General features: G+C 65.4%; 49 protein-coding genes and 1 pseudogene (2 of these 50 running past the window's edge). 29 read left to right on the top strand and 21 right to left on the bottom strand.

Features of this window, described 5'->3' with window-relative positions; translation table 11 throughout:
- The 8 genes from ACVWY1_RS01375 to ACVWY1_RS01340 form a co-directional block, all read left to right on the top strand.
- On the top strand, positions 1-1,072 hold the 3' portion of the coding sequence (locus ACVWY1_RS01375) for a serine/threonine transporter (protein ID WP_023631759.1). The gene continues 209 nt to the left of window position 1, outside the view; 1,072 of the gene's 1,281 nt are visible here — the last part of the coding sequence; the start codon falls outside the window, past its left edge; its stop codon occupies positions 1,070-1,072.
- Between the two features lie 165 nt (positions 1,073-1,237).
- Positions 1,238-1,738, top strand: coding sequence for a thiol peroxidase (tpx, locus tag ACVWY1_RS01370; RefSeq protein ID WP_028692156.1), 501 nt, complete (start codon positions 1,238-1,240; stop codon positions 1,736-1,738).
- Between the two features lie 202 nt (positions 1,739-1,940).
- A complete protein-coding gene (locus ACVWY1_RS01365) occupies positions 1,941-3,221 on the top strand; it encodes an MdtA/MuxA family multidrug efflux RND transporter periplasmic adaptor subunit (protein ID WP_457377670.1) in 1,281 nt (426 codons plus the stop codon).
- Entirely contained in the window at positions 3,218-6,316 is a 3,099-nt protein-coding gene (locus tag ACVWY1_RS01360) for an MdtB/MuxB family multidrug efflux RND transporter permease subunit (protein ID WP_457377669.1), read from the top strand. The genes ACVWY1_RS01365 and ACVWY1_RS01360 overlap by 4 nt, the downstream gene beginning before the upstream one ends.
- The gene (locus ACVWY1_RS01355; protein WP_430943887.1) at positions 6,313-9,423 is read left to right on the top strand and encodes a multidrug efflux RND transporter permease subunit; all 3,111 of its coding nucleotides are present in this window, start codon (positions 6,313-6,315) and stop codon (positions 9,421-9,423) included. Before ACVWY1_RS01360 ends, ACVWY1_RS01355 begins: the two co-directional genes overlap by 4 nt.
- Positions 9,420-10,904 carry an efflux transporter outer membrane subunit gene (locus ACVWY1_RS01350; protein WP_102683915.1) on the top strand — a complete coding sequence of 495 codons (1,485 nt, stop codon included), beginning with the start codon at positions 9,420-9,422 and terminating at the stop codon, positions 10,902-10,904. The genes ACVWY1_RS01355 and ACVWY1_RS01350 overlap by 4 nt, the downstream gene beginning before the upstream one ends.
- 136 nt (positions 10,905-11,040) lie before the next feature.
- Entirely contained in the window at positions 11,041-11,850 is an 810-nt protein-coding gene (locus ACVWY1_RS01345) for a substrate-binding periplasmic protein (protein WP_110699243.1), read from the top strand.
- A 116-nt stretch (positions 11,851-11,966) separates the two neighbouring features.
- The gene (locus ACVWY1_RS01340) at positions 11,967-12,647 is read left to right on the top strand and encodes an alpha/beta hydrolase (RefSeq protein ID WP_110699241.1); all 681 of its coding nucleotides are present in this window, start codon (positions 11,967-11,969) and stop codon (positions 12,645-12,647) included.
- 1 nt (position 12,648) lies between these two features.
- Here the strand turns inward: ACVWY1_RS01340 and ACVWY1_RS01335 are convergent, their stop codons facing one another.
- A complete protein-coding gene (locus tag ACVWY1_RS01335; protein WP_457377668.1) occupies positions 12,649-12,930 on the bottom strand; it encodes a hypothetical protein in 282 nt (93 codons plus the stop codon).
- 319 nt (positions 12,931-13,249) lie between these two features.
- On the opposite strand from ACVWY1_RS01335, the gene ACVWY1_RS01330 reads away from it, so the two are divergent.
- Positions 13,250-15,337, top strand: a complete 2,088-nt coding sequence (locus tag ACVWY1_RS01330) for a putative bifunctional diguanylate cyclase/phosphodiesterase (RefSeq protein ID WP_110699239.1) — start codon at positions 13,250-13,252, stop codon at positions 15,335-15,337.
- Here ACVWY1_RS01330 and ACVWY1_RS01325 read toward each other — a convergent pair.
- Positions 15,334-15,597 (bottom strand): DUF1652 domain-containing protein, encoded by a 264-nt coding sequence (locus ACVWY1_RS01325; protein ID WP_110699237.1) that lies wholly within the window; start codon positions 15,595-15,597, stop codon positions 15,334-15,336. The two genes, ACVWY1_RS01330 and ACVWY1_RS01325, sit on opposite strands and share 4 nt — an antisense overlap.
- 291 nt (positions 15,598-15,888) lie before the next feature.
- On the opposite strand from ACVWY1_RS01325, the gene ACVWY1_RS01320 reads away from it, so the two are divergent.
- A complete protein-coding gene (locus ACVWY1_RS01320; protein ID WP_457377667.1) occupies positions 15,889-17,118 on the top strand; it encodes a pyridoxal phosphate-dependent aminotransferase in 1,230 nt (409 codons plus the stop codon).
- Here the strand turns inward: ACVWY1_RS01320 and ACVWY1_RS01315 are convergent.
- Together ACVWY1_RS01315 and ACVWY1_RS01310 are read right to left on the bottom strand one after the other, a co-directional pair.
- The gene (locus ACVWY1_RS01315) at positions 17,035-17,691 is read right to left on the bottom strand and encodes a DUF1345 domain-containing protein (protein ID WP_102683921.1); all 657 of its coding nucleotides are present in this window, start codon (positions 17,689-17,691) and stop codon (positions 17,035-17,037) included. The two genes, ACVWY1_RS01320 and ACVWY1_RS01315, sit on opposite strands and share 84 nt — an antisense overlap.
- 69 nt (positions 17,692-17,760) lie before the next feature.
- Positions 17,761-18,942, bottom strand: coding sequence for an NnrS family protein (locus ACVWY1_RS01310; RefSeq protein ID WP_457377714.1), 1,182 nt, complete (start codon positions 18,940-18,942; stop codon positions 17,761-17,763).
- 213 nt (positions 18,943-19,155) lie between these two features.
- Between ACVWY1_RS01310 and ACVWY1_RS01305 the strand changes: the two genes are divergently transcribed.
- Complete coding sequence (locus ACVWY1_RS01305; RefSeq protein WP_277504355.1) at positions 19,156-20,070, top strand: site-specific integrase; 915 nt, start codon at positions 19,156-19,158, stop codon at positions 20,068-20,070.
- 23 nt (positions 20,071-20,093) lie between these two features.
- Here the strand turns inward: ACVWY1_RS01305 and ACVWY1_RS01300 are convergent, their stop codons facing one another.
- Both ACVWY1_RS01300 and gspG read right to left on the bottom strand, forming a co-directional pair.
- Positions 20,094-21,272 carry a type II secretion system F family protein gene (locus tag ACVWY1_RS01300; protein ID WP_457377666.1) on the bottom strand — a complete coding sequence of 393 codons (1,179 nt, stop codon included), beginning with the start codon at positions 21,270-21,272 and terminating at the stop codon, positions 20,094-20,096.
- An 11-nt stretch (positions 21,273-21,283) separates the two neighbouring features.
- Positions 21,284-21,709, bottom strand: a complete 426-nt coding sequence (gene gspG, locus ACVWY1_RS01295; protein WP_102683924.1) for a type II secretion system major pseudopilin GspG — start codon at positions 21,707-21,709, stop codon at positions 21,284-21,286.
- A 186-nt stretch (positions 21,710-21,895) separates the two neighbouring features.
- Here gspG and ACVWY1_RS01290 point away from each other — a divergent pair, with 186 nt between their 5' ends.
- The 4 genes from ACVWY1_RS01290 (at position 21,896) to ACVWY1_RS01275 (ending at position 27,222) form a co-directional block, all read left to right on the top strand.
- The gene (locus ACVWY1_RS01290) at positions 21,896-22,495 is read left to right on the top strand and encodes a lytic transglycosylase domain-containing protein (RefSeq protein ID WP_277504352.1); all 600 of its coding nucleotides are present in this window, start codon (positions 21,896-21,898) and stop codon (positions 22,493-22,495) included.
- Positions 22,496-22,593: 98 nt separating this feature from the next.
- Positions 22,594-24,039 (top strand): ATP-binding protein, encoded by a 1,446-nt coding sequence (locus ACVWY1_RS01285; RefSeq protein WP_110699227.1) that lies wholly within the window; start codon positions 22,594-22,596, stop codon positions 24,037-24,039.
- A gap of 293 nt (positions 24,040-24,332) precedes the next feature.
- A complete protein-coding gene (locus ACVWY1_RS01280; RefSeq protein ID WP_457377665.1) occupies positions 24,333-25,826 on the top strand; it encodes a sensor histidine kinase in 1,494 nt (497 codons plus the stop codon).
- Positions 25,795-27,222 (top strand): sigma-54-dependent transcriptional regulator, encoded by a 1,428-nt coding sequence (locus tag ACVWY1_RS01275; RefSeq protein ID WP_457377664.1) that lies wholly within the window; start codon positions 25,795-25,797, stop codon positions 27,220-27,222. Before ACVWY1_RS01280 ends, ACVWY1_RS01275 begins: the two co-directional genes overlap by 32 nt.
- A gap of 168 nt (positions 27,223-27,390) precedes the next feature.
- On the opposite strand, the gene ACVWY1_RS01270 is transcribed toward ACVWY1_RS01275, so the two are convergent.
- The 3 genes from ACVWY1_RS01270 to ACVWY1_RS01260 all read right to left on the bottom strand — a co-directional run bounded on the left by ACVWY1_RS01270 (position 27,391) and on the right by ACVWY1_RS01260 (position 29,805).
- Positions 27,391-27,690, bottom strand: coding sequence for a hypothetical protein (locus ACVWY1_RS01270; protein ID WP_110699221.1), 300 nt, complete (start codon positions 27,688-27,690; stop codon positions 27,391-27,393).
- A 108-nt stretch (positions 27,691-27,798) separates the two neighbouring features.
- Positions 27,799-29,151: a GntP family permease gene (locus tag ACVWY1_RS01265; RefSeq protein ID WP_038706074.1), complete on the bottom strand. Its 1,353-nt coding sequence runs from the start codon at positions 29,149-29,151 to the stop codon at positions 27,799-27,801.
- A 114-nt stretch (positions 29,152-29,265) separates the two neighbouring features.
- Positions 29,266-29,805, bottom strand: a complete 540-nt coding sequence (locus tag ACVWY1_RS01260) for a gluconokinase (protein WP_102685267.1) — start codon at positions 29,803-29,805, stop codon at positions 29,266-29,268.
- 207 nt (positions 29,806-30,012) lie between these two features.
- On the opposite strand from ACVWY1_RS01260, the gene gntR reads away from it, so the two are divergent.
- The 8 genes from gntR to catA all read left to right on the top strand — a co-directional run bounded on the left by gntR (position 30,013) and on the right by catA (position 37,827).
- Complete coding sequence (gene gntR / locus ACVWY1_RS01255) at positions 30,013-31,032, top strand: HTH-type transcriptional regulator GntR (protein WP_102685268.1); 1,020 nt, start codon at positions 30,013-30,015, stop codon at positions 31,030-31,032.
- A gap of 488 nt (positions 31,033-31,520) precedes the next feature.
- Positions 31,521-32,879: a benzoate 1,2-dioxygenase large subunit gene (gene benA, locus ACVWY1_RS01250; RefSeq protein WP_457377663.1), complete on the top strand. Its 1,359-nt coding sequence runs from the start codon at positions 31,521-31,523 to the stop codon at positions 32,877-32,879.
- The gene (gene benB, locus ACVWY1_RS01245) at positions 32,876-33,361 is read left to right on the top strand and encodes a benzoate 1,2-dioxygenase small subunit (protein WP_277504346.1); all 486 of its coding nucleotides are present in this window, start codon (positions 32,876-32,878) and stop codon (positions 33,359-33,361) included. The genes benA and benB overlap by 4 nt, the downstream gene beginning before the upstream one ends.
- Positions 33,362-33,426: 65 nt before the next feature.
- Positions 33,427-34,437, top strand: coding sequence for a benzoate 1,2-dioxygenase electron transfer component BenC (gene benC, locus ACVWY1_RS01240; protein WP_457377662.1), 1,011 nt, complete (start codon positions 33,427-33,429; stop codon positions 34,435-34,437).
- A 177-nt stretch (positions 34,438-34,614) separates the two neighbouring features.
- Positions 34,615-35,376 (top strand): 1,6-dihydroxycyclohexa-2,4-diene-1-carboxylate dehydrogenase, encoded by a 762-nt coding sequence (locus ACVWY1_RS01235; RefSeq protein ID WP_198754318.1) that lies wholly within the window; start codon positions 34,615-34,617, stop codon positions 35,374-35,376.
- A 74-nt stretch (positions 35,377-35,450) separates the two neighbouring features.
- Positions 35,451-36,572 carry a muconate cycloisomerase family protein gene (locus ACVWY1_RS01230; RefSeq protein WP_198754317.1) on the top strand — a complete coding sequence of 374 codons (1,122 nt, stop codon included), beginning with the start codon at positions 35,451-35,453 and terminating at the stop codon, positions 36,570-36,572.
- A gap of 16 nt (positions 36,573-36,588) precedes the next feature.
- Positions 36,589-36,879, top strand: a complete 291-nt coding sequence (gene catC / locus ACVWY1_RS01225) for a muconolactone Delta-isomerase (protein ID WP_198754316.1) — start codon at positions 36,589-36,591, stop codon at positions 36,877-36,879.
- Between the two features lie 33 nt (positions 36,880-36,912).
- A complete protein-coding gene (catA, locus tag ACVWY1_RS01220; protein WP_198754315.1) occupies positions 36,913-37,827 on the top strand; it encodes a catechol 1,2-dioxygenase in 915 nt (304 codons plus the stop codon).
- Between the two features lie 25 nt (positions 37,828-37,852).
- Here catA and ACVWY1_RS01215 read toward each other — a convergent pair whose 3' ends face one another.
- Complete coding sequence (locus tag ACVWY1_RS01215) at positions 37,853-38,743, bottom strand: bile acid:sodium symporter family protein (protein WP_457377661.1); 891 nt, start codon at positions 38,741-38,743, stop codon at positions 37,853-37,855.
- A gap of 173 nt (positions 38,744-38,916) precedes the next feature.
- Between ACVWY1_RS01215 and ACVWY1_RS01210 the strand changes: the two genes are divergently transcribed.
- Positions 38,917-39,795 carry a Dyp-type peroxidase gene (locus ACVWY1_RS01210; RefSeq protein ID WP_102685271.1) on the top strand — a complete coding sequence of 293 codons (879 nt, stop codon included), beginning with the start codon at positions 38,917-38,919 and terminating at the stop codon, positions 39,793-39,795.
- A 350-nt stretch (positions 39,796-40,145) separates the two neighbouring features.
- On the opposite strand, the gene ACVWY1_RS01205 is transcribed toward ACVWY1_RS01210, so the two are convergent.
- The 6 genes from ACVWY1_RS01205 to ACVWY1_RS01180 all read right to left on the bottom strand — a co-directional run bounded on the left by ACVWY1_RS01205 (position 40,146) and on the right by ACVWY1_RS01180 (position 46,196).
- Entirely contained in the window at positions 40,146-41,432 is a 1,287-nt protein-coding gene (locus ACVWY1_RS01205; protein WP_457377713.1) for a hypothetical protein, read from the bottom strand.
- 168 nt (positions 41,433-41,600) lie between these two features.
- Positions 41,601-42,368, bottom strand: coding sequence for an SDR family oxidoreductase (locus tag ACVWY1_RS01200; protein ID WP_457377660.1), 768 nt, complete (start codon positions 42,366-42,368; stop codon positions 41,601-41,603).
- Entirely contained in the window at positions 42,365-43,156 is a 792-nt protein-coding gene (locus tag ACVWY1_RS01195; protein WP_457377659.1) for an SDR family NAD(P)-dependent oxidoreductase, read from the bottom strand. Before ACVWY1_RS01195 ends, ACVWY1_RS01200 begins: the two co-directional genes overlap by 4 nt.
- Entirely contained in the window at positions 43,153-43,971 is an 819-nt protein-coding gene (locus tag ACVWY1_RS01190; RefSeq protein WP_457377658.1) for a molybdenum cofactor biosynthesis F family protein, read from the bottom strand. Before ACVWY1_RS01190 ends, ACVWY1_RS01195 begins: the two co-directional genes overlap by 4 nt.
- Before the next feature lie 75 nt (positions 43,972-44,046).
- Positions 44,047-44,706, bottom strand: a complete 660-nt coding sequence (locus ACVWY1_RS01185) for a helix-turn-helix transcriptional regulator (RefSeq protein ID WP_102685275.1) — start codon at positions 44,704-44,706, stop codon at positions 44,047-44,049.
- A 2-nt stretch (positions 44,707-44,708) separates the two neighbouring features.
- A complete protein-coding gene (locus ACVWY1_RS01180; RefSeq protein WP_277504336.1) occupies positions 44,709-46,196 on the bottom strand; it encodes an aldehyde dehydrogenase family protein in 1,488 nt (495 codons plus the stop codon).
- Between the two features lie 243 nt (positions 46,197-46,439).
- Here ACVWY1_RS01180 and ACVWY1_RS01175 point away from each other — a divergent pair, with 243 nt between their 5' ends.
- The 5 genes and pseudogenes from ACVWY1_RS01175 (at position 46,440) to feaR (ending at position 51,784) form a co-directional block, all read left to right on the top strand.
- Positions 46,440-47,609, top strand: coding sequence for a p-hydroxyphenylacetate 3-hydroxylase oxygenase component (locus ACVWY1_RS01175; protein WP_277504334.1), 1,170 nt, complete (start codon positions 46,440-46,442; stop codon positions 47,607-47,609).
- Positions 47,610-47,683: 74 nt separating this feature from the next.
- A pseudogene (locus tag ACVWY1_RS01170) lies at positions 47,684-48,166 on the top strand (flavin reductase family protein); the annotation flags it as partial.
- 436 nt (positions 48,167-48,602) lie between these two features.
- The gene (locus ACVWY1_RS01165; RefSeq protein ID WP_023631204.1) at positions 48,603-50,102 is read left to right on the top strand and encodes an APC family permease; all 1,500 of its coding nucleotides are present in this window, start codon (positions 48,603-48,605) and stop codon (positions 50,100-50,102) included.
- The gene (locus ACVWY1_RS01160; RefSeq protein WP_277504332.1) at positions 50,083-50,646 is read left to right on the top strand and encodes a DUF3156 family protein; all 564 of its coding nucleotides are present in this window, start codon (positions 50,083-50,085) and stop codon (positions 50,644-50,646) included. Before ACVWY1_RS01165 ends, ACVWY1_RS01160 begins: the two co-directional genes overlap by 20 nt.
- A gap of 172 nt (positions 50,647-50,818) precedes the next feature.
- Positions 50,819-51,784, top strand: coding sequence for a transcriptional regulator FeaR (gene feaR, locus ACVWY1_RS01155; protein ID WP_139671387.1), 966 nt, complete (start codon positions 50,819-50,821; stop codon positions 51,782-51,784).
- 66 nt (positions 51,785-51,850) lie between these two features.
- Here the strand turns inward: feaR and ACVWY1_RS01150 are convergent, their stop codons facing one another.
- The 5 genes from ACVWY1_RS01150 to ACVWY1_RS01130 form a co-directional block, all read right to left on the bottom strand.
- Entirely contained in the window at positions 51,851-52,216 is a 366-nt protein-coding gene (locus tag ACVWY1_RS01150) for a cupin domain-containing protein (protein ID WP_023631207.1), read from the bottom strand.
- 31 nt (positions 52,217-52,247) lie between these two features.
- Positions 52,248-53,546: an NAD(P)/FAD-dependent oxidoreductase gene (locus tag ACVWY1_RS01145; RefSeq protein WP_102685281.1), complete on the bottom strand. Its 1,299-nt coding sequence runs from the start codon at positions 53,544-53,546 to the stop codon at positions 52,248-52,250.
- A gap of 392 nt (positions 53,547-53,938) precedes the next feature.
- The gene (cprA, locus tag ACVWY1_RS01140) at positions 53,939-55,096 is read right to left on the bottom strand and encodes a cationic peptide resistance protein CprA (RefSeq protein WP_457377657.1); all 1,158 of its coding nucleotides are present in this window, start codon (positions 55,094-55,096) and stop codon (positions 53,939-53,941) included.
- Between the two features lie 367 nt (positions 55,097-55,463).
- Positions 55,464-56,144, bottom strand: coding sequence for a ligase-associated DNA damage response endonuclease PdeM (gene pdeM, locus ACVWY1_RS01135; protein ID WP_457377656.1), 681 nt, complete (start codon positions 56,142-56,144; stop codon positions 55,464-55,466).
- 4 nt (positions 56,145-56,148) lie between these two features.
- Positions 56,149-56,194, bottom strand: the 3' portion of a protein-coding gene (locus tag ACVWY1_RS01130) for a ligase-associated DNA damage response DEXH box helicase (RefSeq protein ID WP_457377655.1). Its footprint extends 2,549 nt past the window's final position; 46 of the gene's 2,595 nt are visible here — the last part of the coding sequence; its start codon lies beyond the right edge, outside the window — the gene reads right to left on this strand; its stop codon occupies positions 56,149-56,151.

Here is a 56,194-nt window from a genome sequence, read left to right as displayed (position 1 = left end):
CTTCGCCCACCGCGGGCTGACCCGTTTCGTGCTCTCGGGCAGCAAGGGCGGCGATATCACCGACGTGGTCGAGGAGCATTTCGGCATCACCGCCGGTGCGCTGATCACCGTCCTGTACTTCTTCGCCATCTTCCCGATCCTGCTGATCTACAGCGTGGCGCTGACCAACACCGTCAGCAGCTTCATGGAGCACCAACTGCATATCGCGCCGCCGCCGCGGGCGATCCTGTCGTTCGTGCTGATCCTCGGCCTGCTGGCAATCGTGCGCTGCGGCGAACAGGCCACGGTCAAGGTCATGAGCCTGCTGGTGTATCCGTTCATCGTCGCCCTGGCGCTGCTGGCCCTGTACCTGGTGCCGCACTGGACCGGTGGTATCCTCGACACTGCCACCCAGGTGCCGTCCGGCTCGGCTTTCCTGCACACCGTGTGGCTGGCCATTCCGGTGATGGTGTTCTCGTTCAACCATTCGCCGATCATCTCGGCCTTTGCCGTTGATCAGAAGCGCCGCTACGCCGAGCACGCCGACGAGCGCAGTGGTCAGATCCTGCGCCGCGCCCACCTGCTGATGGTACTGATGGTGCTGTTCTTCGTGTTCAGCTGCGTGCTGACCCTGAGCAGCGCCCAGCTGGCTGAAGCCAAGGCGCAGAACCTGTCGATCCTGTCCTACCTGGCCAACCACTTCGAGCAGCCGGCCATCGCCTTCGCCGCGCCGCTGATCGCCTTCATCGCCATCGCCAAGTCGTTCCTGGGCCACTACATCGGTGCCAGCGAAGGCCTCAAGGGCATGATCGTCAAGACCGGCATGCGCCCGGGCGCCAAGGCCCTGGACCGCATCGTCGCCGCGCTGATGCTGGTGGTGTGCTGGATCGTTGCCACGCTCAACCCGAGCATCCTCGGCATGATCGAATCCCTCGGCGGCCCGATCATCGCGGTACTGCTGTTCCTGATGCCGATGTACGCCATCCGCCGCGTGCCGTCGATGCGCAAGTACAGTGGTGCGCTGTCCAACGTGTTCGTGGTGGTGGTCGGCCTGGTGGCCTTGACCTCGGTGGTGTACGGCCTGCTGGCCTGAATGCTCGCCATGTAGGAAAAGCGCCCGGGCCGACGCCAGTCGCCCGGGCGTTTGTCTACAGGAATCGCCCGAACGTAGGACAATTTCATCTTTGCCCATAGGCACTTGCGCTGCTTCATGGTTAACTCTGGATCCTTTTCAAACCCCCGCATAAGGATTTCCGCCATGGCTCAAGTGACTCTCAAAGGCAACCCGGTTCAGGTCAGCGGTGAACTGCCGAAGCAAGGCGCCGCGGCACCTGCCTTCTCCCTGGTCGCTGGCGATCTGTCGAACAAGTCGCTTGCCGACTTTGCCGGCAAGCGCAAGGTGTTGAATATCTTCCCAAGCGTCGACACCCCGACCTGCGCCACCTCGGTGCGCAAGTTCAACGCCCAGGCCAATGACGTGGCCAACACCGTGGTGCTGTGCATCTCCGCCGACCTGCCGTTCGCCCAGGCGCGCTTCTGCGGTGCTGAAGGCCTGGAGAACGTGAAGAACCTGTCGACCCTGCGTGGCCGCGAGTTCCTGGAAAACTACGGCGTGGCCATCGCTGATGGTCCGCTGGCCGGCCTGGCCGCCCGCGCCGTGGTGGTGCTTGACGAAAACGACAAGGTGCTGCACAGCGAGCTGGTGGGCGAAATCGCCGACGAGCCGAACTACGAGGCGGCGCTGGCTGTCTTGAAGTAAGTGTTCACCGGCTAGCCGGCGAACCAGGTAACACCCGGTAACGGCCTGGACCCTGTTCCAGGCCGTTTTCATTTAAAGTTCACGCCTTTGCCAACGTCAGCCGAAGGTAAAGCACTGGTAAAGCCCCTTTGCTAAAACGATGCCAGTGCTTATCGTTCACGCTCTCCACGCCGTCATTCTCTGAACAAGGTTCGTTCGACCCATGCAAGCCTCCAATTCCCGTTCTCCTCGTCGCTGGCTGTTCGGCCTGCTGATCCTGCTGCTGGTGGCCCTGCTGGCCTGGTGGCTGTGGCCCGCAACGACCGCCCATAAAGAGGGTGAAGGGCATCGCCCGGGCAAAGGCATGGGTGGGCGGCCGGGTTTCGGCGCCTCCACCGAAGCGGTGCCGGTGCGCGTCGAGCCTGCGCGGGTGGGTGACTTCCCGCTTTACTACAAGGCCCTTGGCACCGTGACCGCGACCAACACGGTCAATGTGCGCAGCCGGGTGGCTGGCGAGCTGGTGAAGATTCATTTCAAGGAGGGCCAGCAGGTCAAGGCCGGCGACCTGCTCGCCGAGATCGACCCGCGCAGCTACCGTATCGCCCTGCAGCAGGCCGAAGGCACCTTGGCGCAGAACCAGGCTCAACTGAAGAACGCCCAGGTCGACCTGGCTCGTTATAAAGGCCTGTATGCCGAAGACAGCATCGCCAAGCAGACCCTGGACACCGCCGAGGCACAGGTCGGGCAATTCCAAGGGCTGGTCAAGACCAACCAGGCGCAGGTCAACGACGCGCGCCTGAACCTGGAGTTCACCCAGATCCGTGCGCCGATCAGCGGTCGCCTGGGCCTGCGCCAGCTGGACGTGGGCAACCTGGTCGCCGCCAACGACACCACGGCGCTGGTGGTCATCACCCAGACCGAGCCGATCAGTGTCGCCTTCACGTTGCCGGAAACCCAGCTCGACACCGTGCTCGCCCGCTACCGCAGTGGCGCCAGCCTGCCGGTGGAAGCCTGGGATCGTGGCGACCAGAAGCTGCAGTCCACCGGCGTGCTGGGCAGCCTCGACAACCAGATCGACACCGCCACCGGCACCCTGAAGTTCAAGGGCACCTTCCAGAACGCCGACCATGCCCTGTTCCCCAACCAGTTCGTCAATGTGCGCCTGCTGGCCGACACCCTGAAGCAGGTGGTACTGGCCCCGGCCGCGGCCATCCAGTTCGGCAATGACGGCACCTTCGCCTATGTGGTCAACGCCGAGAGCACGATCAACATCCGCCCGCTCAAGGTCGGTGCCAGCGATGGTGAGAACAGTGTGATCGTCGAGGGCCTGGCCGCCGGTGACCGCCTGGTGCTGGAAGGCACCGACCGCCTGCGCGAAGGCTCCAAGGTCGAAGTGGTCGAAGACAGCTCGCAAGTGCCGACCACCCCCGGCCAGCACCTGCAGGGGCAGGGCGCCAAAGGCTCGGCGCAGACTGGTGAACCAGGCTCCAAGGCGGGCGCATGAACCTCTCGCGCCTGTTCATCCTGCGGCCGGTCGCCACCACGCTGAGCATGCTGGCCATCGTCCTGGCCGGCCTGATCGCCTACAAACTGCTGCCGGTGGCGGCCTTGCCCCAGGTCGATTACCCGACCATCCGCGTCATGACCCTGTACCCCGGCGCCAGCCCCCAGGTCATGACCAGCGCCGTCACCGCACCCTTGGAGCGTCAGTTCGGGCAGATGCCGGGCCTCGAGCAGATGGCCTCGACCAGCTCCGGCGGCGCCTCGGTGCTGACCCTGCGCTTCAACCTCGACATGAACATGGATGTCGCCGAACAGCAGGTACAGGCCGCGATCAACGCCGCCAGCAACCTGCTGCCCAGCGACCTGCCGGCGCCGCCGGTGTACAACAAGGTCAACCCGGCCGACACACCGGTGCTGACCCTGGCCATTTCCTCCAAGACCATGCCACTGCCCAAGCTCAACGACCTGGTCGATACCCGCGTTGCGCAGAAGATCGCGCAGATCAGCGGCGTCGGCATGGTCAGTATCGCCGGTGGCCAGCGCCAGGCCGTGCGGATCAAGGTCAACGTCGACGCGCTGGCCGCCAACGGCCTCAACCTGGACGACGTGCGCACCCTGATCGGCGCCTCCAACGTCAACCAGCCCAAGGGCAACTTCGACGGCCCGACCCGGGTGTCGATGCTCGACGCCAACGACCAGCTGCGCTCGCCGGCCGAATACGCCAATCTCATCCTCAAGTACAACAATGGCGCGCCGCTGCGCCTGAAGGACGTCGCCGAGATCGTCGACGGCGCCGAGAACGAGCGCCTGGCCGCCTGGGCCAACCAGAACGAGGCGGTGCTGCTGAACATCCAGCGCCAGCCCGGCGCCAACGTCATCGAGGTGGTCGACCGGATCAAGGAGCTGCTGCCGTCGATCACCGACAACCTGCCGGCAGGCCTCGACGTCAGCGTCCTCACCGACCGCACCCAGACCATCCGCGCCGCCGTGCGCGACGTGCAGCACGAGTTGCTGTTCGCCATTGCCCTGGTGGTGATGGTGACCTTCCTGTTCCTGCGCCGGGTCTCGGCCACGGTCATCCCGTCGATCGCCGTGCCGCTGTCGCTGATCGGCACCTTCGGGGTGATGTACCTGGCCGGCTTCTCGGTCAATAACCTCACGCTGATGGCCCTGACCATCGCCACCGGTTTCGTGGTGGACGATGCCATTGTCATGCTGGAGAACATCTCCCGGCATATAGAAGAGGGCGAGACACCGCTGCAGGCCGCGCTCAAGGGCGCGAAACAGATCGGTTTCACCCTGATCTCGCTGACCTTCTCGCTGATCGCGGTACTGATTCCGCTACTGTTCATGGCCGACGTGGTCGGGCGGCTGTTCCGCGAGTTCGCCATCACCCTGGCGGTGGCCATCCTGATTTCCCTGGCGGTGTCACTGACCTTGACGCCGATGATGTGCGCCCGGCTGCTCAAGCGCGAGCCCGAGGAGGAGGAGCAGGGCCGCTTCTACCGTGCCAGCGGCGCCTGGATCGACTGGCTGATCAAGCACTACGCCAGTGCCCTGACCTGGGTGCTCAAGCGCCAGCCGTTGACGCTGCTGGTGGCCGTGGCAACCCTGGCGCTGACCGTTGTGCTCTACCTGATGGTGCCCAAGGGCTTCTTCCCGGCCCAGGACACCGGGGTGATCCAGGGTATTTCCGAGGCACCGCAGTCGACTTCGTTCGCCGCCATGAGTCAACGCCAGCAGGCCCTGACCGAGGTAATCCTGCAGGACCCGGCAGTGCAGAGCCTGTCTTCGTACATCGGTGTGGATGGTGACAACGCCACCCTCAACAGCGGCCGCCTGCTGATCAACCTCAAGCCCCATGGCGAGCGCGACGTGACGGCAGCCGAGGTGATCAGTCGGTTGCAGCCGCAGCTCGACAAGCTGGTCGGCATCCGCCTGTTCATGCAGCCGGTGCAGGACCTGAGCATCGAGGATCGGGTCAGCCGCACCCAGTACCAGTTCAGCCTCAGCTCGCCGGATGCCGACATGCTCGCCGAGTGGAGCGGCAAGCTGGTGCAGGCACTGAAGGACCGCCCGGAGCTGCAGGACGTGGCCAGCGATCTGCAGGACAAGGGCCTGCAGGTGTACCTGGTGATCGACCGCGACATGGCCAGCCGCCTCGGCATCACCGTGGCGCAGATCACCAACGCCCTGTACGACGCCTTCGGCCAGCGGCAGATCTCGACCATCTACACCCAGGCCAGCCAGTACCGCGTGGTGCTGCAGTCGCAGACCGCGGCCAGCCTCGGCCCGCAGGCCCTGGAAGCGGTCCACGTCAAGGCCGCCGACGGCGGCCAGGTGCGCCTGTCGGCCCTGGCGCGCATCGAGCAGCGCCAGGCCCAGCTGGCCATCTCGCACATCGGCCAGTTCCCGGCGGTGATGATGTCGTTCAACCTGGCCCATGGCGCGTCCCTGGGCGAGGCGGTCAAGGTGATCGAGCAGGTGCAGCAGGACATCGGCATGCCGATCGGCGTGCAGACCCGTTTCCAGGGCGCCGCCGAGGCGTTCCAGGCCTCGCTTTCGAGTACCTTGCTGCTGATCCTTGCCGCCGTGGTGACCATGTACATCGTGCTCGGCGTGCTCTACGAGAGCTACATCCACCCGGTGACCATCCTCTCGACGTTGCCTTCGGCGGCGGTAGGGGCGTTGCTTGCGCTGCTGCTGAGCGGCAACGACCTGGGCATGATCGCCATTATCGGCATCATCCTGCTGATCGGCATCGTCAAGAAGAACGCGATCATGATGATCGACTTCGCCCTCGAGGCCGAGCGTCATCAGGGCATGAGCCCGAATGATGCGATCTACCAGGCTGCGCTGCTGCGCTTCCGGCCGATCCTGATGACCACCCTGGCTGCGCTGTTCGGCGCGGTGCCGCTGATGCTCGCCACCGGTTCCGGCGCCGAGCTGCGCCAGCCGCTGGGCCTGGTGATGGTCGGCGGCCTGTTGGTGAGTCAGGTGCTGACCCTGTTCACCACGCCGGTCATCTACCTGTACTTTGACCGCCTGGCACGTCGCTGGCGCCCAGTTGACGATGCGCGGCAGGCCGAAGCATGAACCTGTCAGGACCCTTCATCCGCCGGCCAGTGGCCACCATGCTGCTGAGCCTGGCGATCATGCTGCTGGGCGGAGTGAGTTTCGGCCTGCTGCCGGTGTCGCCACTGCCGCAGATGGATTTCCCGGTGATCGTGGTGCAGGCCAGCCTGCCTGGGGCCAGCCCCGAGGTCATGGCGTCCACCGTGGCCACGCCGCTGGAGCGCAAGCTCGGCGCCATTGCCGGCGTCACTACCCTGACCAGCAGTTCCAACCAGGGCTCGACCCGGGTGATCATCGGCTTCGAGCTGGGCCGCGACATCGATGGCGCGGCACGCGAGGTGCAGGCAGCGATCAACGCCACTCGCAACCTGCTGCCCAGCGGCATGCGCAGCATGCCCACCTACAAGAAGATCAACCCGTCCCAGGCGCCGATCATGGTGCTGTCGCTGACCTCGCAGGTGCTGTCCAAGGGCAAGCTGTACGACCTGGCCGACACCATCCTGTCCCAGAGCCTGTCGCAGGTCAGCGGGGTTGGGGAAGTGCAGATCGGCGGCAGTTCGCTGCCGGCGGTGCGCATCGAGCTCGAGCCGCAGTTGCTCAACCAGTACGGCCTGTCCCTGGACGATGTGCGCACCGCCGTGGCCAATGCCAACCAGCGCCGGCCCATGGGCTTCGTCGAGGACAGCGAACGTAACTGGCAGGTACGCGCCAACGACCAGCTGGAGCAGGCCGAGGACTACAAACCCATCGTCATCCGCCAGCAGAATGGCTCGATCCTGCGCCTGTCGGACGTGGCCAAGGTCAGCGATGGCGTGGAGAACCGCTACAACAGCGGCTTCTTCAACGACGAGAGCGCGGTGCTGCTGGTGGTCAACCGCCAGACCAACGCCAACATCATCCAGACCGTCGAGCAGATCAAGGCCGAGCTGCCGGCGTTGCAGTCGCTGCTGCCGGCCAGTGTCAAGCTCAACGTGGCCATGGACCGTTCGCCGGTGATCAAGGCCACCCTGAAGGAGGCCGAGCACACCTTGCTGATCGCCGTGGTGCTGGTGATCCTGGTGGTCTACCTGTTCCTCGGCAACTTCCGCGCCTCGCTGATTCCGAGCCTGGCGGTGCCAGTGTCGCTGGTGGGCACCTTCGCGGTCATGTACCTGTGCGGATTCTCGCTGAACAACCTGTCGCTGATGGCGCTGATCCTTGCCACCGGCCTGGTGGTGGACGATGCCATCGTGGTGCTGGAGAACATCTCCCGGCATATCGAGAAGGGCGAGAGCCCGATGCGGGCCGCCTACAAGGGCGCGCAGGAGGTCGGTTTCACCCTGCTGTCGATGAACGTCTCGCTGGTGGCGGTGTTCGTCTCCATCCTGTTCATGGGCGGGATCGTGCGCGGTTTGTTCAAGGAGTTCTCGATCACCCTGGCGGCGGCGATCATCGTCTCGCTGGTGGTGTCGCTGACGCTGACGCCGATGCTCTGCTCGCGCTGGCTCAAGGTCCATGGCCCGCAGCAGCAGACCCGCCTGCAACGCTGGAGCGACCGTATCCACCAGCGCATGGTCGCCGGCTACGACCGGAGCCTGGGCTGGGCGCTGCGCCACAGGCGCCTGACCCTGCTCAGCCTGCTGGCCACCATTGTGCTCAACATCGCCCTCTACGTGGTGGTGCCCAAAACCCTGATGCCGCAGCAAGACACCGGCCAGCTGCAAGGCTTCATCCGCGGCGACGACGGCCTGTCGTTCACCGTGATGCAGCCGAAGATGGAGATCTACCGCCGCGCCCTGCTCGCGGACCCGGCCGTGGAGAGCGTCGCCGGCTTCATCGGCGGCAACAGCGGCACCAACAATGCCTTCGTGCTGGTGCGCCTGAAGCCGATCGGCGAGCGCAAGGAAAACGCGCAGAAGGTGATCGATCGCCTGCGCAAGGACTTGCCGAAGATCCCTGGCGGGCGTCTGTACCTGATGGCTGACCAGGACCTGCAACTCGGTGGCGGCGGTCGCGACCAGACCACCTCGCAGTACCTCTATACCCTGCAGAGCGGCGATCTGGCCGCTCTGCGCGAGTGGTTCCCCAGGGTCACCGCCGAACTGCGCAAACTGCCCGAGCTGACTGCCATCGACGCTCACGACGGCGCCGGCACCCAGCAGGTGACCCTGGTGGTCGACCGTGACCAGGCCAAGCGCCTGGGCATCGACATGGACATGGTCACCGCAGTGCTCAACAATGCCTACAGCCAGCGGCAGATCTCGACCATCTACGACAGCCTCAACCAGTACCAGGTGGTGCTGGAGATCAACCCGAAGTACGCCTGGGACCCAAGTACCCTGGAGCAGGTGCAGGTGATCACCGCCGACGGCGCCCGGGTGCCGCTGTCCACCTTCGCCCGCTACGAGAACAGCCTGGCCAACGACCGCGTCAGCCACGAAGGGCAGTTCGCCTCCGAGGACATCTCGTTCGATGTCGCCGAAGGCTACAGCCCAGACCAGGCCCTGGCCGCGCTGGAGCGGGCGGTGGCCAAGCTTGGCCTGCCCGAATCGGTGATCGCCAAGCTCGGTGGCGATGCCGACGCCTTCACCAAGACCGCCGAAGGCCAGCCGTTCATGATCCTAGGCGCTCTGGTGCTGGTGTACCTGGTGCTGGGCATCCTCTACGAGAGCTACATCCACCCACTGACGATCCTCTCCACACTGCCTTCGGCCGGGGTCGGCGCCTTGTTGGCGCTGTACCTGACCGGTGGCGAATTCAGCCTGATCTCGCTGCTGGGGCTATTTCTGCTGATCGGCGTGGTGAAGAAGAACGCCATCCTGATGATCGACCTGGCCCTGCAGCTGGAGCGCCATGAAGGCCTGTCACCGGAGGAGTCGATCCGCCGTGCCTGCCTGCTGCGCCTGCGGCCGATCCTGATGACCACCCTGGCCGCGATCCTCGGCGCGCTGCCGCTGCTGCTCAGCCGCGCCGAGGGCGCCGAGATGCGCCAGCCGCTGGGCCTGACCATCATCGGCGGCCTGGTCTTCAGCCAGATCCTCACCCTCTACACCACGCCTGTGGTCTACCTGTACCTCGATCGCCTGCGCCACCGGTTCAACCGCTGGCGCGGCGTGCGCACCGACGCTGCCCTGGATACCCCGCTATGAACTTTGCCCACACCCGAATCCATCGTGCCCTCAGGCTGCTGACCCAAGGGCGCGGCTCGCGCCTGGTCAGCGCCGGGTTGTGCGTGGCCATGCTCAGCGCCTGTACCTTGAGCCCGGACTATCACCGCCCGGAGATCAGCACCCCGGCGCAGTTCAAGCAGGCCCAGGGCTGGACCCAGGCCAACCCGTCCGATGCCATCGCCCGCGGGGCGTGGTGGGAGCTGTATGGCGACAAACAGCTCGATGCCCTGGTGGAAGAGCTCAACCGCAGCAACCAGACGGTGGCGCAGTACGAGGCGCAGTACCGCCAGGCCCAGGCACTGGTGCGCAGCAGCCGCGCCGCGCTGTTCCCCTCGTTGAACCTCACCGCTGGCAAGAACCGTTCGGCCCAGGGCACCGGGAGCTCCAGCTCGAGCCTGTCGAACAACAGCAGCGGCATCCGCAACACCTACAACGCGCAACTCGGCGTGAGCTGGGAGATCGACCTGTGGGGCAAGCTGCGTGAAGCCATGAACGCCAACGAAGCCAGTGCCGACGCCAGCTTGGCCGATATGGCGGCCATTCGCCTGAGCCAGCAGTCGGAACTGGTGCAGAACTACCTGCAACTGCGGGTGATCGACGCGCAGAAACGCTTGCTCGAGGCCACGGTAGCGGCCTATGAGCGGTCATTGAAGATGAACGAGAACCAGTACCGCGCCGGGGTTGCCGGGCCAGATGCCGTAGCCCAGGCGCGTACCCAGCTCAAGAGCACCCAGGCCGACCTGATCGACCTGGCCTGGCAGCGCGCGCAGTATGAGAACGCCATTGCCGTGTTGATGGGCAAGGCACCGGCCGACTTCGCCCTGGCGGCGACCCGCGACATTCCGGCGTTGCCGCAGGTGCCGGTGTCGCTACCGTCGCAGTTGCTCGAGCGCAGGCCCGACATCGCCTCGGCCGAGCGCAAGGTCATGGCGGCCAACTCCAATATCGGCGTCTCCCGGGCAGCGTACTTCCCCGACCTGTCCCTGAGCATGAATGGCGGGTACTCCAGTAGCAGTTTCAACAACTGGATCGAGCTGCCCAACCGCTACTGGTCCGTCGGCCCGCAGTTGGCGTTGACGCTGTTCGATGCCGGCAAGCGCAGCGCCGAGGTGGACCGCACCGTGGCGGTGTACGACCAGACCGTGGCGCAGTACCGGCAGACGGTGCTGGATGGCTTCAAGGAGGTGGAGAACTACCTGGTGCAGCTCAAGGTGTACGGCGACGAAGCCGTTGTCCGGCAGGAAGCGCTCGAGGCGGCGCGGGAGTCGTTGCGCTTGACCGAGAACCAGTACAAGGCCGGGTTGATTGGTTACCTGGACGTGGTGAACGTGCAGACCACGGCGCTGAGCAGTGAACGCAGCGTGTTGACGCTGTTGCAGGGGCGGCTGGTGGCGAGCGTGCAGTTGATCGCAGCGCTGGGCGGAGGCTGGGATGCCCGGACGGAGTTGGCCGAGCAGTGACCTGCTGTTGGCGACTTTGCCCGTGACGCTGCACCGCATCACAGATCGCCACATGGCACGTGGCGTTCGGCCATTTCTCGTGCAAACTGTGTAAGGCCACGTCGTCGGTGGCGTAATCCATTGCACGAGGAGCGCCATGAGCGGACGTTGTCTGGGCCTGTCTGTGTGGTTGTCGTGCCTGCTGGCCGTGGTTCCACTGCGCGGCTTTGCCGCGGACAATTGCCAGCACCTCACCGCCACCGGCAACCCGGAGTACCCACCTTATCTCTGGCGCGACCCGCATAACCCCGCGCAACTGATCGGCGCCAATGCCGACTTGCTGAAGCAGGTGGCCAAGGACCTCGGCCTGGTGGTGGATGTGATGTATGTCGGGCCGTGGTCCAGGGCGCAGGAGGAAGTGAGCAGCGGGCGCATCGACATGCTGGCCGGCTACTTTCGCACCCAGGCGCGCGAACTGCTGACCGACTTCATCAGCCCGCCATTCCTGTTCAATTCCAGCGTGGTCTGGGTGCGCAAGGGTGAAGGCTTTGCCTACAGCGACTGGTCCGACCTGAAAGGGCGACGTGGCGGGACGCTGGTCAACAACAGCCATGGCCAGGCGTTCGACGACTACGCCCGGGCGCAGCTCGACCTCGAAGCGGTGCCCAGCGTTACCCAGGCTTTCCAGAAGCTGCTGCTCAAGCGCAGCGACTACGTGATCTTCGAACAGTACCCCGGCATGGCCCTGGCGCGCGCGCTGGGCAAGGAAAAGGAACTGGAGGTACTTGAGCCGCCGGTGTCCAGCGAAGGGCTATACCTGGCGCTATCACACAAGTCGGGTTGCAACCAGCCGGCGCTGCGCGAAGCGCTGGCGCGCAAGATGCGGGAGCTGGTGGCGGGGCCCTTGCCCGAGCAACTGGTGGCCGAGAACCTGGAGCGCTGGCAGCGTCAGCAGGCCGGCAAGTGAAGCGATTGCGTCATTAGTCGGCACCCTGTCCGATGCCTTTGATCTAAGGCCACGTTCTCTTGGGCCTATGCTGTTGTGGCGAAACCCCATCCTTGTTTTCTCGCGAAGGTATTCTCATGAGCCAGCCTACTGTCGTGCTTGTACACGGTTTTTGGGGCGGGGCCGCCCACTGGGGAAAGGTGATTGTCGAGCTGGCGCGCAAGGGCATCAAAGACGTGCGCGCCGTGGAGCTGCCTCTGACGTCCTTGGCCGACGATGCCGAGCGCACCCGCAAGATGGTGGCGCAGGCGCCAGGCGAGGTGCTGCTGGTAGGGCACTCTTACGGTGGGGCGGTAATCACCGAGGCCGGCAACGCCGCGAACGTGAAGGGACTGGTCTTTATCGCGGCCTTTGCCCCAGACGCGGGTGAAAGCCCTGGTGGGCTGACACAGCAGCATCCACCCATCGCGGTAGCGAACCTTGCGCCGGACAGCGATGGCTATCTGTGGATCAAGGCCGACAAGTTCCACGAAAGCTTTTGCCAGGATCTGTCGGTGGATGAGGCATGGGTCATGGCGGTGACGCAGAAGGCGCCGCTGGCGAGTACCTTCGGTGACACCATCAGCGACCCGGCCTGGAAGCACAGGCCCTCGTGGTATCAGATTTCCAGCCAGGACCACATGATCGCCCCGCTCAATCAGCAAATGATGGCCGCGCGCCTGCAGGCGCGCAAAGTCATCACCTTGGATGCCAGCCACGCGTCGCTGGCTTCGCGGGCAGGTGAGGTGGCCGCGCTGATCGAAGAAGCGTTAGGGTAGTTCAGCTCTTGCACTTGGCCAGGACGACCTGGCAGGTCCGCGGCGTGCCCCCGGACCTGCCGGCATAGCGCATGCAACTGTCCAGCGACTTCCTGCTCGCCATGGCCAGTGTCGGACCGAATGCCAGGCCACCTTCGCCGCTGCTGGGCAGCGCCTTGGCATAGCAGTTGGAGCCTTGGGCGGCGTAGCGGGTGCTGGCGTGCTTGTTCGAACAACCGGTCGAAAAGGACAGGGTGATGGCGAGCAGGGCGAGCGGCACTGCATGCCTGGGCAGGGTGGCCATTGCAGGCTCCGGGAACGGCGTGGTGGTGTGTTGAGCTTAGCCGGAGTCGCTTCGCTTGGCTTGGTGTTTCTCATGGTCAGGGATCTGCAGGAGGTGCCTGATCAATGGGGTTGCCCGCGATCAACGCCATGAGCAGAAGCAAACGACAAGTGGCAATATGCCTTCAGCTACTCGCGTAAAGGCTCTAACCCCTTCACTGCGGGGCTTGCGAGCGGCTTTTGGATCCATCGAGAAGCGCGAAAACCCCGTGCGTTTCAGCAAAGCTTGAGTACAATCATCGGCTTTTCCCGGGCCCCCCGGTTCGTTCCTGGACGTGCGAATGCTGATCGGTAGCTACTCCTCCTCGCTGGTGTTGATCTCGCTGTGCGTGGCCATCCTTGCCTCTTACACGGCCCTGGACCTGACCGGGCGTATCGCCACGGCCAAGGGCAGGGCGGTGTACCTGTGGATGGGCGGCGGGGCATTGGCCATGGGTATTGGCATCTGGTCGATGCACTTCATCGGCATGCTGGCGTTCAGCCTGCCCATCGAGCTGGGTTACGACACTGCGCTGACTGGCCTGTCGTTGTTGATCGCGGTGGCTTCGTCGGGCTTCGCCCTGTGGCTGGTGAGCCAGCCGAAACTACCGTGGCTGCAACTGGCCTTCGGTGCCTTGATCATGGGCACCGGCATCGCCTGCATGCACTACATGGGCATGGCCGCACTGCGCATGCAGCCGGGCATCGACTACGACCCGACGCTGTTCAGCGCCTCCCTGGCCATTGCGGTGGGCGCTTCGGCGGCGGCGCTATGGATAGCCTTCCGCCTGCGCCAGCACACGCCCTATGTACGGCAGATCCGTGGCGTGGCGGCGGTGGTGATGGGGGTCGCCATCGTCGGCATGCACTACACCGGCATGGCGGCGGCCAACTTCCCGGCGGGCAGCTTCTGCGGCGCACTGGCCACGGGGCTCGCGGGCGACGGCCTGGATTACCTGGTGCTGATCACCACCCTGGCAGTGCTGGCGGTGGCCTTGCTGACTTCGGTGCTTGACGCTCGGCTGGAGGCGCGCACGGCGGAATTGGCGCGCTCGCTGACCCTGGCCAACCAGGAACTGACCCAGCTGGCCCTGCATGACACCCTGACCGGGCTGCCCAACCGCACGCTGCTGGCCGACCGTATCGACCAGGCCGTCGGCCGCGTGGCGGAGCAGGGCGGCTGCTTCGCGCTGATGTTTATCGACCTCGACGGCTTCAAGCCCGTCAACGATGCCTTCGGCCACCATGTTGGCGACCTGCTGCTCAAGGCAGTGGCGGCGCGTTTGCGCGGCCACCTGCACAGCCAGGACACCCTGGCGCGCATCGGCGGCGACGAATTCGTGCTGCTGGTGGAGCTGGACGAGCCGGACGACGCCATGAATGTCGCGGCCAAGCAGGTCAACCTGATGGCCAGGCCGTTCCGTGTGGCCGAACACGACCTGCAGCTGTCGGCGAGCTTGGGCATCGTGCTGTATCCCGGCAATGGCCTGGACCAGCACGAACTGCTGCGCAACGCCGACGCCGCCATGTACCACGCCAAGAGCGCCGGCAAGAACGGCTACAGCTTCTTCGATGCGTCCATGAACAGTAACGCGCGCCAGCAGCTGCAACTGCTGCAGGACCTGCGCACGGCCCTGGAGCACGGCCAGTTCCGCCTGCACTACCAGCCCAAGTTCGACGCCGTGCAGCGTCTGCCCATCGGTGCCGAGGCCTTGCTGCGCTGGGAGCACCCGCAACATGGGTTGATGCTGCCGGACCGTTTCATCGGCCTGGCGGAAAAGACCGGGCTGATCATCCCGATCGGCGAGTGGGTGCTGGGTGAAGCCTGCCGGCAGATGCGCCAGTGGCTGGACCAAGGTAATGAAGGGTGGCGGATCGCGGTCAACCTGTCGGCCATTCAGTTCTGCCACGCCGGGCTGGTCGACAGTGTGGCAAGGGCGCTGGATGTAAATGACCTGCCAGCCAATCGCCTGACCCTGGAAATCACCGAGACCACCGCCATGCGCGACGCCGACGCCAGCCTGCACGTACTGCAGCGCCTGTCGGACATGGGCGTGGACCTGTCCATTGATGATTTCGGCACCGGCTACTCAAGCCTGATGTACCTCAAGCGCCTGCCGGCCAACGAACTGAAGATCGACCGTGGCTTTGTGCGGGACCTGGAGCAGGACAGCGATGATGCGGCGATCGTCTCGGCCATCGTCGCCCTGGGCCAGGCACTGGGTCTGCGCATTGTCGCCGAAGGCGTGGAAACCGACCGCCAGCAGGACTTCCTCACCCGCCTGGGTTGCGATTCGCTGCAGGGTTATCTGCTCGGCCAGCCGGTGCCGCCGGAGCAGTTCATGGCAGGGCTCCAGGCGCTCAAGGCACGCCAGGCCCAGGTAGGCTAGACCACGCTGCGCAAAGGGCTGGCAAGCAGGTCGAAGGTTTCCATCTCGGCCTCCACGGCCTCGATGATGCGCTCGACATCGGCGGCGTGCATGATGGTTGCGCAGGGGATGCCGGCAATGGCCAGCAGGGTTTCGCCGGTGGCACGGTCGAACAGCCGGGCGACCATGCTGCGCGGGGCATCCATGCTGGCTTCGAAACCCAACGGATGAAAATGCCAACGCATCACCTGGCAGGCGTTGGGGAACGTCATCTTGTTCATGCCAGCCTCCTTGTTCGTGAACGTGGTGATTGCAAAGCGGTAACAGCCTAGGCCGTCCTGGCCGTCAGGACTCTAACCTTAGCACCTGCCATGGCAGTATTCGCTGGAAAATATGGCAGATGTACTAATGCATGACGGCGGTCACAGTCCTGTCACGATGAACGGTGGGCGCGTAGGGCCAGGCAAACGTTTTCCCCGTGGGCCTGCGCCTGGCAGCCAGCAGCGCTCTGCTATGTTTACCGTCAGCGCTTTTCGGACCAGCGGTGCCGGCCGGCAGACAGGGAGACAGTCATGCGGTATTCCACGCTCACCCAACGCATCGCCGGTCACGCAGCCGCGGCCTGGGATATTCACTACCAGGCCCTTGAGCAGCGCCGCCAGGGGCGCGAGATCTTCCTGCTGTCGGTGGGCGATCCAGACTTCGACACGCCAGCCCCGGTGGTCGAGGCCGCCATTGCCAGCCTGCGTCGGGGCGAAACCCATTACAGCGATGTGCGCGGCAGCCTCGCCCTGCGCCAGGCGGTGGCGCGCCACAGCCAGCAGACTATTGACGCCGAGCGGGTGGTGGTGACCGCCGGGGCTCAGTGCGGGCTGTTCGCGACCTTCCAGTGCCTGTTCGAGGCCGATGACGAGGTGATCGTCGCCGAGCCCATGTACGTCACCTATCACACGGTATTCGGTGCCTGCGCCGCGCGCGCCGTGCAGGTGCCGGTGCGGCCGGAGCAGGGGTTCCGCCTGGACCCAGCGGCCGTGGCCCGGGCGATCACGCCGCGTACTCGCGGGCTTCTGCTCAACAGCCCGCACAACCCCACGGGGGCGGCAATCGGCCTGGCCGATCTGAAGTGCCTGGCGCGGTTGTGCGAGGAACACGACCTGTGGCTGATCTGCGACGATGTCTACCAGTCACTGCTGTACGACGGCGAGGCACCGAATCCGCTGGGCCTGCCGGGCATGGCCGAGCGCTGCGTGTCGATCGGCAGCCTGTCCAAGTCCCACGCCATGAGTGGCTGGCGCGTCGGCTGGGTGATCGGGCCGCCGCAGTTCGCCCGGCACCTCGGCAACCTGGTGATGAGCATGCTGTTCGGCCTGCCGGAGTTCCTCATGCAGGCGGCCTGCGTGGCTCTGGATCAGGTTGGAGATGAGGTACGGCGGATGCGAGAGGTGTACCGGGCGCGGCGCGACCGGGTGTGTGCCTCGCTTGAGGACTGCCCCGGTATCCATGCGCATCAGCCAGCCGGGGGCATGTTCGTGATGCTCGATGTCCGTGGCACCGGGCTCAGCGCCCAGGCATTCGCCCAGCGTCTGTTGAACGAAGAGGGTGTGGCGCTGTTGCCGGGTGATGGTTTCGGGCCCAGCGCAGCGGGGCATGTGCGGCTGGGACTGGTGCTCGAGGCGCAGGTGCTGGCACAGGTATGCCAGCGCATCCGCAACTGTGCCTCACGCGCCCTGGCCGAGCAACCCGGCCGCGATATTGATGGTGAAGCCCAGGATCGCCGTATTGAACACGAAGCCTACCAGTGAATGGGCCAGCACCACCCGACGCATGGCCCGTCCGCCGACGCCGATGTCGGAGGTCTGCACGGCGACATTGATGGTGAACGAGAAGTAGTGAAAGTCCCAGTAGTCCGGGTTGCGCTCGCCATCGGCAAAGCGCAGCGGGGGCTCATGGCGGTCACCGGTGTAGAACAGCCGGGCATAGTGCAGGCTGAAGATGCAGCCGATCAACAACCAGGAACCAGCCACCGTCAGCCCGGTGTACAGGTAGTGCAAGGCCAGGGCACTGCCTTCCAGGCCGCGGCTGGACACCAGTTGCAGGGTGACCGCCGCCAGGCTGGCGATGGCCGAGACGCACACGGTGATCAGCACCAGGCCGGCGTTTTCATCTTCGATGCGGGCGACCTTGCGTACCCGCTCGGCATTGGCCCGCAGGCTCAGCCACAGGACCATGGCCAGGTAAAGCCAGACGCCGATGTTCCAGCCGACGAGGATATGCTGCACGGTATCGCCGGCGGGGATCAGCCAGCCGCCGAGCAGGCCGGCCAGGGTGGCGATACTCAGGCGTGGGTGAGTGCGGGTGAGGTGGTGGAAGGCCATGCGGTCCCTTGGCGGTTGAACGTGGCTTCAACTGTAGACCAGATGCGGCCATGGCGCGGGGCAAGCCCGCTAGCCCGGCATGCCGTCCACCCGCGCACGCAGCAGGATCGGCAAGTAGTGCCAGAGGAACAGCAGCAATGCCGCGCTGCCGAACAATACCGACAACCCCAGCCCCAGCGGCGTGAACGGCGCCACGATCACCCGGGCCAGTGCCGCCAGCTGGATCAGCGCGAATGCCCAACTCATGCTGCGGGGTACCTGAAGAGGGCGCCCGGTATGCCCCAGGCTGACCCGCGCCATCATCGCCACGATCAGCCCGGTCATGGCGCCGACCGTCAGCGCATGGGCGGCCAGGCTAGGGTTGATCGGCACCCCGGCATGCCACAGCGCCAGCCCCAGGCAGGCGGGAATCAGCCAGGCATAGGCCAGGTGCAGCGACCACAGCAACGGCACATGCCACAGACCACGGTCGTGCCACAGCACCAGACGTATGCCATGCAGCACCGCCAGGGCGGCGAACAGGACGGCCATCAGGGGGTGTGATGCATCGTTGAGCCCGAACACATAGGTCAGCGGCAGCGCCACGCTGCCCAGCAGGCAGGCGCGATCCAGCCAGGGCCGGGCCGGTGCCGGGCTCATGTTGCCCAGGCCGCGGCGGGTGAAGAACGGGATGACCCGGCCGCCGATCACGCTCATCATCGCCGCCACCAGCCACAGCCCGGCCAGCACGCCTCGCCGTTGCCACAGCGGGTCGTCGCGCAGCCAGCCTACAAGGGTCAGCCACTGGCAAGCCGCGAGGAGCAATACCAGGCCGATGATGGGGTAGTTGTTGCGCAGCCGACGCTGGATGATCGGCCGTGCCAGGGCCAGCGCCACCAAGGGCAGGAACGCGCCCTCCATCAGCACCAGGAGCCAGGCGGGCAAGGGCAGGAACCAACTTGCCCGGCCCAGCAGCCAGAGCAGGAACAGCCCCTGCAGCGGTCGGCCACTGAGACCCGGGATGCCACTCCAGTTCTGCACCGCCGTGAGCAGGAAGCCGGCAACGATGGCCACAGCGAAGCCGAACAGCATTTCGTGGCGGTGCCAGGCGAGCATTCCGCCGGCCGGCTCGAGCGCGTAAGCGCCGACCAGCACGCCGGCCCACAGCAGCAGGGCAACCAGGGCGAACAGGCTGCCGCCGAGGAAGAAGGGTCGAAAACCCAGGGCCCAGAGGGCCTGACGGGGGCGGGCGGTGATCGGCTGGACGAGCATGGCGAGGACCTTGGTTCGATCGAAACGGTTGAATGGGGTACCATCACGAACCATGCCAGCGTTCAAAAGCCTTGAATATCAAGGTGATGGCACTTTTGCAGTCATTATGACCTCATTTCTATGTTGTCATTTTGACCTTTGTCATGGTTGAAATGACTCGCTTTGCGCCGCCTTGCCTCGATCGCCAGGGCGGCTTGCTACAGGATCCCCGTTGTGACCGACCTCCTGCGCAATCCGCTGCTGCAGTACCTCGCCCGGTTGGCCCCGTCCAGCCAGCTGACCATGCGCTACATCCTGCAGGACGCCGCCGACCGCCTGGGGTTTGCCGACTGCGATATCGCCGAGGTGCCCTGGCACCGCCTGGAACCCGGCCATGTGATCGCCCTGGTCGCGGCGCTGCGCGCCGATGGCTATGCGCCCAACACATCGTCGTTGTACGTCAATGCCGTGCGTGGAGTGATGAACGAGGCCTGGCGCCAGGGTTTGATCGAGCACGAACAGTTGTTGATGATCCGCGAGGTCAAGCCAGCGGGCGGTAGCCGCCTGCCGCCGGGACGCAACCTGCGGCGCAGCCTGATTCGCGAGCTGATGGACGTGTGCGCCGCCGACCCGCGTCCTCAGGGTGTGCGTGACGCGGCCATCCTGGCGTTGCTCTACGGCACCGGGATGCGCAAATCGGAATCGGTCGATGTGAACCTTGACCAGGTGGATTTCCAGGAGCGCAGCGTGCACGTGCTGGCCAAGGGCAACCGTCAGCTGGTCAAGTATGCCCCGGCGTGGGCCTTCGACAAGCTGCAGGCCTGGCTCGACCTGCGCCGCCAGCACCTGCCGGCCGGCGAGCGCGACGACAGCTTCCTGTTCAATCGCATCCGCCGTGGCAGCCACATCACCCGCGCGCGCATCACCAAGCACGCGATCTACTACATCGCCCGCCAGCGCGGGGCGCAGGTGGGGGCGAAGATCATGCCGCATGATTTTCGCCGGGCATTCATCACCCGGGTGATCGAGGAGCACGACCTGTCGATCGCGCAGAAGCTGGCGCACCACGCCAATATCCAGACCACGGCCGGGTATGACCGACGGGACGACAACGAGCGGCGCAGGGCGGTGGAGCGGTTCGACTACTGAACCGCTGCATTTTCTTGCGAGCATCAGTGAATGCTCGATGCCAGCTCGAAAATTGGCATGTACATCAGAATCACGATCAGCCCGATCAGCAGGCCGATAAAGGTCATCAACAACGGCTCGAACAATTTCACGAACCACTCTACCCAGCGCCCGATCTCCTGGTCGTGGAAGTCGGCACAACGCTCAAGCATCTCACCCAGGTTGCCCGACTGTTCGCCGGCACGCAGCAGGCGCAGCGAGACGGGGGTCACCAGTTGGCCGGCCTGCAGCGCATCGGATAACGGCAGGCCCTCGGCGACCCGTTGACTGGCCTGCTCCAGGCCCTCGGCCGCGGTGCTGCCCAGCAGGCCGCGGGCCATGCCTAGCGCGGTGAGGATGGGGATGCCGCCTTGCAGCAGAATCCCCAGCGAACGGTAGAAGCGCGCCAGCTCGTACATCATCAGGCGTTGGTGCAGCGCGGGCAGTCGGCGCAACAGGCGGCCGGCGCCACGGCGCACGGCCGGGTGGCGGCGCAGGGCGACCAGGGCGCCGACGCCGGCAAGCATGCCCAGTCCCAGGGGCAGTTGCTGGGCATGCAGGAACAGGCCGATCTGCATCAGCGCCCGCGACAGCCACGGCAGTTCGGTGCCCATCCCCTCGAACACCAGGCTGAAGCGGGGCACCACGTACCCCAGCAGGAACAGCACCACGCCACCGCCCACCAGCAATAACAGCAGCGGGTAGACCGAGGCACCGACCAGCTTCTGACGGACCAGATCCAGCCGCTGGCGATAGCCGATGTAGCGGGTGAGGGCGTCGCCCAGGGCACCGGTGCGTTCGCTGGACTGCACCAAGGCCACGTACAGGGTCGGGAACACCCGCGGCTGCAGGGCCAGGGCCTGGGACAGCGAGCGCCCCTCGTAGAGCTGGCGCACCAGTTGCTCCAAGGTCTTGCGCGTGGCGCCGCCCGGGGCTTTCTCGGCCAGGCTCTCGAGGGCATCGATCAACGGCAGGCCGGCACCGAGCAAGGTGGCCAGCTCCTGGCTGAACAGCATCAGGTCGAACGCCGTCGTGCGCCGTCGCAGGGCCAGGCCCTGGCTGCGCACGCTGAGCACGCGCAGCCCCTGGTCCTCGGCCTGGCGCCGGGCCTGGTCGCTGTCCTCGGCCTCCACCTGCAATTGCACCACGCCCTGGCTTCCCAGGGCCTTGAGCTGATAGCGCATGGCCGGGCTCCTCATTGCCAACTGGTGATCTCGGCGTTTTCACCGTCACCACCGGGTTGGCCGTCCTTGCCCATCGACAGCAGGTCGTACTCGCCGCCGTTCTCGCCGGGCTGTTTGTAGATGTAGGGGCGGCCCCAAGGGTCCTGTGGCACGGTCTTCTGCAGGTAGGGGCCCGACCAGCGCGCTTCGCCACCAGGCGCGACCACCAGGGCTTGCAGGCCCTGCTCGCTGCTGGGGTAGTGGCCGACCTCCAGGCGGTAGAGGTCCAGGGCCTTGCCCAACCCCTCTATCTGTGCCCGGGCAACCTTGGCCTCGGAGCGTCCCAGTTGGCTGAAGTACTTGGGCGCGACGATGCCGGCCAACAGGCCCAGCACCACCAGCACCACCAACAGTTCGAGCAGGGTGAAGCCGCGTTGGGGACGGATGCTGCGTTGCATGGTGAAACCCTCCGTTGCATTTATCCCTGATATGCAACAGCCGTGCACGTCTGCGCCGGGCCCTTGCGCCATGGGCTGCGGCGGGCGGCACGCGGCTTGCGTCGCAGTCGAAAAGCCCGGGTTAACGGGGCATCTCCCCCACATCGGGGGCCACGCTTGGGTTACTTGCGGCGGGAGGCGAACGACATGCGAGGACTGATCCTGGGATTGGCGGCGGGGCTGATGGCGTTCGGCGCCCAAGCCGACATCTATGTCTCCAGCGACGGCAAGGGCGGCTTCGTGCTGTCCAACGTGCACCGGCCGGGCCGGCATTACGACCGGGTCATCAGCGAACGTCCGACAGCGGGCGGGCCGGTCAATGCGCAACTGATCACCGGGCGACCCTACGCCGACCTGGTGGCGGCCGCGGCGTTGGCCCACGGTGTGCCCCCGGCGTTGCTGCACGCGTTGATCAAGGCCGAGTCCGGCTACAACCCCAAGGCGCGCTCGGCCAAGGGCGCGGCGGGGCTGATGCAACTGATGCCGGACACGGCGAAGGAGATGGGCGTCAAGGATGTACTCGATCCACAGGCCAACGTGCAGGGAGGGGCGCGCTACCTCAAGCGCATGCTCACGCTGTTCGACAACGACATCACGTTGGCCGTGGCGGCATATAACGCGGGGCCTGAGGCGGTTCTCAGTCGTGGACGGGTGGTGCCGCCGTTCGCCGAGACCCTGCGCTACGTGCCGAATGTGTTGCGCGACTATCGCCTGCTGCGCGGGCTGGCTGGGGATGCGCCGCTATGAGCAGCAAGGTGTTCTCCGTGATCAATAGCCTCACCTCACCCATGCTTTCCCCAACTCTGGGCTATAACCTGTAGAGGTGCCCAGCCGCGGAGCCCGCCATGGACCTCGCCCCCCGTCCCGACACATTGCTGCCCGCCGAAATCGGCCAGGCGCGCAAGCCGTTCGACCTGCTGCGCTGGTACGCCTGGGTCAGCCTGGCGATCATCCTGTCGGTGGGGGTTGGCCTGGGCCTGATCTCAAGCCGCTTCATCATTGACGAGAGCGTCGAGCGCGATGCCTTGCTCACCGCCCAGTTCATCACCTCCATCGCCGACGCCGAAGTGCGCCATGTCTCGATTCCCAATGTGCGGACCATGGGTGAGCTGCTTGATCCGCGCACCGACCATGCCTTGCCCGATGTCGACCCTGAGGCCCGGCGCCGGGCCCGTGGCGAGTTCCTCGACCATATCGCGCACCTGCCGGACATGCTCCTGGCCAACATCTACGCCCCTGATCGCACGGTGATCTGGTCGAGCAACCCGGCGCTGATCGGCAAACTGATCGAATCGGACGACGACCTCGACCGGGCATTCGAGTACAAGATGCGGGTGTCGGCCAGCTACCACAACTTCGAGCAGGCGCGCAGCGAGCAGAAGTTCGTCACCCCGCCCGAGCAGCTATTCATCGAGAACTACATCCCCTTGTTCGACGCCGACGGCGAAAACGTCATGGCGATGGTCGAGATCTACAAGGAACCCCATGATCTGATCGTGCGTATCGAGCACGGCCTGCTGCTGATCTGGCTGGCCATCGCCGCGGGTGCCGGCCTGGTGTATGTCGGTCTGTACGGCATCATGCGCCGCGCCGCCCGGCTGGTGGCGGTGCAGCAGAAGCGGCTGATCGGCAACGAAACCTTCGTGGCCCTGGGCGAGGTGTCGTCGGCGGTGGCCCACAGCCTGCGCAACCCGCTGGCCAGCATCCGCTCCAGCGCCGAGCTGGCCCAGGCCTTCGACGATGGCCCGGCGCAGAAGAACATCAGCGACATCATCAGCCAGGTCGACCGCATGTCGCAGTGGGTGCGTGAGCTGCTGCAATCGCTGCGCCCGCTTGGCGATGAAGCCGTGGCGGTGGATGTAGCCCAGAGCCTGCGCGACAGCTTGCAGGCGTTTGCCCACGCGCTGGAGCGCGGCGGCGTGCGGTTGCTGCTGCCTGAGCTGCCAAGCGTGCAGGTGCTGGGCCAGCCGGCGCTGCTCGGACAAATCTTCAGCAGCCTGATCGCCAACGCCCTGGAGTCGATGGAGGCCGGTGGCGAGCTGCGTGTTGAAGTGGTGCGCAATGATCGGCGTAATCTGAGCCTGCGGCTCTCGGATACCGGCAAGGGCATGAACGAGCAACAGCAGCGCATGGCCTTCCGACCATTCTTCACTACCAAGCAAGGCGGCGTGGGCGTGGGGCTGATGCTGGTGAAAAGGATCATGGAGCGCTTCGGCGGCTCGGTGCGGTTGAGCAGTCGTGAGGGGGCAGGGACCCGGGTACTGCTGAATTTTCGGGTGGCATCAACTTAACCTTAAGCTATAGATATTGAGTCAAATACACTGATTTATAATGAAATTATTAAAAATGGGTGACCGTCACCCAAAAGTGGGGAATTATCCAACAAGCAAGATTAACAATGATCTTCAACATAATGATTTATAAAGAAAAATCATAAATTCAAGTTGCTGGCTGGTTTTTTGCTAGACCTCTCGCAAGCCTGCGCTGACACCTTCAGCAAAGGTTCGATGGAATCACTTTGCTACCACCGGTAGCAGAGCAGCATGCCGGTGAACCTCATCGGCGTTCAGGTGGGAACGACGCGATGCAGACGCTCGAAAACGGTGCCCCCGACAAGGCCGCGCCTCCCGCCAGCGGGTTGGCAACGCCGCTGCACGAGTTCAACCTGCTGCGCTGGTTCTCGCTGGTCAGCCTGCTGATCATCGCCTCGGTCGCCGGTGGATTGGGCTATGTGTCGACACGTTTCGTGGTGCGCGACAGCGTCGAGCGCGACGCCATGCTCACCGCCCAGTTCATCCAGGCCATGGCCCAGGCCGAGGTGCGGCACTCGCAGCTGCCGCCGGGCATCACCATGGGCGAGTTGCTCGATCCGCGCCTCGACCAGCAGCACCTGCAGTTCACTCCGCAGTTGGCCGAGTCGACCCGGGTGGAGTTCCTCGACCACGTCGAGCACCTGCCCGACACCTTGCTGGCCAATGTCTATGCCCGCGACCGCACGGTGGTGTGGTCGACCAACCCGCACCTGATCGGCAAGCGCATCGATGAAGATGACGATCTGGAACGCGCCTTCCGCTCGCGCAAGTCGGTGTCGGCCAGCTATCACAAGGCCGACGAGGACCGCGAAGAGCAGAAGTTCCAGCGCGAGCCCCGGCACCTGTTCATCGAGAACTACATCCCGCTGTTCGACAGCCAGGGCGAGCAGGTGCTGGCGATGGTCGAGATCTACAAGGAGCCGCATGACCTGGTGCGGCGCATCCATCGCGGTTATGTGCTGATCTGGGCTTCCACCCTGGTCGGAGGGGCGTTGATCTACTTCGGCCTGTTCTGGATCGTGCGCCGCGCCGCCAGCCTGCTGCATCACCAGCAAGACCGCCTGGTGGCCAGCGAGACCTATGTGGCCCTGGGCGAGATGTCCTCGGCGGTGGCTCACAGTTTGCGCAACCCATTGGCCAATATCCGCTCCAGCGCAGAACTGGCCCAGGACATCGCCAGCCCGGCGGCGCAGAAGAACATCGGTGACATCATCACCCAGGTCGATCGCATGTCGCGCTGGGTCCGCGACCTGCTGGTATCGCTGCGCCCGACCAGCGATGAAGCCGAGTCGGTCGACCTGGTGGCGGCCGTCGAGGATGCGCGGCAGGCCTTCGCTCCGCAGATCGAGCGCAACAACGTGCGCTTCGCCTTCGTCGGGCCTGCGACGCAATGGGTGGCCAGCCAACCGTTGCAACTGACGCAGATCCTCAACAGCCTGTTTGCCAACGCCCTGGAGGCCATGCCCCAAGGCGGCGAGCTGCGCGCCGAGGTGCGCCAGCTGGAGGGGCAGCAGGCGCAACTGCAGCTCAGCGATACCGGGAAGGGCATGAGCGAGCAGCAGCGGCGCATGGTGTTCAAGCCGTTCTTCACCACCAAACAAGGCGGCCTGGGTGTTGGCCTGGCCCTGGTCAAAAGGATCATGGAGCGCTTTGGCGGCGCGGTCGAACTGACCAGCCGCGAAGAGGAAGGAACCCGCGTCAGCCTGACTTTCAATATTGCAGCGGGAGGGGACCATGGAGCACAGCATCCTGGTGGTCGAGGATGATGAAATCCTTGCCGACAACATTCGCACCTACCTGAACCTCAAAGGGTTCGAGGTCACGGTGTGCCACAGCGCGGAACTGGCGCTGGAGCAGATCAAGCGCGCCCGGCCTGACGCCGTGCTGACCGACAATTCGCTGCCCGGCATGAGCGGCCACGACCTGTTGCGCTCGCTGGTAGCCCAGGCGCCGGAGCTCAAAGTGATCATGATGACCGGCTACGGCAACGTCGAAGACGCCGTGCTGGCCATGAAGGAGGGCGCATTCCACTACCTCACCAAGCCGGTAGTGCTGGCCGAGCTCAAGCTGATGCTGGACAAGGCCCTGGCCGCCGAACGCATGGAGCGCACGCTGTCGTTCTACCAGGAACGCGAGGCGCAGAAGTCCGGTTTGCAGGCATTGATCGGCGAGTCGCCGGCCATGCTAGAGCTCAAGCACACCTTGCAGCAGCTGCTCGATGCCGAACGGCGCATGGCCTGCGGCGACCTGCCGCCGGTGTTGGTCGAGGGCGAGACCGGTACCGGCAAGGAGCTGGTGGCGCGCGCCCTGCATTTCGACGGCAGCCGGGCCAAGGGGCCGTTCATCGAGTTCAACTGCGCCTCGATTCCCGCCAACCTGCTGGAGGCCGAACTGTTCGGCCACGAAAAAGGCGCGTTCACCGATGCCAAGGAGCGTCGCGTGGGCCTGGTCGAGGCGGCTGACGGCGGCACCCTGTTCCTCGACGAGATCGGCGAGATGGACCTGGTGCTGCAGGCCAAGCTGCTCAAACTGCTGGAGGACCGCACCATCCGCCGGATCGGCGCGGTCAAGGAGCGCAAGGTTGACCTGCGGGTGATCAGCGCCACCAACTGCAACCTCGAGCAAATGGTCCAGCAGGGCAAGTTCCGCCGCGACCTGTTCTTCCGCCTGCGCATCATCGCCCTCAAGGTGCCGCGTTTGTACGCGCGCGGGCAGGATATCCTGCGCCTGGCGCGGCATTTCCTGGCCCACCACGGGCGGCGCTACGGCAAGCCCAACCTGCGCTTCTCGGCCGAGGCCGAGGCGCTGATGCTGGGCTACGGTTGGCCGGGCAATGTGCGGGAACTGCGAAACATGCTCGAGCAGACGGTGTTGCTGGCGCCCAGCGAAGTGATCGGCGCCCACCAGCTGAACCTGTGCATGACCCTGGTCGACGAACCGCTGGCGCAGCCAGCGCAGGTGCTGGCATTCGAGGCGCCACGCCACGAGCCACCGGCAGCGGCAAGCTTGCCGGACATGGAGCGCGACATGGTCTGTCGTACCCTGGACCGCACCGACTGGAACGTCACCAAGTCGGCGCGTTTGTTGGGGTTGTCGAGGGATATGCTGCGCTACAAGATCGAAAAACTTGGGCTGACACGGCCGGACAAGCGGCAGTGGTGAGCGGGCGGGCTGATTGCCTGTCAGTTTCGCGTTTGTGGGGCTGCCATGCAGCCCATCGCCGGCAAGCCGGCTCCCACAGGTACAGCGCAGAATTCAGCAATTGCGCGGTCCCTGTGGGAGCCGGCTGGATTTTCCTACTGTGCTGAGTAACGCCTGGTTTCACAAAGCTTAAGGCTTGCCGCCGTTGCCCGACCCTGCGCCATCACGCCCCATCCCCTCCGAGCCGCTGTCCCCCATCCCCGGCAGATCACGATCATCGTTCTGCTCGGCTGGCGGGCTGTCCGGGTCATTGCCTTTGATCCGCGGGTCGGTATCCCGTGGCATGGGCTTTTCGATCGGGTTGAGGGTGCTGTCCACGCCGGGCTTGGGCGCCGGGTTGTGCGGGTCGTCAGGGTAGGTGGCGCCGGTACCGGCGGCGAAGGCCAGGGGCGAGGCGAGCAGGGCGGCAAGCAGGAAGGAACGGTTCATGCGGGCAAGCTCCTTTGCGATGACAAGAAGTCGGCCCCGCCTGCGCAGGGCCTCGTTCTCATATGGGCCATGGCCCCATCAGCAAGGTGCCATCACGGCGACCAACGGTCACACCACCATCGACAGCAGCATGATGAAGATGATGCCGACCACCGAGAGGATGGTTTCCATCATGCTCCAGGTCTTGAACGTCTCGGCCACGGTCATGTTGAAGTACTGCTTGACCAGCCAGAAGCCGGCGTCGTTGACGTGGGACAGGATCAGCGAGCCGGCGCCGGTGGCCAGCACCAGCAGTTCGCGGTTGACGCCCGGCACCAGGTCGATCACCGGGGCGACGATGCCGGCGCCGGTGATGGTGGCCACCGTGGCGGAGCCGGTGGCGATGCGGATCACCGCTGCCACCAGCCAGGCCAGCATGATCGGCGAAATCTCGGCCTGCACCGCCATCTGCCCGATCACGTTGCCCACGCCGGTGTCGACCAGCATCTGCTTGAAGCCACCGCCAGCGCCGACGATCAGCACGATGGCGGCGGTGGGGGCCAGGCTCTGGTCGAGCATCTTCATGATCTGCTGGCGGTTGAAGCCACGGGCCGAACCGAAGGTGTAGAAGGCCAGCAGCAGTGCGGCGAGCAGGGCGGTGATCGGGTGGCCGATCAGGTCCATCCACTGACGCACGATGTGCTCGGCCGGCAGCACCACGTCGGCGAAGGTCTTGAGCAGCATCAGCACCACCGGTAGCAGCACGGTGATCAGGGTCACGCTGAAGCTGGGCAGGTTCTGCTGGTTCGACTCGCGGGCGATCTGGTCCATCAGCTCCTGGGACGGGTTGCCCGGGATGTAGCGCGAAATGAAATTACCGAACAGGGGGCCGGCAATCACCGCCGTAGGCAGGGCCACCAGCAGGCCATAGAAGATGGTCTTGCCGATGTCGGCGTGGAAAATGCCGATCGCCAGCAGCGGGCCCGGGTGCGGCGGTACCAGGCCGTGCACCACCGAAAGGCCCGCCAGCAGCGGGATGCCGATCTTCACCAGCGATACGCCGGAGCGGCGGGCGACGATGAACACCAGCGGGATCAGCAGCACGAAGCCGATCTCGAAGAACAGCGGGATGCCCACCAGGAAGGCGGCGAACATCATCGCCCAGTGCACCTTCTGCTTGCCGAAGGCGCGGATCAGGGTCTGGGCGATCTGGTCCGCGCCGCCGGAGTCGGCCATCAGCTTGCCGAGCATGGTGCCCAGGGCCAGGACGATGCCGACGAAGCCGAGCACGCCGCCGAAGCCGTCCTGGAACGACTTCATCACCTTGGCCACCGGCATGCCGGAGGTCAGGCCGAGAAAGCCCGCGGCTATGGTGAGGGCGACGAAGGGGTGGACCTTGAAATGGGTGATCAGCAGGATGAGCCCGACGATGGTGACCAGCGCGTCGAGTAGCAGGAAGGTATCGGTAGCCAGTCCGAACATGGTTCGTGAACCTCGGTCTTTTCGTTGTTGTTTTGGTATCGCGTGTCTTGCGGTAATCAGCCTTGAGAGGCCTGGAGACAGCGCTGTCTTTGGTGAGCCGGAAAAACCGCCGGGTCAGGCAGTCCGCGCCAACGCCTGCTCACCGCAAGGCTTTAGCCACTGATGCACGTCCTCGGCCAGCGTGGGCAGCGGGCGGGTGGCGTCCAGGGCCAGGGTCAGGGGCTCTGCGTGCGGCGGCTCGAGCGCTGCGAACTGGCTGTCGATCAGGCTGGCCGGCATGAAGTGACCGGGGCGCGCGAGTACGCGTTTCTCGGCTTCCTGCGGGGTCAGCTCGAGGAACACGAAGCACAACTCGGGCACGGCCAGGCGCAGGGTGTCCCGATAGCGGCGCTTGAGGGCCGAGCAAGTGAGGATCGGGCGTTCACCGGCGGCGAGAGTGGCCTGCAGCTCCTCGCCCAGGCGCACCAGCCAACCGGCACGGTCGTCGTCGTTCAGGGGAATGCCGGCGCTCATCTTGGCGATGTTGGCGGCGGGGTGGAAGGCATCGCCTTCGATCAGGCGGCCGCCGCTGCGGGTGGCAATGGCAGCACCGACGCTGCTTTTACCGCAGCCGGCCACGCCCATGACCACGATCGCGGACAGGGAAGGGTTCATCTGTACCTCCTGCTGGGTGAGATAGCGCTGTCTCGGTCGCGACGAGCCGAACACCATGCGCCACCCTCCCGGGTGTTATTGATCTTGTCTTTGGCAGTATGGACGCTGAACGCATGCCTGCTACCAAGATTGCATTGCCTGCATCCAGAGACAGCGCTACCTTAGTGACCGTTCCCCATTCCTGCAAGCAGTAAAATTACAATACTCATGTCCCGTACTGGCTCGCGTACTACCGGTCGTCCCACCCTGGCGGAAGTCGCCAGGCTTTCCGGGGTTTCCCCGATCACCGCCTCCCGCGCCTTGCGTGGCGTCAGCACCGTCGCGCCGGAGCTGGCACAGAAGGTCATGGCCGCGGCGGCAAGCCTCGGCTATGTCGCCAACCCGGCCGCCCGTGCCTTGGCGTCGGCGCGCAGCCAGTCGGTGGTGGTGTTGATCCCCTCACTGTCCAACCAGCTGTTCATCGACACCCTCGAGGCCATTCACGAGGTGATGCGCCCCCGTGGCCTGGAGGTGCTCATTGGCAACTATCACTACGATGTCGCCGAGGAAGAGAACCTGATCCGCAATTACCTGGCCTACCAGCCGTGCGGCGTGTTGCTCACCGGCTTCGAGCGCAGCGAGGCCTCGCGGCAGATGCTGGCCGCGAGCCAAGTACCGTGCGTGCACATGATGGAGCTGGGTGGCGAGGGCGATGCCTTGTCGGTAGGGTTCTCCCAGCACGCGGCCGGGCGAGCCGCGGCGCGGCACCTGATCGAGCGTGGCCGCCGACGCCTGGGGTTCATCGCCGCGCAGCTCGACCCTCGGGTGATGCAGCGCGCCGAAGGCTTCCGTCAGGCCCTCGCCGAGGCCGGTCTGCAAGCCCCCGAGCTTGAAGTGCTGGACCCGCAACCCTCGTCCATCGGCCTGGGCGGCACGCTGTTCAGCCGCCTGCTGGCCCAGGCGCCGGATGTCGACGGTATCTTCTTCTGCAACGACGACCTGGCCCAGGGTGCGGTGCTGCAGGCCCTGCGCGAAGGCATCGAGGTGCCGCGCAGGGTGGCGATGGTCGGTTTCAACGACCTGCCGGCCTCGGCGCACATGGTCCCGCGCCTGACCTCGATCCGCACCCCGCGCGCGGCGGTCGGGCGCGGCGCGGCGCAGGCGCTGCTGGCGTTGCTCGATGGCAAGCGGGTGGCTACTGGGCAGCAGGACTTGGGCTTTGAGCTGATGGTGCGGGAGAGTTCCTAGTGTGGTGTTTTACAAATACGACCAATAAATCGCTGCGAGTTATGGTCGTTGTTTGTGAAACACCACACTAGTGCCGGCACCGCGTCGGTGACGGCGCTGTCAGCCAGCGTGGGGAACCCACCTGGCACCACCTTTGCAAAACTCTTTGTAAAGCTGCTCAAAAACCCGACCTGTCGAACCGGTGGGCTGTAGCCAAGCAAACCGGCAGGATGGCAATCAAGTACGGGCCTCTTGCTCCCGTCTATTGGGTATATGACTGGCTGCGACCCATGCCAGCGGTGCCCGACCAAGTGGCGGCTGCGTCTGCTCAATCTTCCGCCGCCAAGTCCCCGGTCCAGTACTGATATCCGGCAGCCGGCAGACACACGCAGTGAACTTCGCAGCGACGCTGCATAAAACGGATATCACTCTGCACAATCCGGATATCCGCGCCCCACCCACGGACCTAATCTGACCCGGCCTGAACAATAACAATGGAGGCCCTGGCCATGTCCCTGGGATTCGACTATCTCAACGCCTTGCTCGAGGATGACCGGGAGCAAGGCGTCTACCGCTGCAAGCGCGAGATGTTCACCGACCCGCGCCTGTTCGACCTGGAGATGAAACACATCTTCGAGGGCAACTGGATCTACCTGGCCCACGAAAGCCAGATCCCCGCCAACAACGACTTCCTCACCCTGACCATGGGGCGCCAGCCGGTCTTCATCGCGCGTAACAAGGACGGTGAGCTCAACGCCTTCCTCAACGCCTGCAGCCACCGCGGCGCCATGCTCTGCCGGCACAAGCGCGGCAACCGGTCCAGCTACACCTGCCCGTTCCACGGCTGGACTTTCAACAACAGCGGCAAGCTGCTCAAGGTCAAAGACCCAGGCGAGGCCGGCTACCCCGACAGCTTCAACTGCGACGGCTCCCACGACCTGACCCGGGTCGCCCGTTTCGAGTCGTACCGGGGCTTCCTGTTCGGCAGCCTGAATGCCGACGTCAAGCCGCTGATCGAGCACCTGGGCGAGTCGGCGAAGATCATCGACATGATCGTCGACCAGTCCCCTGAGGGCCTGGAAGTGCTGCGTGGCGCCAGCTCCTACATCTACGAAGGCAACTGGAAACTCACCGCCGAGAACGGCGCCGACGGCTATCACGTCAGTTCCGTGCACTGGAACTATGCCGCTACCCAGACCCAGCGCAAGCAGCGCGAGGCGGGCGACGAGATCAAGACCATGAGCGCCGGTGCCTGGGCCAAGCAGGGCGGCGGCTTCTACTCCTTCGAGCACGGCCACTTGCTGCTCTGGACCCGCTGGGCCAACCCCGAGGATCGGCCGGCCTACGAGCGCCGCGAGCAAGTGGCCGCAGACTTCGGCCAGGCTCGCGCCGACTGGATGATCGAGCATTCGCGCAACCTGTGCCTGTACCCCAACGTCTACCTGATGGACCAGTTCAGCTCGCAGATCCGAGTGGCCCGGCCGATTTCGGTGAACAAGACCGAGATCACCATCTACTGCATCGCGCCCAAGGGCGAAAGTGCCGACGCCCGGGCCAGGCGTATCCGCCAGTACGAGGACTTCTTCAACGTCAGTGGCATGGCCACTCCGGACGACCTGGAGGAATTCCGTTCCTGCCAGACCGGCTACGGCAGCGGAAGGGGTTGGAACGACATGTCCCGAGGGGCGAAGCACTGGATCGAAGGCGCCGACGAGGCGGCAGGCGAGATCGCGCTGAAACCGCTGCTGTCGGGCGTGCGCACCGAGGACGAAGGCTTGTTCGTGCTGCAGCACAAGTATTGGCAGGACAGCATGATCCAGGCACTGAAGGACGAACAGCGACTGATCGCCGTGGAGGCTGTGCAATGAGCCTGCATGACATCGTGCGCGATTTCCTCTACCGCGAGGCGCGCTACCTGGACGACGCCCAGTGGGACGCGTGGCTGGCGCTGTACGCCGCCGACGCGACCTTCTGGATGCCTGCCTGGGATGACGACGATACGCTGACCCGCGATCCGCAGAGCGAGATCTCGCTGATCTGGTACGGCAACCGTGGCGGCCTCGAGGACCGAGTGTTCCGTATCAAGACCGAGCGCTCCAGCGCCACGGTGCCGGACACCCGCACCTGCCACAACCTCAGCAACATCGAGATCGTCGAGGTGGGCGAGGGTAGCTGCCAGGTGCGTTTCAACTGGCACACCCTGAGCTTTCGCTACAAGACCACCGACAGCTACTTTGGCACCAGCTTCTACAGCCTTGACCTGCGTGGCGAGCAGCCGCTGGTCAAGGCCAAGAAGGTGGTCTTGAAGAACGACTACGTACGTCAGGTCATCGACATCTACCACATCTGATCCAACGCCGAGCCTGCCGGTGTGTCCTTGGCGCGCTGCGGACAGGCTCGCCCGCGAGGTGCACCATGAGCTACCAGATCGCACTGAATTTCGAGGACGGGGTCACCCGTTTCATCGAGGCCTCCGGCCATGAGACCGTGGCCGACGCCGCCTACCGACAGGGTATCAACATCCCGCTGGACTGCCGCGACGGCGCCTGCGGCACCTGCAAGTGCAAGGCAGAGTCCGGGCGCTACGACCTGGGCGACAATTTTATCGAGGATGCCTTGAGCGGTGATGAAATCGCCCAGGGCTACGTGCTGACCTGCCAGATGCGCGCCGAAAGCGACTGCGTAGTGCGCATCCCGGCGTCGTCGCAATTGTGCAAGACCGGGCAGGCCCGCTTTGATGCGGCCATCAGCGACTTGCGCCAGTTGTCGGCCAGCACCATCGCCCTGTCGCTCAAGGGCGAGGCTTTGCACCGCCTGGCCTTCCTGCCGGGGCAATACGTCAACCTCAAGGTGCCGGGCAGCGAACAGAGCCGCGCCTATTCGTTCAGCTCGCTGCAAAAGAATGGCGAAGTCAGCTTCCTGATCCGCAACGTGCCGGGCGGGCTGATGAGCAACTTCCTCACTCAGCTGGCCAAGACCGGCGACAGCCTGAGCCTGGCCGGGCCGCTGGGCAGCTTCTACTTGCGACCGATCCAGCGTCCTCTGTTGCTGCTCGCGGGCGGCACCGGGCTGGCGCCATTCACGGCGATGCTGGAGCAGATCGCCGAGCAAGGCAGCGCGCATCCGCTGCACCTGGTGTACGGCGTGACCAACGACTTCGACCTGGTCGAGCTGGAGCGGCTGCAGGCACTGGCCGCGCGTATTGACAACTTCACCTTCAGTGCTTGCGTGGCCAACCCCGACAGCCAGTACCCGCACAAGGGCTACGTGACCCAGCACATCGAACCGTGCCACCTCAACGACGGCGACGTGGATGTGTACCTGTGCGGTCCACCGCCAATGGTCGAAGCGGTCAGCCAGTACGTCCGCGACCAGGGCGTCACCCCGGCCAACTTCTACTACGAGAAGTTCGCCGCGGCCGCCTGAAGTTTCAAGGGGCCGCTCGCATCGTGCGGGTGAGGGTGGTCTCTTTTTATTGCAAGCGCGGACGCAACGCCTGTGGGAGCTGGCTTGCCAGCGATCGAGAGCGAAGCCCTCGCCATCAGGCCGCGCCGCCTGTCCAGGCGACATCATTGGAAAACCAGGCTCACACTGGAGAACCCCATGCACACCCGATTCCACAACAAAATCGCCCTGGTCACCGGCGCCGCCCAGGGTATCGGCCGCGCCGTGTGCTGGCGGCTCAAGGCCGAAGGCGCGCAGGTGGTAGCGGTGGACCGCTCCGAGCTGGTCCACGAACTGGCGGGCGAGGGCATGCTGACCCTCACCGCGGACCTGGAGCGGCACGCCGACTGCGCCCAGGCCATGGCCCGCGCCGTGGAGGCTTTCGGCCGGCTCGACATCCTGATCAACAACGTCGGCGGCACGATCTGGGCCAAGCCCTTCGAGCATTACCAGGTCGAGCAGATCGAGGCCGAGGTGCGCCGCTCGCTGTTCCCCACCCTGTGGTGCTGCCATGCCGCGCTGCCGTACATGCTCGAACGCGGCTCGGGCGCCATCGTCAACGTCTCGTCCATCGCCACCCGCGGGGTCAACCGCGTGCCCTACGGCGCGGCGAAGGGCGGCGTCAACGCGCTTACCGCTTGCCTTGCCTTCGAGACTGCCGGGCGTGGCGTGCGGGTCAATGCCACCGCGCCCGGCGGCACCGAGGCGCCGACCCGGCGCATCCCACGCAACGAGGCCGAGCACAGCGGTGAGGAGCGGGTGTGGTACCAGCAGATCGTCGAGCAGACCGTCGCCAGCAGCCTGATGAAACGCTACGGCACCCTGGATGAACAGGTCGGCGCGATCCTCTTCCTTGCCTCCGATGAGGCTTCGTACATCACCGGCGTGACCTTGCCGGTGGGCGGTGGCGACCTCGGATGACCGCCGCCCGGCCCGCTTATCGCCGTGCCGGCCACGGCGCGCTGAAACCTACCCTGACTGAACTGGAGCCCGGTATGCCAAGCCCTACCATCGACCGGCTGGAGGCGACCCTCGTCGACCTGCCGACCATCCGCCCGCACAAGCTGGCCATGCACACGATGCAACGCCAGACCTTGGTGATCCTGCGCCTGCATTGCAGCGACGGGGTCGAGGGCATCGGCGAGGCCACCACCATCGGTGGCCTGGCCTACGGTTACGAAAGCCCCGAAGGCATCAAGGCCAATATCGATGCGCACCTGGCCCCGGCGTTGCGCGGCCTGTCGGCGGACAACATCAATGCCGCCATGCTCAGGCTCGACACCCTCGCCAAGGGCAACACCTTCGCCAAGTCCGGCATCGAAAGCGCCTTGCTCGATGCTCAGGGCAAGCGCCTGGGCCTGCCGGTCTCCGAACTGCTCGGCGGACGGCTGCGCGACAGCCTGGAGGTGGCCTGGACCTTGGCCAGCGGCGACACCGCCAAGGACATCGCCGAGGCCGAGCATATGTTGGAAATCCGCCGCCATCGGGTGTTCAAGCTGAAGATCGGCGCCAACCCGGTCGACCAGGATCTACGGCACGTGCTGGCGATCAAGCGCGAACTGGGCGAGCGCGCCAGCGTGCGGGTCGACGTCAACCAGCATTGGGACGAGTCCCAGGCCATCCGCGCCTGCCAGGTGCTGGGCGAGAATGGCATCGACCTGATCGAGCAGCCCATTTCGCGCATCAATCGTGCCGGTCAGGTTCGCCTGAACCAGCGCAGTCCGGCACCGATCATGGCTGATGAGTCCATCGAAAGCGTCGAGGATGCCTTCAGTCTGGCCTGTGACGGCGCGGCGAGCGTCTTTGCCCTGAAGATCGCCAAGAACGGCGGCCCCCGCGCGGTGCTGCGCACCGCCCAGATTGCGCAGGCCGCCGGCATCGCCCTGTACGGCGGGACCATGCTCGAGGGGGCCGTCGGCACCCTGGCCTCGGCCCATGCCTTCCTGACCCTGCACCATTTGAGCTGGGGGACCGAGCTGTTCGGGCCGCTGCTGCTGACCGAGGACATCGTCCGCGAGGCGCCGGCCTACCGCGACTTCCAACTGCACGTACCGGCCACGCCCGGCCTGGGCCTGACCTTGGACGAGGCGCAGCTGGCGCGTTTCGCCCGCCGATAGACAGAGGAGAGACACCATGCTTTTCCACGTGAAGATGACCGTGAAGCTGCCCGCCGAGATGGATCAGGCCAGGGCTGCGCAATTGAAGGCCGAGGAAAAGGAACTGGCCCAGCGCCTGCAGCGCGAGGGCATCTGGCGCCATCTGTGGCGCATCGCCGGCCACTACGCCAACTACAGCGTGTTCGATGTGGCCAGCGTCGAGGCCCTGCACGACACGCTGCTGCAGCTGCCGCTGTTCCCCTACATGGACATCGAGGTCGCCGGCCTGTGCCGTCACCCTTCGTCGATCCACGGCGATGACCGCTGAGACCCATACACGAACAACTCGAGGTACCCGACCATGACCGTGAAGATTTCAGCAAACCCTGATGTGCAGGCGTTCATTGAGCAAGCCGCAGGTTTCGGCAATGACAAGGGCAGCCCGCGCTTGAAGCGTATCGTCCAGCGGCTGTTGCAGGACACCGCGCGCTTGATCGAGGACCTGGAGGTCAGCGAGGATGAGTTCTGGCTCGCCGTCGACTACCTCAACCGCCTTGGCGGACGCGGCGAGGCAGGGCTACTGGTGGCCGGGTTGGGCCTGGAGCACTTTCTCGACCTGTTGCAGGACGCCAAGGACGCCCAGGCCGGCCTGTTCGGCGGCACGCCACGTACCATCGAAGGCCCGTTGTATGTGGCGGGTGCGCCGATCGCCGAGGGCGAGGCACGCATGGACGACGGCAGCGAGGACGGTGTGGCCACGGTGATGTTCCTCGAAGGCCAGGTATTCGATCCCCTGGGCCAGCCGCTGGCCGGCGCCACTGTCGACCTGTGGCATGCCAACACCCGTGGCACTTACTCGTTCTTCGATCAGAGCCAGTCTCCATACAACTTGCGGCGACGCATTGTCACCGACGCCGAAGGTCGCTACCGTGCCCGCTCGATCGTGCCGTCGGGCTACGGTTGCGACCCACAGGGACCGACCCAGGAATGCCTGGACCTGCTCGGTCGCCACGGTCAGCGTCCGGCCCATATCCACTTTTTCATCTCGGCACCGGGGCATCGGCACCTGACCACGCAGATCAACCTGGCCGGTGATCGTTACCTGTGGGACGACTTCGCCCATGCCACCCGTGAAGGGCTGGTGGGCGAAGTGGTGTTCCGTGAGGGCGGGCAGGGACGGGTGGCCGAGCTGACCTTCGACTTCCACCTGCAGAAGGCGCGGGGCGGCGCGGCAGAACAGCGCAGCGCACGGCCGCGGGCCTTGCAGCAGGCCTGAGGCCACTTCGCGGGCAGCGCTTGACTCACGATGGCTGCTCTGCCGTGTTCTCCAGTGCTTGTCCGCGACTGACCCACCAGCCGAAACCTGCCGCGGTGAAGAACATGATCAGGCTGTAGATCGCCGCCGGCACCGCCATGGTCGCGTTGTTCAGCAGCGACGGGCTCAGGGCCAGCGCGATGGCCAGGGTGCCGTTGTGGATGCCGATCTCCATGCCGATGGCGATCGCCTGGCGTTTCGGAATGTTCAACAGGCGTGGCACCCAGTAGCCCACGCCAAGGCTGAGCAGGTTGAACAGCAACGCGGCGCCACCGACGATCGGCGCGTACTCGACCACGGTCTGCCAGTCCTTGGCCAGGGCCAGGACGATGGTGAACGCCAGGAACAGCGCCGCGACGATCTTCATCGGCTTCTGCATGCGCGCGGCGAAACGCGGCGCCAAGTGACGGATCAGCATGCCCAGCGCCACCGGCAGCAGCACGATGGCGAACACCTGCATGACCTTGGCGAATTGCAGGGGGATGGCCTGGTCCGATGTCATGAACCACATCAGCGACAGGTTCACCAGCAGCGGCATGGTGAGGATGGCGATCAGCGAGTTGACCGCGGTGAGGGTGATGTTCAGCGCCACGTCGCCGTGGGCCAGGTGGCTGAACAGGTTGGCCGTGGTACCGCCGGGCGAGGCGGCCAGCAGCATCAGGCCCACCGCCAGTGCCGACTCGAGGCCAAAGCCGTTGGCGATCAGGAAGCACACCAATGGCAGCAGCAGGATCTGGCAGGCCAGGCCGATCACCACCGGCTTGGGGGACTTCACCACCCGGGCGAAGTCGGCGAGGGTCAGCGACAAGCCCAGGCCGAGCATGATGATGCCCAGGGCCAGCGGCAGGAGGGCGGTGAGCAAGGGGGAGGCGGTCATGGGCGGTCTCTCGGGCGAAGGATCCCGAGGAGTGTAGGTGGGGGCGCAATGATAGCTAATCGTGTCTGCACGATCTTGGTAACCGTTTGTTACTGGCCTGGTGACGCCATGTCGCGTTGCGATGCCGGGCCTGTGGCAGTAGCATTCGCGCTTTTGCCGAGGATTAGCCCGTCATGCCGTTCCAGCAAGGTCTGCTTGCCACCCCGGTGCCGGCCCACGCCCGTCACCTGTTCTTTGCCCTCGATTCCCTGGAAGCACTGCCCGCGGTACTGGATCAGCTGTTGCCGCAGGTCGATGGCCACAGCCTGATCCTGGCCGTCGGCGCGCCACTGGCCAAGGCCCTGGGCCGCGAGGTGCCGGGCCTGCGCAGTTTCCCGCAACTGGACGCGGTGGTGGAGAATCCGGCGACCCAGCACGCCCTGTGGCTGTGGCTGCGCGGTGCCGAGCGCGGCGAGCTGTTCCTGCGCGCCCAGGCCTTGCAGCAGGTAATGGCGCCGGCCCTGCGCCTGGTCGACAGCGTCGAGGGTTTCCTGCACCGCGGCGGCCATGACCTGACCGGCTACGAGGACGGCACCGAGAACCCGGTGGACGCAGACGCCGTCGCTGCCGCCATCGTGCCGGGCGACATCCCAGGCCTGTCGGGCTCGAGCTTTGCCGCCTTCCAGCTGTGGAAGCACGACCTTGGCTACTTCAAGTCGCTGCCCCAGGCCGAGCAGGACAACATCATCGGTCGCCGCCTGAGCGACAACGAAGAACTCGACGACGCCCCCGAATCCGCTCACGTCAAGCGCACCGCCCAGGAGAGCTTCGCCCCCGAGGCGTTCGTGGTGCGTCGCTCGGTGGCCTGGACCGATGAACGCGGCGCGGGCCTGGCGTTCGTCGCCCTGGGCTTCTCGCTGGACGCCTTCGAGGTGCAGCTGCGGCGCATGAGCGGGCTGGAAGATGGCGTGGTCGATGGCCTGTACCGCTTCAGCCGGCCGTTGAGCGGCGGCTATTACTGGTGCCCGCCGCTGGGTGAGCAGGGCGCCGACCTGAGCCTGTTGCTGGGCTGATGGATCCTGGGGTGCGATCAGGTGTCCGCCGCAAACCCAGCAGCGCCTATGCGACCGAGCGCCGCCCACGCGGCGCATCGCGGATGAATCCGCTCCTACATCTGTTGCAACGTGGCCATGCCTGATAGGCCATGGTTGTTAGCCTTGTGCGCTCGACGCGATGTTTCGACGGGCATTGCCGCCGTCTCACCTGTCTTGAGCCCTGCGCCAGGGCTGGCAACCATGGCCTGACAGGTTCGGTACGTTGCAACGAATGTAGGAGCGGATTCATCCGCGATGCGCCGCGTGGGCGGCGCTGGATCTGATAGGCGCTGCAACACCAACGTTGTACACCTCGAAAGGGCTGCCCTTCAGAACGGCACCGCCACCGTCAGCTGGCTATAAATGTTGGTCCCGCTACCCACCTGGTTGCCACCATTGCTTTCATCCTTGCGCGGCTTGAACACCCCCAACAGCGGGGTGACGATCAGGTGCTCGTTGACCGCCCATTCCACATACAGGTCCAGCTCCTGCGCATCGAGGTCCAAGGTGTCGCGGGTACGCACCGTGTCGAAGTCGAAGAACAGCGCGCCGAGGGTCAGATTGTCCCGTGGCGTGGCCTTCAGGCCGACATGGTGGATGCCGCTGTTGGTGTTGAACGGCCCGGCATAGTTGCCGGCGACCTCGCCCTGGATCCAGGTGCCGTAGCCGCGGGAAAGCCCTGTGAACAACAGGTCCCAGCCTGCGGAGTAGCGGGTGTAGCGGTAGGTCAGCTGCGGCGTCCAGGGGGTGTTGGCGAAGGTGTAGGCCGCTTCGGCGTACCAGGCCGTCTCATGCCCGCCGCGCTTGTCCTGCCAGGCATATTCGAAGGCCAGCCGGGTGTTTGCCAGGCCCGCGCCGCCTTCGCCGCGCAGGCTGTAGACATCCATGCCTTCGCGGGCCTTCTGGAATTCGCTGGCCCACTGGTCGGTCACGTCGATGCCGTGGATGTAGGTCAGGCCCAGAGTGCCCAGGTCATGGGTGTAGTCCAGGGTGCCGGCCGCCAGCTCGGTTTCGGCCTGGGCACGGTTGTCGGACTTGAGCCACAGCACGCTGCCATGCAGCCCCTCCTGGCCGCCCAGGCGCAGCACCGCGGTGCGGTCGAAGGCGTGGCGCGCGCCCAGGTAGAAGGCGCCGCCGCGGTTGAGCTGGCCGTCGGCCGGGCCCTTGCCCAGGTTGGGGCCGTCGTCGTTGACCAGGAAGCCGCTGCCCAGGCGGATCACCTGGCGGCCGCCGGACAGGTCCACGCCATCCTTGCCCAGCAACGGGAACAGGTCGCCCGAGCGCCAGCCCAGGTAGGCGTCCTCGATCTTGGTGGTGCGTTCGGAGCCGTCCTGGTTGCCGCCGGCGTCGCCGTCGCCCCAGGCGCCTGAGCTGACCCAGTTGAGGGCGCCATACAGGCTGCCGTTGCCGGCCAGGCCCTGGTCGCCGCTGAGGCCGTACTTGATGAAACCTTCGCGCCAGGTCGAGCCGCCCGGGGTGCCGTCGTAGTTGTGGCGGCTGTTGAACATGCCCCAGACCGCGAGCAGATCGGCGTTCAGGTGGCTGTCGTCGTCGGCGTACAGCTCGTAGGCCGGGCTGGCCTGGCCATGGACCAGCAGGGTCAGTGCCGTGACCATTGCGGTGTGACGTGGAGTGAGACGCATGGATCGATCCTCGTTTTTTGTGTGCGGGCTTGAGTGCCGCGTTGTTGTGGAGGCAGTGTCGAAAGGCGACGGGCTATTAGCGCGTGGAACGCTGGCAGTGGTCTTGCCCGTGGCTGCCAGCGCCCTTGCATGTCGCCGCCATCACAGGCGTGCGGCGGTCTCCGGCAGGGTGGCGCCGCCGTCGACCACAAGGGTCTGGCCGGTGATGTAGCGGGCGGCGTCGGAGGCCAGGAACAGCATTGCGGCAGCGATATCGGCGGGTTCCCCCAGTCGTCCCAAGGGCACGCCGGCGGCGATCCGGGCGTTTAACTTGGTATCGCCGAGGTTGCTCATGGCCGGGGTGCGCACCATCCCCGGTTCCACGCCGTTGACCCGTATATTGAACTGCGCCAGTTCCAGTGCGGCGTTGCGGATGAAGCCGTTGACCCCGGCCTTGGACGCGGCGTAATGGCTCAGGCCCGGATAGGCCACCCGTGGGCCGGTCACCGAGGAGGTAGCCAGCACGCATCCGCCACCTTGGCGGCGGAACAGCGGCAAGGCACCTTGGGTGAGCCAGAACAACGCCCCCAGGTTCACCGCCAGAGTTCGTTGCAGCAGCGCCGGGTCGATCTCGGCGAACGTGGTGAGTGGGAAGTACGCGGCGTTGTGCACCAGCACATCCAGGCGTTCGAGCTTGGCCAGCAAGGTGCCGATCGCACTGGGGTCGGCCAGGTCCAGCGTTTCCCCACGCAAGTCGTGACCCAGGGCCCGCTGTGCGTCCAACAGGCGCCTGAGTGCTGGCGAATCGAGGTCCACGGCCAGCACCTGGGCACCGCCTCGGGCGAAACCCTCGACGATGGCCTGACCGATCCCGCCCGCCGCGCCGGTGACCAGCACCGTGCGCCCCTCGAAGTCGTAGCGCGTGTTCATGCCGACGGCTCCAGGTGGGTAAAGGCCAGGGTCGGCACGTCGACCACGGTCGAGCCGCCGTCGGCGGTGATCACTGCGCCGGTGACGATGCTGGCCTCGACGCTGACCAGGAACTGGCACACGGCGGCGATCTCGGCGCTACTGGCCGGGCGGCGCAGCGGCACGTCGGCGGTGACCCGGCGGTAGGCGGCGTCGACGTCTTCCTGGTAGTAATCCATCAGTGGCTGCATCTCCAGGTCCGCCATGGGCGTGCGCACCCAGCCTGGACAGACGCAGTTGACCCGTACGCCGAACGGTCCATAGTCGCGGGCCAGCGAGCGGGTCAGACCGACCAGGGCATGCTTGGCGGTGGTGTAGCCGCACACCTCGGGCCCGGCCGCCAATGAGGCGATGGAACCCAGCAGCACCAGGCTGCCACGCCGTTCGCGCAGCAGCGGCAGGCAGGCCCGGGCGGTGTGGAAGGCGCTGTCGAGATTGCCGCGCAGGGCCTCGCGCCAGGCGCTGTCGCTGGTCTGCTCGGCCGCTCCCAGGCCATGGCCGCCGGCGCAGGCGATCACCGCGTCGAGGCCGCCGAAGAGGGCGCGTACCTGCTCGATGAACCCCACCCAGCTGGCACTCTGCGCGGCGTCGCCGGCCAGCACCAGGCCATCGCACTGCTGCGCGACACGCTGCAACGCCTCGCGGCGGCGGCCCACCAGCGCCACCTGCCAGCCCTGGCGGGCCAGGCGCAGGGCGCAGGCTTCTCCGATGCCGCTGCCGGCCCCGGTGACCAGCACGCTGCGGTTCACTGCGCATGCTCCGTGCGGTTGAGCACTCGGCAATGGGATGACACCGGGAAGTTGGCCAGCGCATCGAAGCCGCCGCCCTGGTAGCCGAAGATCTTGCCGTCGCTGCGGTGCCGCGCCAGGTCGATCATCACCAGGCCCAGGGTGGGCACGATCTTCTCGCACCAGACGAACAGGTACAGCTGCTCGGCGATCTTGTAGTAGTACGCCCGGTCGGTGTCGCACAGGCCTTGCTCGACACCCTTCAGGCATTGCCAGCTGTAGTAGTCGGCATTCAGGTAGACGTGCTCGTATTCCTCGGTGGGGCTGTAGCGGTAGTGGTTGCGCAGGCCCACCAGTTCGGTGGTCGGCGCGTGGGGGCAGGCACCGGCCTGCCAGGGGCGGTCGAGGCTGCCGTGCAGGAAGCGCGCTTCGACGCCGGTCAACGTCTCGCCGGCCAGTGCCAGTGCGTACAGGCCGCGCTGGGTGCGCGCCTGATCGGGCAAGCGGCCGAGCACGGCGGTGAAGGCCTGGTTGTGGCTGTCGAGCACCAGCGACAGCGACCAGGCCTGGCCGGCCTCATACTTGATGAAATCGACCAGGTAGATGCCGGGGCGCACCGAAGTGGCTCGGTAGCCGGCGCTGCCGCTGCTGTGGCCGTCTGCCGCATGCCAGTGCAGGCGCTCGCTGTCGAAGCGATGCTCGATGATCCAGCCATTGGCGAAGTGCAGGGTGAGCGTGCGCCCGGCCAGGTCGGCCAGTTGCGGCAGGATGAAGGCCTCGGGCGCGAAGCCCTCGGCGAGGGCGCCCACGGTGATCCAGTCGGCTTGGTTCGGCATGCTGTTGACTCCTGTGTTGGGATGCCGACAGCGTGCCGCGCCGTTTCGCACGGGGGTATCAACCGGAAGGTTGAGTCACAGGTAGAGGGCCGCCACCAGCTCGGTGCGGTTGCGCACGCCGACCTTGCGGAACAGGTTGATCAGGTGGGTTTTCACCGTCGGCAGGCCGACGCCCAGGGCGCGCGCAAGCAGTTTGTTGCTGGTGCCCAAGCGCAGCAGTTCGGCGATCTGCCGTTCGCGTGGGGTGAGTTCGACGTGCCCGTGGCCGGCGCTCAGCGGCTGGCTGGCCACGGCTAGCTGCATCAGCCCGTGCAGGGGCAGCAGGCGTTCAAGCTCGTCGCGCTGGAACTCTCCCAGGCTTGGGCTGCGCAGCAGCGAGACGCCGGCCACGGGGCGGCCATCCGCCTGGGCGATGATCTCCACCACGTCCACCACCTGGTGCTGCGCAAGGAAGCGGCGGTAGGTCCGGCCCTGTGCTTCGGGCAAGCAGGCCAGGCCCTGGCGCAACGACACCACGGGCCGGCCGATCGCCAGGCAGCGCCCGGGCTGTAACGGGTCGAACGCCCGGTAGTGCGCAAGGTAGCGGGCGTGCATTGGCGCCTGCAGGTCCTGCAGCAGGAAATCGCAGGCCTGCTGCCCGGCATCGATACGGTAGAACGCCGCCAGCGACGCCGGTACCTGCTGACTGAAGGCCTGCAGGCAGTAGCGGCCCAGGTCGTGGTTGGCGCCGGCCATGGTCAGTAGCGGATCATCACTGACTTCAGCTCGGTGAAGTCGTCGATGAAGGCCGAGCCGAATTCGCGGCCGATACCGGAAGCCTTGATGCCGCCGAACGGCACCGCCGGGTCGAGCAGGGTGTGCATGTTGACCCACAGGGTGCCGGCCTGGATCTGCGGGATCAGGCGCATGGCCTTGCCCAGGTCGTTGCTCCACAGGCTCGCGCTCAGGCCGTAGGGCGAGGCGTTGATCAGCTGCAGCAACTCGTCCTCGTCGTCATAGGGCAGGAAGGTCGCCACCGGGCCGAAGGTTTCCTGGTTGAGCAGGGTATCGCCCGCGCTGTTGGCGAGGATCACGGTAGGCTCGACGAAGCAGCCCGGGCCTTCGCCAAGGCGCCCGCCATGAACGATGCGGTTGCCTTCGGCACGGGCGGTGGCGAACAGCTCGCCGAGCCTCTGTTGATGCGGCTTGTTGGCCACAGGGCCGAACTGAGTGGTTTCGTCCAGCGGGGAGCCGATCTTCAGTTGGCCCAGGCGCTGGGACAGCGCGTCGAGCAATGGGTCAAGGCGTGAGCGATGCACGTAGAAACGCTCGCCGGCGGCGCAGATCTGCCCGGAGTGCAGGAAACCGGCCTCGATGATGCCGTCCAGCGCCTTGTCGAGGTCGACATCGGGCAGGAACGCCACGGCGTTCTTGCCGCCCAGCTCCAGGGTCGCCCGGGTCAGCCGGGCGCCCATGGCCGCCTGGCCGACGGCGATGCCGGTGGGCACTGAGCCGGTGAACGACACCTTGTCGGTGCCGGGGTGCTCGACCAGCGCCTTGCCCACCTGGCCGCCACCGGTCAGCACATTGAGGGCGCCCGGCGGCAGGCCGGCCTCGCTGGCCAGTTCGGCGATGCGCAACAGGGTCAGCGGGGTGAACTCGCTGGGCTTGAGCACGATGCTGCAGCCGGTGGTCAGTGCCGAGGCCAGCTTCCACAGGGCGATCATGGTGGCGAAGTTCCACGGCACGATGCCCACCACCACCCCCACCGGCTCGCGCAGGGTAAAGGCGCTGTAGCGCTCGCCGGCGAAGGAGGGCAGCGACGGGGTGATGGTCTGGCCGGTGATCTTGGTGGCCCAGCCGGCGTAGTAGCGCAGGAAGTGCGCGGCCTGCTCCACCTCGAAGGCGCGGGCGATGCCGATCAGCTTGCCCGATTGCAGGGTTTCCAGCTGGGCCAGCTCCTCGCGGTTGGCCTCCAGCAGGTCGGCCAGGCGCAACAGCACCGCGGCGCGGGCGGCGGGGCTGGTGTGCGACCAGCTGGCAAATCCCTGGCGGGACGATGCGACGGCGCGCTCGATATCGGCCGGGTTGGCGTCGGCGACCTGGGCGATGGCTTCGCCGTTGGCCGGGTTGTACACGGTGATGCGGGCGCTGGATTGGCTGGTCACCGTTGCGCCGTGGATGTACAGGCCGTGGTCACGGGCGAGGAAGGCGCTGACGCTGGGGAGGAGGGGGATATCGCTCATGACAGGGCTCCGGGTGGGCCGCAGCGGCCCGATTTGCGCAGGTTAAAGCGCGGCAAACGGGCGTTCTTGTCTGCCCATGCCAGCCACCATGACCCAGCCTGCCAGGCCCATGAAAAGTGCAATCCGAGGTGCGGAAGTTGCATTTTCCGGCCTGCCCATGGCTCCCATACTGACCCGGCATTCATCAGCGAACGCCCGCTTCCAGGCACCGTTCGCCAGGGTCCAATAACAATGAGCCAGACCATGAAAAAGCCAAACTCCCTGCTCGAAGACCTCAAGCCCCTGTTGCCGGCCATCGCCGCCCGCGCCGACCAGGCCGAGCGCGAGCGCAGCGTGCCCGCCGAAAACATCGCCGCGCTCAAGGCCATCGGCCTGCACAAGGCATTCCTGCCCAGACATTACGGCGGCCTGGAAATCAGCCTGCCGCAGTTCGCCGAATGCATCGCCGCGCTGGCCGGCGCCTGTGCCAGCACTGCCTGGGCGATGAGCCTGCTGTGCACCCACAGCCACCAGTTGGCGATGTTCCCGGCACGCCTGCAGGACGAGATCTGGGGCCACGATCCGGACGCCACCGCCAGTAGCAGCATCGCCCCGTTCGGGCGTACCGAAGAGGTCGAGGGCGGCGTGCTGTTCAGTGGCGAGATGGGCTGGAGCAGCGGCTGCGATCATGCCGAGTGGGCGATCATGGGCTTTCGCCGGACCAACCCCGAAGGCGGCCAGGACTACTGCTTCGCCGTGCTGCCGCGCAGCGACTACCAGATCCGCGACGACTGGTTCGCCGCCGGCATGCGCGCCAGTGGCAGCCGCACGCTGATCGTCGAGCGCGCCTTCGTGCCCGAGCACCGCATCCAGAAGGCCAGGGACATGATGGAGGGCCACTCGGCGGGCTTCGGGCTGTATCCGGACAGCGCGATCTACTTCAACCCGTACCGGCCGTACTTTGCCAGCGGCTTCTCCACGGTCAGCCTGGGCATCGCCGAACGCATGCTCGAGGCGTTCAAGGACAAGACCCGCCACCGCGTGCGCGCCTACACCGGCGCCGCCGTCGGCGCAGCCACTCCGGCGCTTATGCGCCTGGCCGAGTCCACCCATCAGGTCGCTGCGGCGCGCGCGCTGCTGGAAAAGAGCTGGGAGCAGATCGCCGAATACAGCGCCCGCCGCCAGTACCCGACGCGCACGGAGCTGGCCTACTGGCGTACCAACCAGGGCTATGCGGTCAAGCTGTGCATCCAGGCCGTGGATCGGCTGATGGAGGCGGCCGGCGGTGGCGCCTGGTTTGACGGCAACGAACTGCAGCGGCTGTTCCGCGATGCGCACATGACCGGGGCGCACGCCTATACCGACTATGACGTCTGCGCGCAGATCCTGGGGCGCGAGCTGATGGGGCTGGAGCCGGATCCGGCGATGACCTGAGCTTCAACCGATGAACATGGCTGGAGCAATGTGAGAGCGACCCAGCCAGCCCAATAACAATGATGGAGCCTTGCATGTCCACTCCCTTCGATAGCCGCGCCTTCCGCCGCGCCCTGGGCAACTTCGCCACCGGCGTTACCGTGATCACTGCCACCGACCCTGCGGGGCGCAAGGTCGGGGTCACCGCCAACAGCTTCAACTCGGTATCCCTCGAACCGCCGCTGGTGCTCTGGAGCATCGACAAGCGCTCCAGCAGCCATGCGGTGTTCGAGGCTGCCGGGCACTTTGCCGTGAATGTGCTGGCGGCCGACCAGGTCGACCTGTCCAACACCTTCGCCCGCCCCAGCGATGACCGCTTTGCCGGCATCGAGCACGAGACTGGCGAGGGTGGCGCGCCTTTGTTGCCAGGCTGCTCGGCGCGTTTTCGCTGCGAGAAGTTCCAGCAGATCGACGGCGGTGATCACTGGATTCTCATTGGCCGGGTACTAGCCTTCGACGACCTAGGCGGGGCGCCGCTGCTCTATCACCAAGGCGCCTATTCCAGGGTCCTGCCGTATGCCTTTCAAGGTGTTTGACGCAAGTATTGCGGCGCCTGCCGGATCGAGCGCCGCCCGCGCGGCGCATCGCGGATGAATCCGCTCCTACATTTTTTGCAACGTACCGACCCTGTCAGACCATGGTTGCCAGCCTTGCCCGCCGAAAAATCGCGTCGAGCGCACAAGGCTTACAACCATGGCCTATCAGGCATGGCCACGTTGCAACAGATGTAGGAGCGGATTCATCCGCGATGCGCCGCGCGGGCGGCGCTCGATCTCAAGAGCGCTGCAAGGCTATCGTCTGGCACCTGGCAACACGGATCAAGATCGGCGGCAGACAGTGGCAAGACCTGCCTGGGTGGAGGCCGCAAAGTGGTGGGGAAGTCCCGGTGCATGCCAGCACTTGCGGCGCGCCGGGTAAGCGGTCATCTTTCTCTCGTCCACCCAGGGCCCACCCATGACAACCAATAATAAGCTCACCGAGCACCTGAACCGCGGCAGCGTCGGCTTCCCCACCGCGCTTGCCAGCACCGTCGGCCTGATCATGGCCAGCCCGGTGATCCTCACCGCGACCATGGGGTTCGGCATCGGCGGCAGCGCCTTCGCCGTGGCCATGCTGATCGCCGCAGTGATGATGCTGGCGCAATCGACCACCTTCGCCGAGGCGGCGGCGATCCTGCCCACCACCGGCTCTGTCTATGACTACATCAACTGCGGCCTGGGCCGATTTTTCGCCATCACCGGTACCCTGTCGGCGTACCTGATCGTGCATGTGTTCGCTGGCACCGCCGAGACCATCCTTTCCGGGGTCATGGCCCTGGTGAACTTCGAACACCTCAATACCCTGGCCGAATCGGCCGGCGGTTCCTGGCTGCTGGGGGTGGGCTTCGTGCTGGTGTTCGGCGTGCTCAACGCCTTTGGCGTGAGCGCCTTCGGCCGCGCCGAGGTGGTACTGACCTTCGGCATGTGGACCACGCTGATGGTGTTCGGCGTGCTCGGCCTGATCGCAGCGCCCGCCGTCGAGCTGGAAGGGCCATTCGGCGTGTCGCTGGTCGGCACCGACCTGATGACCATCCTGTCGCTGGTGGGCATGGCCATGTTCATGTTCGTCGGTTGCGAGTTCGTCACCCCCCTGGCCCCGGAACTGCGCCGCTCGGCCTGGGTGATGCCCAAGGCCATGGCGCTGGGGTTGTTCGGCGTGGCCAGTTGCATGTTCATCTACGGCGCGGCGATGAAGCGCCAGGTGGAGAACGTGGTGCTCGATGCGGCAAGCGGCGTGCACCTGCTGGACACCCCCATGGCCATCCCGCGTTTCGCCGAGCAGGTGATGGGCGATATCGGCCCGGTGTGGCTGGGCATCGGCTTCCTGTTCGCCGGCGCGGCCACCATCAACACGCTGATGGCCGGGGTGCCGCGGATTCTCTACGGCATGGCGGTGGATGGGGCGTTGCCCAAGGTGTTCACCTACCTGCACCCGCGCTTCAAGACCCCGCTGCTGTGCATCCTGGTGGTGGCGCTGATCCCCTGCCTGCATGCCTGGTACCTGGGTGGCAACACCGACAACATCCTGCACCTGGTGCTGGCGGCGGTATGTGCATGGAGCACCGCGTACCTGCTGGTGACCCTGTCGGTGGTGATCCTGCGCATCCGTCGCCCGGACCTGCCGCGGGCCTATCGCTCGCCGCTGTTCCCGCTGCCGCAGATCGTCTCCAGCATCGGCATCCTGCTGGGGATGTGGTTCATCACCCCGCCGGGCATGAACCCGGCCGATGTCTATGTGCCGTTCGCCGTGATGCTTGGCGCCACCGCCGTCTACGCGCTGTTCTGGACCCTGTGCGTGCAGAAGGTCAACCCGTTCCGGCCGGCCAGGGTCGAGGATGTGCTGGAGAAGGAGTTCGCCGCCGAGCCCGGTCAGCCTCATAGCGAGCAGGTGCGCCATGTCGGCAAGCTGGCTTGAGCGCCTGACCGGGCCACGTGCTCCGGCCGGGTATCGGCCCGGGGCGACCCTGGCGCGTCTGGGGTGCAACCTCGGAATGCCGGATTTGCAATCCGCAGCATCCTTTACCTACCGCGAGGATGGTCCGCGTATCGAGGTGCGTGAGCGCACCGAAAGCCACCTGCTGATGCACCTGGTGATGTGCGAGTTCATCCTGCGCGTGCCAGCCAGTGGCCAGGGCACGCTGCGCGCCGAACTGCACCACACCGGCATGTTGCGGCGCAGCGGGCTGGGCTGCCGCCTGCGCAGCGGTGACCGGCTATTGTTCGAAGCGCTCAAGGCGCGTCTGGCAGCAGTGCAGGCCGCCCTGATGCCCTTGGACTTCAAGCGCCTGGCCATCGACTGCAGTAACGGTCAGTGGCAGGTGACCCTGGAGCACATGGGCGCTAGCGAAGTGGTCAACCGGATGCCCGCCTTGCGTCGCTATATCCCCCTCACAACCGAACAGCGCCACCATCTCTGGCTGGCGTTCGACGGGTTGGCGTACGCCCTGCGCGACCTCTGAATCCTGTAGGAGCGGCTTTAGCCGTGATCACCCGCAAAGCGGGTGCCAGGCACCGCGACACCTGCATCGCGACTGAAGCCGCTCCTACAAGAGATGACAGTTGTACGTTCATTGATAACATGTTAACAATTACTCCATAGCAACAACCGTTGCTGTGGAGGTCGCCATGCCCATGCCCCAGCCCGCTTCAGTTCACAGCGCAAGCCCGCCCCAGGACGGCCTGGAGCGCTGGACGACGGCCATGCAGAAAGTCTGCGGCCAGTTCCAGACCGAACTTGCCTTCAACCGCTCGCTGTTCATCGGCGAGATATCGACCTACAACCGCGCCGGCCTGGCCCTGGCCAATCTGCGCACCAATGCCGGCAATATCCGCCGCCTGGGCGACAACCCCGACCGCGACGACGACCAGCATTGCTTTCTGGTCAGCCAGCGCATGGGCTACTCGCAAATCACCCAGGGCGGCGCGAGTATCCAGCTTTCGCCAGGCGAGCTGCTGTTGATGGATTCGGTGGGCCCGTGCGAGATCACTCCGTTCGGCCTGATCGAGCATGTTTCGCTGTCACTGTCCCGCGAGCAGGTGCGCAAGCATCTTGCGAAGCAGGGCGCGACCTTCGGCAAGATCTCCTCGACCAACGCCTGCGGGCGCATGCTGCACCTGCTGATGGACCAGCTGTGCCGTGAAGGCGACGAGGCCGGGGCAACCCAGGGTGAGGCGCTGCAGGCGGCGTTCATCGCTCTGCTGGAGCCGGGCTTCGAGCGCGGTGATGACAACCCCGGCTCGGTGGCCGGGCTCGGCGGCGTCAGCCTGCGGGGCTATGTGCAGAAGGTCATCGACGAGTCGCTGGGCCAGCCCGGGTTGACCCCGGCAAACCTGGCCGAGCGCCTGAGCATTTCGGTGCGCCATCTATACCGGTTGTTCGAGGAGGAGGGTGACAGCGTGTGCCGTTACATCCAGCGCTCGCGGCTCAAGCGCAGCGCCGATGATCTGTCCAACCCGTTCCTCAAGCGCGAGTCGATCACCTCGATCGCCTACAAGTGGGGGTTCACCGATTCGGCGCATTTCAGCCGGGCATTCAAGAAGCAGTTCGAGCAGTCGCCGAAGGATTTCCGAGCGATGGCGTTGATGGCGGGGCGCTAAAGCATCGCCGGCTTGTCCTTGCGACAAACCGCGTGGAAAGGGCCGCAAAGCGGCCCCAAGGATTTATCACGCTAGCGCAAGGTAATGCTTCACAAATGTCTCGCTCAACACTTCCCACAGCACCGGTGTGCCCTTGGTCACGAACCACGCATCACCCGCTTTGTAGCGTGTTACCTGCCCGGTGGATTCATCGGTCAACTGGATCTCGCCGGTCACGATCACCGCCTGCTCGCTGAACGGATAGACCATGCGGAACTTGCCCTGGGTGGTGCCGAAGTAGGCGCTGCTGACCGGGTCGGTCGGGGCGCCGTGGGTCATCTTGCCGTAGCACTTTACCTCGCCTTCGAGGATGGTCGAGCCGAGGTCGGCAACGGTGCCCCAGGCGTCGAGTTCGGACAGCTGCACACCCTGGCGGACGGCGGTGAGGGTCATGGTGGTTCTCCTGGTTTTTGTTCAAAAAGAATCAACGGCGGCCGTTGAAGAAGCCCGACAGCTGATGCACGGTCTTGCCGGCGGTCAGCAGCAGTGGGCGGATATGATCCTTGCCGAGGATGCGCGCGTGCTTGACCGAACTGATCAGGTCATAGCGGGCCGAGCCTTCGCTCATGCCCTCGGCGAGGATCTTGCAGATGATGTGGCTGGGGGTGACGCCAAAGCCCGAGTAGCCCTGCACATAGAACGCGTTGGGGCGGTTGCTCAGGGTGCCGATCTGCGGGAACAGGTTGGCGCTGGTGGCCATCGGCCCGCCCCAGGCCAGGTCGATGCGCACGTCCTTGAGGTAGGGGAAGATCTTCAGCATCAGGTTGCGGTTCCAGGCCTTGAGGTCCTTGGGAATATGCTCCACGAACGGCGTGGCGGCACCGAACAGCAGGCGGTTCTCGCGGGTGACGCGGTAGTAGTCGATCACCGGGCGGATATCGCTGTAGGCGCCGCGGATCGGGCTGATGCGCTGTATGAGCTCGTCCGATAGTGGCTCGGTCATCAACTGGAAGGCATAGGTGTTGACGGTGCGCGCATGCAGTTCGGGTTCGAGCTTGTTGAGGAAGCTGTCGCAGGCCCACAGCAGCTTGCTGGCCTTGACCGAGCCGCGCCCGGTGCGCACGGTGATGCGCTCGCCGTAGTGCACTTCCAGGGCCGGGCTGTGCTCGAAGATCCGGGCACCATGGCCGACCAGGGCCTGGGCCTCGCCAAGCAGCAGGTTTAGTGAGTGCACGTGGCCGCCGCCCATGTGCAGCAGGGCGCTGCTGTAGGCGTCGGAGCCGATGATCTGCCTGACCTCCGAGCCACCGAGGAAGCGGATCTCGTCCTTGCCGTTGATGGCCTTGAAGTCCTTCTCCCAGGCGCGCAGGGTCTTTTCCTGGCGGGCGTTGAAGCCCATGTAGCCGTAGCCGTGGCAGAAGTCGGCGTCGATCTGGTAGCGGGCGATGCGCGCCTTGATGATGCCGGCGCCCAGCTCGCTGATCTCGAAGATCTCGCGCAGGCCTTTGTCGCCCACGCTGCTCTTGATCTTCTCCAGGTCGTGGCCGATGCCGGCCATGATCTGCCCGCCGTTGCGCCCGGTGCCGCCGAAGCCCAGGTAGCGGGCCTCGAGCACGACGACATTGGTGATGCCTTGCTCGGCCAGTTCCAGGGCGGTGTTGATGCCCGAGAAGCCGCCGCCGATCACCACGACATCGGCTTCGATGTCGCTTTCCAGGGTGGGGAAGCTGAGGTTGTACTTCTTGGTGGCGGTGTAGTACGTCGGCGTTTCGATGTTGATCATGGCGCAGCCTGGACAGTTGGAATTGTTGGACAGCACGGCTTGCACAAGCGCTGGCGGTTACAGGTATTGAGCACCTAACGACAGGTAGGTGTCTTGCCTGGGACTGCCAGGGTTTTGCTTCAGGCTGCCACGTTGTCCATCGCGTCCAACACCGTAGGCATACGGCGGCAGCATGACCTCCACGGGAGAGGTGGTGATCATGCTCCTCATGAATATGTTAAGTAAATCAACCTCTGTGGCTAACGCCAGTCAGTTTAGCGATAGGGGCCGCTTTGCGGCCCATCGCCGGCAAGCCGGCTCCCACAGATTCAGCGCAGGCCTTACTAATTGCGCGGTCCCTGTGGGAGCCGGCTTGCCGGCGATAGGCTGCGTAGCAGCCCCTGTGACGTTTATTACTTGAAATCCCACTGCATCTGCGTGGCGATGCTCACACCGCTGGACGACCTGACACAGACGTCCAGGTAGTCGGTGAAGCGTGGCGGCATGGCAATGCCTTCTTCCAGCAGCCGACTGTTGTCGAACAGGTAGTTGAGGTCGGCGAAGCCGCTGTACAGGCGCAGTGCGCGCAGCACCAGCCGTGGGTTGGCCGGGCCGATGCGGGTTTCGAAATGGCTGGCGAGCGATTTGAGGTCGTCCGCCTCGACCTTGCGATAGCGCTCGCCCACCGGCTCCGCGCCATTGGCCAAGGCGAAGGCCTGGTCGATCTCTGCGAAGGTGCAGGCCGAATGATGGCCGGCAGAGATATGGTAGAGGTCATGACCCAGGCGTGGCTTGAGCGCCAGGCCGATCAGCGCCTCGGCGCAATAGTCCACCGGGATCACGTCGATCTGCTCGTCCAGGCCGCAGGTGAAGCTCTCCAGGGCGAAGCCCATGCGGAACACCCAGAAGATGCTCCCCGAGGCCTGGCAGCCGAGGCTGCGGTGGCCGACCACGATGGATGGCCGCGCCACCACCAGCGGCAGGCTGGGCAGCTCTTCACGCATGCGCCGTTCGATTTCCGCCTTCGAGGCGGTGTAGTCCACCAGTTGCTGCGCGGCCTCGGGAAACTCCCACGATTCGCTGATCGGTGACTCGCGCTGTGGGCCGCAGCACATGGCGGTGCCGACGTGGAGGAAACGCTTGAGACGGCTGGAGCGGCTCAGCACCTGGGCAAAGGCGTAGGTGCCCTCGACGTTTACCGGCCAGATATTGGGGTTCTTCGAGAACGAGGCCACGGCGGCGCAATTGATCACTCGGTCGAGCTGCATCAGACGCGGCGTCTCGCGAGCCAGCCAGGTGGTGTCGAGGAAGTCGCCGCAGAGGATCTGCGCTTCGCTCAGGGCCTGGCCCTGGCTGTCGTCGACACCGTGCTGGCGCAGGTTGTCGCGCAGGCGTTGCAGGCCCTGCGCCGGGTTATCGGCGCGAACGAGGAAGCACAGGGCCTCGGCATGCCCTTCGGCGATCATCTGGGCGGCGACGGCGCCACCGAGAAAACCTGTGGCACCGGTCAGCAGAATACGCTCCTGGGCTGGACACGGGAGGGTGGGCGTATGAATGGCGGGGGTGTTCATAGGTTTCCTCGGCAAGTAATTTGCCACTTTTTCATTCTTTGGAATGGGTGTGAAAGTTGCGTGAAAAGTTTGCTCGTGCGACTAATTCAAGTCCGTAGCTATTGGGTTTTTTGATAAACATGGCGCGAGCCGATATCACGTCGGAAAGCGCGTCGTATGGGAATCATGGCCTTGCACCGCGCAGGCAGATAGCGGCGAAGAGCAGGGCGGCGAGACATTGTCTGGCGGGCCGATGGTTATTTCAATTAACTGTTGGCGCAGTTATGCAGGTTTTTGGTGAAACAATTTTAATGGGCTATGAGCAGATGTAAGCAGCTGTATCAAATGTGTAAATATATTTAAATTTTCACGCGGTTAATTGTTGGTATCACTTCAATTGTCCGGGCACTTCCCAGATCCCTCCATCACCGATGACATAGACCCGCTGACCCGTTCCCGGCTGCAGCGTCATCGCGCCGGTGAAGCTGCCGAACGACGGCAACAAGGTCAGGTGCTCGCCGACCAGGAAACAGGGCAGGCGCACCTGTTGGCGGCCACGGCCGCGCAGGCGGTACGCCGGATGCACATGGCCCGCCAGTACATGCCGCTGCGGGTGCGCGCAGGGCTCGTGGTGCAGGGCGAACGGGCCGAGCGGCAGCGGCTCGGCCACCACCTCGATGCCCAGCCCAGTCGGCGGATCACCGGCCTGTCGGTCATGGTTGCCACGCACCAGGGTGATGGGCAGCGCCGCATGGCGGGCGCGCCACTCGGCAAGCGCTGCCAGGGTTCGCGGGGTCCTGCCTTTGGCGCTGTGCAGGAAGTCGCCGAGAAATACCAGGTGCTGGCAGGCAAAGCGCTGCAGCAGGGCATCCAGGCGTTGCAGGTTGCAGGCGGTGGTGCCACTGGGCACCGGCTGGCCCAGTGCCCGGTAGCCGGCGGCCTTGCCCAGATGCAGGTCGGCGATCAGCAGGGTCCGCCGCTCTGGCCACCACAGGGCTTTTTCCGCCAGCAGGCAGAGTTCGGTGCCGGCCACCTTTACGCTGATGTGCGAAGGAAGGGTGCTGGCCATGGCCTCAGGACCGCTGCCTGGCCGGGCGTGGCCGGCCGTCCTTGCTGCGC

This window comes from Pseudomonas sp. TE6288 (assembly GCF_054062095.1).
Note: the sequence above shows the minus strand (reverse complement) of the source record. Positions and strands in the feature narration are given on the sequence as shown.

What these genes read in the sequence shown, in the direction of transcription:
- ACVWY1_RS01185 (WP_102685275.1), bottom strand. Translation starts at nt 44,706, where the DNA reads ATGGCCGGCGCCAACCACGACCTGGGCCGCTACTGCCTGCAGGCCTTC.
- ACVWY1_RS01235 (WP_198754318.1), top strand. Translation starts at nt 34,615, where the DNA reads ATGCACACCCGATTCCACAACAAAATCGCCCTGGTCACCGGCGCCGCC.
- ACVWY1_RS01290 (WP_277504352.1), top strand. Translation starts at nt 21,896, where the DNA reads ATGCGAGGACTGATCCTGGGATTGGCGGCGGGGCTGATGGCGTTCGGC.
- ACVWY1_RS01300 (WP_457377666.1), bottom strand. Translation starts at nt 21,272, where the DNA reads ATGCGCTATCAGCTCAAGGCCCTGGGAAGCCAGGGCGTGGTGCAATTG.
- ACVWY1_RS01205 (WP_457377713.1), bottom strand. Translation starts at nt 41,432, where the DNA reads ATGGTCACGGCACTGACCCTGCTGGTCCATGGCCAGGCCAGCCCGGCC.
- gspG (WP_102683924.1), bottom strand. Translation starts at nt 21,709, where the DNA reads ATGCAACGCAGCATCCGTCCCCAACGCGGCTTCACCCTGCTCGAACTG.
- ACVWY1_RS01150 (WP_023631207.1), bottom strand. Translation starts at nt 52,216, where the DNA reads ATGACCCTCACCGCCGTCCGCCAGGGTGTGCAGCTGTCCGAACTCGAC.
- ACVWY1_RS01210 (WP_102685271.1), top strand. Translation starts at nt 38,917, where the DNA reads ATGCCGTTCCAGCAAGGTCTGCTTGCCACCCCGGTGCCGGCCCACGCC.
- ACVWY1_RS01165 (WP_023631204.1), top strand. Translation starts at nt 48,603, where the DNA reads ATGACAACCAATAATAAGCTCACCGAGCACCTGAACCGCGGCAGCGTC.
- benA (WP_457377663.1), top strand. Translation starts at nt 31,521, where the DNA reads ATGTCCCTGGGATTCGACTATCTCAACGCCTTGCTCGAGGATGACCGG.
- ACVWY1_RS01330 (WP_110699239.1), top strand. Translation starts at nt 13,250, where the DNA reads ATGCTGATCGGTAGCTACTCCTCCTCGCTGGTGTTGATCTCGCTGTGC.
- ACVWY1_RS01335 (WP_457377668.1), bottom strand. Translation starts at nt 12,930, where the DNA reads ATGGCCACCCTGCCCAGGCATGCAGTGCCGCTCGCCCTGCTCGCCATC.
- ACVWY1_RS01270 (WP_110699221.1), bottom strand. Translation starts at nt 27,690, where the DNA reads ATGAACCGTTCCTTCCTGCTTGCCGCCCTGCTCGCCTCGCCCCTGGCC.
- ACVWY1_RS01325 (WP_110699237.1), bottom strand. Translation starts at nt 15,597, where the DNA reads ATGAACAAGATGACGTTCCCCAACGCCTGCCAGGTGATGCGTTGGCAT.
- tpx (WP_028692156.1), top strand. Translation starts at nt 1,238, where the DNA reads ATGGCTCAAGTGACTCTCAAAGGCAACCCGGTTCAGGTCAGCGGTGAA.
- pdeM (WP_457377656.1), bottom strand. Translation starts at nt 56,144, where the DNA reads ATGGCCAGCACCCTTCCTTCGCACATCAGCGTAAAGGTGGCCGGCACC.
- ACVWY1_RS01230 (WP_198754317.1), top strand. Translation starts at nt 35,451, where the DNA reads ATGCCAAGCCCTACCATCGACCGGCTGGAGGCGACCCTCGTCGACCTG.
- benB (WP_277504346.1), top strand. Translation starts at nt 32,876, where the DNA reads ATGAGCCTGCATGACATCGTGCGCGATTTCCTCTACCGCGAGGCGCGC.
- ACVWY1_RS01280 (WP_457377665.1), top strand. Translation starts at nt 24,333, where the DNA reads ATGCAGACGCTCGAAAACGGTGCCCCCGACAAGGCCGCGCCTCCCGCC.
- benC (WP_457377662.1), top strand. Translation starts at nt 33,427, where the DNA reads ATGAGCTACCAGATCGCACTGAATTTCGAGGACGGGGTCACCCGTTTC.
- ACVWY1_RS01285 (WP_110699227.1), top strand. Translation starts at nt 22,594, where the DNA reads ATGGACCTCGCCCCCCGTCCCGACACATTGCTGCCCGCCGAAATCGGC.
- feaR (WP_139671387.1), top strand. Translation starts at nt 50,819, where the DNA reads ATGCCCCAGCCCGCTTCAGTTCACAGCGCAAGCCCGCCCCAGGACGGC.
- ACVWY1_RS01145 (WP_102685281.1), bottom strand. Translation starts at nt 53,546, where the DNA reads ATGATCAACATCGAAACGCCGACGTACTACACCGCCACCAAGAAGTAC.
- catC (WP_198754316.1), top strand. Translation starts at nt 36,589, where the DNA reads ATGCTTTTCCACGTGAAGATGACCGTGAAGCTGCCCGCCGAGATGGAT.
- ACVWY1_RS01175 (WP_277504334.1), top strand. Translation starts at nt 46,440, where the DNA reads ATGAAAAAGCCAAACTCCCTGCTCGAAGACCTCAAGCCCCTGTTGCCG.
- ACVWY1_RS01215 (WP_457377661.1), bottom strand. Translation starts at nt 38,743, where the DNA reads ATGACCGCCTCCCCCTTGCTCACCGCCCTCCTGCCGCTGGCCCTGGGC.
- ACVWY1_RS01315 (WP_102683921.1), bottom strand. Translation starts at nt 17,691, where the DNA reads ATGGCCTTCCACCACCTCACCCGCACTCACCCACGCCTGAGTATCGCC.
- ACVWY1_RS01360 (WP_457377669.1), top strand. Translation starts at nt 3,218, where the DNA reads ATGAACCTCTCGCGCCTGTTCATCCTGCGGCCGGTCGCCACCACGCTG.
- ACVWY1_RS01350 (WP_102683915.1), top strand. Translation starts at nt 9,420, where the DNA reads ATGAACTTTGCCCACACCCGAATCCATCGTGCCCTCAGGCTGCTGACC.
- ACVWY1_RS01160 (WP_277504332.1), top strand. Translation starts at nt 50,083, where the DNA reads ATGTCGGCAAGCTGGCTTGAGCGCCTGACCGGGCCACGTGCTCCGGCC.
- ACVWY1_RS01320 (WP_457377667.1), top strand. Translation starts at nt 15,889, where the DNA reads ATGCGGTATTCCACGCTCACCCAACGCATCGCCGGTCACGCAGCCGCG.
- ACVWY1_RS01310 (WP_457377714.1), bottom strand. Translation starts at nt 18,942, where the DNA reads ATGCTCGTCCAGCCGATCACCGCCCGCCCCCGTCAGGCCCTCTGGGCC.
- cprA (WP_457377657.1), bottom strand. Translation starts at nt 55,096, where the DNA reads ATGAACACCCCCGCCATTCATACGCCCACCCTCCCGTGTCCAGCCCAG.
- gntR (WP_102685268.1), top strand. Translation starts at nt 30,013, where the DNA reads ATGTCCCGTACTGGCTCGCGTACTACCGGTCGTCCCACCCTGGCGGAA.
- ACVWY1_RS01260 (WP_102685267.1), bottom strand. Translation starts at nt 29,805, where the DNA reads ATGAACCCTTCCCTGTCCGCGATCGTGGTCATGGGCGTGGCCGGCTGC.
- ACVWY1_RS01265 (WP_038706074.1), bottom strand. Translation starts at nt 29,151, where the DNA reads ATGTTCGGACTGGCTACCGATACCTTCCTGCTACTCGACGCGCTGGTC.
- ACVWY1_RS01200 (WP_457377660.1), bottom strand. Translation starts at nt 42,368, where the DNA reads ATGAACACGCGCTACGACTTCGAGGGGCGCACGGTGCTGGTCACCGGC.
- ACVWY1_RS01365 (WP_457377670.1), top strand. Translation starts at nt 1,941, where the DNA reads ATGCAAGCCTCCAATTCCCGTTCTCCTCGTCGCTGGCTGTTCGGCCTG.
- ACVWY1_RS01340 (WP_110699241.1), top strand. Translation starts at nt 11,967, where the DNA reads ATGAGCCAGCCTACTGTCGTGCTTGTACACGGTTTTTGGGGCGGGGCC.
- catA (WP_198754315.1), top strand. Translation starts at nt 36,913, where the DNA reads ATGACCGTGAAGATTTCAGCAAACCCTGATGTGCAGGCGTTCATTGAG.
- ACVWY1_RS01190 (WP_457377658.1), bottom strand. Translation starts at nt 43,971, where the DNA reads ATGCCGAACCAAGCCGACTGGATCACCGTGGGCGCCCTCGCCGAGGGC.
- ACVWY1_RS01180 (WP_277504336.1), bottom strand. Translation starts at nt 46,196, where the DNA reads ATGAGCGATATCCCCCTCCTCCCCAGCGTCAGCGCCTTCCTCGCCCGT.
- ACVWY1_RS01275 (WP_457377664.1), top strand. Translation starts at nt 25,795, where the DNA reads ATGGAGCACAGCATCCTGGTGGTCGAGGATGATGAAATCCTTGCCGAC.
- ACVWY1_RS01355 (WP_430943887.1), top strand. Translation starts at nt 6,313, where the DNA reads ATGAACCTGTCAGGACCCTTCATCCGCCGGCCAGTGGCCACCATGCTG.
- ACVWY1_RS01345 (WP_110699243.1), top strand. Translation starts at nt 11,041, where the DNA reads ATGAGCGGACGTTGTCTGGGCCTGTCTGTGTGGTTGTCGTGCCTGCTG.